The sequence below is a fragment of the Pantoea piersonii genome (genome assembly GCF_003612015.1).
Taxonomy (GTDB): domain Bacteria; phylum Pseudomonadota; class Gammaproteobacteria; order Enterobacterales; family Enterobacteriaceae; genus Pantoea; species Pantoea piersonii.
This window is the reverse complement of record NZ_RARB01000005.1, coordinates 55,507-110,831: the sequence shown is the minus strand read 5'-3', so window position 1 is coordinate 110,831 and position 55,325 is coordinate 55,507. Positions and strand designations below refer to the sequence as shown.

Here is a 55,325-nt window from a genome sequence, read left to right as displayed (position 1 = left end):
ACAGGAATATTATTATGACAAATCACATGGCGGAACCCTGTTTCGATATTGCCCATCTGGCTCACGTTGAGATTTATAGCGATAAATTCGAAGAGAGCCTCGATTTCTTCGTTAACGTTTATGGTCTTACTGTCTCGGCTCAGGATGAGAATCATGCATGGCTGCGCGCCTGGGATGATTACGAATTCCATAGCTTAAAGCTTACCCGCCATCATACGACGGGCGTGGGGCATATAGCCTATCGCGCCAGTTCGGAAGCCGCGCTGATGCGACGCGTGGCGGCGATAGAGGCCAGCCAGTATGAGGTGCTGGGCTGGGTGGATGAGGATCCTGGACATGGGCGCGCTTTTCGCTTTGCCGATCCCTTTGGCCATGTGTTTGAAATCTATTACGACACCGTTCGCTACCAGGCTGAAGAGAATGAGCGCCCTTCGCTGAAAAACCTGGCGCAGCGCTATCATGGGCGCGGTGCCTGCCCGCGTCGCCTCGATCACCTTAATCTGCTGGCGGCGGACGTGCGCGAGTTTAAGAACTTTATGGAGACCTGCCTCGGCTCACGGGTAACCGAGATGATACAGCTGGATAACGGTCGTATTGGCGGTTGCTGGTTCACTATTAATAATAAAACTTACGATCTGGCCTGCACCGAAGAGCACGGCGGCGGCAACGGGCGTCTGCATCATGTGACCTACGCCACCGACTCGCGGGAAGATATTCTGCGTGCGGCGGACATCTTCCTGGAAAATGGCATTCACATCGAGACAGGCCCGCATAAGCACGCGATCCAGGGCACTTTTTTCCTTTACGTCTGGGAGCCTGCCGGCAACCGCATCGAGCTGGCGAACTCAGGTGCCCGCCTGATCCTGGCGCCGGACTGGCAAACCATTGTCTGGACAGAGACGGAACGGAAAAAAGGACAGGCCTGGGGCCTTAAAACCATTGAAACCTTCCATACCCACGGCACGCCGCCGACGCCGAAGCAGCTCAAGGATTAACGCAGATAACCGGCCGTCTTTGCGCGGCCTTATTTGTCTCAGGCTGCTCGCGTCGCCGATCGCTCGCGAGCTATTGCTCTCTGAAAGTCCTACTCCTGCCGTTTCAGCGTAATACGCGTCAATTCTGATGGACGCCCCAACCTCACCGCCATGCCAGGCCAGAGAGCGGTTCCGTTATTGACGTAGAGCTGCATGCCATCCACAGGGTATAACCCCGAGACAAAGCCGCCGTTGGGTTTGGCAAACAGCCGGTCCAGCCCAACGATAAGCCCGCCATGCGTATGGCCTGACAGCTGTAAATCAACCTTTTGCAGCGCATTGCTGCGCGCGTTGCGCGGCTGGTGATCGAGCAAAATGACAGGCGCATTTTCTGGCGCGCCCTCCAGCGCTTTTGCCAGATCGGGGCCGACGGCATGCCTTCGCGATGCCGAGGCATCAGGCAGGCCAGCAATGACCAACCCGGCGTCGCCGCGTTTGATAATGACGTGGCTGTTGAGTAAAGGCTGCAGTCCCAGTGAGGCCAGGTGTTCGGTCCATCGCTGCTGTTCAAAAAAATATTCGTGATTGCCGGTGATGGCAAAAACGCCATCCGGCGCATGCAAATGACGTAACGGCTCCACATCCTCCCTGCGGTTCTGCACGGTGCCATCAATAACGTCACCCGTAACAACAATAAGATCGGCGTTAAGGGAGATCGCCCTCTCTACCATCTTTGCGGCCCAGGCGGCGTTAAAAAGTTTGGTGATATGCAGGTCCGTAAGCTGGAGTAACTGATAGCCTTCAAACTCGCGGGGCAGGTTTTTGATTCTGATGGTGACATCTTTTACCGGCGGCACGCGTATTGCCTGATGCACGCCAGTGGTTGCCAGCACCATGGCAATAAGTGCCGCCAGATAACGCACTGCTGGCGTAATCTCTAACGGATGCCTTATCAGCAGCGAAAACAGCACCACAGCGTCGATCAGCAGCTGCAACAGCGCCAGAAATAATACGGCGCCAAACGCCCAGTTAAACAGAATGGTAAGCGCGCGAGGCATTTCGGGTGAAAAGATGCCGCCTGCGGTAAACCGGCTTATCAGCAGGTATTGCGAGGCCAGCATAACCAGCACAGACAGGATAATTTTTAACATTAGCGGCATCGCTAATGGGAAAACGAAACGCGCGATAACGTACCAGCTCGGTATACTAAAAATCAGATGAAACATCTCTCTTCCCTGTTGGTATGCGCTTATTTAGCGCAAAAAATTAGCCTGAAATAGCCGGGTTAAGCTTGATCAAGATTTGAAGCGTAGCACGAACGCGGCCAGTCGCCGCCTGCGCCGCCTGGTTTCCGGCACAAAACGGCGCGTCAGGATCATGATGAGCCAGGGTTTGCCACTGTCATCGCAGGATTGATGTTGTCAGGCGGGAGAGATAGCCAGCGCTAGAGCGGTCTCAGGAGTTTCGCCGGGTTTCCAGCATAGATCCCTTTGAGAAGCACAGGTTTCGTTACTACGCTTCCAGCGCCAATCACTGCGCCGCTGCAAATTTCCGACGTCAGGATCGTTGCTCCGCTGCCAATAGAGACGCCGTCCCCCAGCACGATCGTTATCCAGCCGTCAGGGGAAGGATCGGGCGCGCCGTTTTTGAACAGATCGTTTGCGAACATTACGCCATGTCCGATAAAGCAGTCGCTGCCCGTCCTGACGTTTTCACAGATAAAGGTGTGTGACTGAATACGGGTTCGGCTGCCGATAACGCATCCTTTCTGTATCTCGACAAAGGGACCGATAAAAACGTCGTCGCCCAGTTCGCAGCCATAAATATTGACTGGCGTGACGATCTTAACGTTGTTCCCTTCTTTAACCTGATGAATGCCGCTTTCCATAATCTGCATGACGCTCTGGCCTTAAAAGAATAAGTTAACCACAGTTAATCAGGCCTGACCGAAAAGTAAAATCCACGGCGCGTAATTGTTTGCCTCAAAGCAGATATAAAGATAATGAGCAGGGGTTAATTTTGCCACGTGGCAAAGCGGGATGAATAAATCTGAGGTCAGCAGCGATAAAATGCTTAAAACCCCGGCCATCCTGTTTCGTCGAAAGAGCGCAGGCATAGCCGGGATTTTTTGATATGCGACGCCGCCTCAGATCGCTGAGGCGGGCCAGAAGCGAGGAAATTACATAATACCGGCGACAGATTTCGCCAGCTGGGCTTCCAGTACCGGTTTAGCCTCTTCAAACTTCAGGTTTACTTTGTTGGCGTTTGATACCACGCGCGTCTGGTATTTCATGCGGTTGCCTTCTTCGCTGCTGGTCTGCAGCTTAATGCCGGCATTACCCTGACGCAGCGCCGCGATATGGTCCGTCGTCACTGCGTTCTTGCTGCGCTCGGAAATCTGCAGATCGGTCACCATGGTATAGTTAACGTCCTCGACCAGCGCATCTGCTGCCATGCCCGCCAGTCCTGCCGCCAGACCTATCCCCAGAATGGCTCCGCCTGAGTTGCTGTTATAAGCAGTGATGCCTGCGCCAAGCGCAGCTCCGGTCGCCGCGCCTTCATAACCTGTTGACAGAAAGCCTTGCGACTGACGCAGATCCATTTTCTCCGCTTTAAGCACGTTCGCCTGAATCCAGTAGTAGGCGGTGTCGGGCGATGAAGTAACCGTATAACCTTTAGCGCGCAGATCCTGCGCCAGTAATGTCTGCAGATCGCTCATATCTTTGTCTGACGTATTACGAACCTGCAGATATACCGTCTTTTCATTTGACGGCTCAAGCCACACGGTTTGGCTCATCTGCGTTTTTACTTCGAGATTACGTTTCTTAATTGCCGTTCCCATTGCGCTGCAACCAGAAAGAATAAGAGAGGATGCGACGACAGCCGCTATAACGGTATTGCGGTTTTTCATTTACTGCTCCTTGTTAAAATTGAAAAACGGGACAGGCTCGCCCCGTGGCGCACTCAGGCGATGAAATTATTTGAGAAGTCATCCTCTGCCGTCAGAGTGGCGGAGAGGTTATCGGTAGCAAGCGGGGAAACTTAAATTTTTTTCACCGGTTCAGACGAACCCGGCATGACGCTTCTGGAACCACAGCACGTTGGGCCTGCCCTGCGTTCATCAGCGCGATCGGTGTAAGGTAACAATCATAAACAGGATGCCATGATCACATTCCTATCGCTCGTTGCACGGAGCGTTCAGTCTGTCTGATCTGATAACTGGCATCATTTAATATGCTTTTCAACGCCCGACGTTAAAAACGGCAAGCCTGTTCAGACAAGATTCTGACTTTTCAGATAGGCCGCAAGTCGATGCTTTAGCCGACGCGTCTGAAAATTCATTTCAGTCCAGACGTATAACGGCGACTTGATGAAAATTTCACGCTCTTCAGCACGGAGTTGCGCGTATTTTTCACAGTGGATACAGCTGTCATAAAACCAGAAATATTCGTCCCGGCTTAAAAGCGCGCGACAGTGCTTACAGTAAGCTCCCATAAATTCCTTATTGTCTGAGGCGTTCGCCAGCGGCCAGCAAAGCGATTGTCGCCTGAATGTCTCACTGCGTCTCTATTGCAGACTGTCACGTGCTCCATAAATAACTGGCGCGTCTCTGTTCCGTCATATTTTGCAGTCTGGCCTGTTGTTCCAAATTACGGGCAGAGCCGCATAAGTAGCAATGCGAATTATCCTCAAATATGCGCTCCTGCGGGCGCAGGCATCGCTTTTTGCCATCTTGCCGTAAATAAAAAACCCGGCCACAGGGCCGGGTTATTGCGTCGCGTTGAAACCACAAATCAGATGAACGTAAAAATATCTTCCTGCGGCAGACGAGATTTTGGCAGCACGGCGTTGAAATCCTGCTCACTGCGGTATCCCAGCGATACCAGCACCACGCTGGTCAGCCCTTTTTCACGCAGGCCGAGCGCCTCATCCAGCACGGCGGTATCAAACCCTTCCATTGGCGTAGCGTCGATATCCAGTAAAGCCGCGCTCAGCAACAGACCGCCCAGCGCCAGATAGACCTGTTTCTCCATCCACTGCGGCAGATCGCGCTGCACGTAGCGATGCATATCAACATAGCCGCGACGACTTTTATCCTGTCCCGCTTTTGCCGCCGCATCGCGGAAACGCCCGTCTTTCTCCTCCTGCTCCAGTACGGTTTGCAGATGGCTTTCGTCCAGGTCGGCCCGCATACAGAGCGCGATAACGTGCGAGGCGTGCAGCACTTTTGGCTGATTATAGATAAACGCGCCGGCAGTGGCGCGGGCGATCGCCTCGCGCCCCTCAGGGGTTGAGGCCACCACGAAATGCCAGGGCTGCGAATTGACCGACGAAGGCGTATTGCGCAGCACATTAAGCAGCGTTTCGATCTGCGCGTCCGGTAGCGAGCGGGAGTCGTCAAAGGCTTTTACGGTATGGCGTTTCGCCACGGCTTCAAGAAGCGTCATTACTCTTTCCTTAATCAGGGTTATTCGCGGTCAGGTTAAAACCCTTCCAGTACAATTTTGCCGCGCGCCCGGTTGCTCTCGATGAGCGCATGGGCGCGACGCAGATTTTCTGCATTGATGGTGCCGTAGTGTTCGCCTTTCGTGGTGCGCAGCGTGCCGTCGTCGATCAGACGGCGTACGTTTTCCAGAATTTCATTCTGGCGCGCCATATCCGGCGTCTGGAACAGCGAACGGGTAAACATCAGCTCCCAGTGCAGCGAAATGGCTTTACGCTTCAGCGGCATCGCGTCAAGCGTTTCAGGATCGTCAATGACCGCCAGGCGGCCCTGCGGCGCCAGCACTTCTACGATCTGCTGATAGTGCTTGTCGGTATGAGTCAGGCTGGCGACGTAGCGTACGCTCTCGACGCCGATTTCGCGCAGCCCTTCCGTCAGCGGACGGCTATGATCGATGACGTCATGTGCGCCAAGTCCGCGTACCCAGTCGGCGGTTTCCGGGCGTGACGCGGTTGCGATAACGCGCAGGCCGGTCAGCTTGCTTGCCAGCTGCGTCAGGATCGAGCCGACGCCGCCGCCCGCGCCGATAATCAACAGCGCCTCGTCTTCATTCTCTTTGACTTCAAGCCGATCGAACAGCAGTTCCCAGGCGGTTAGCGAGGTCAGCGGCAGCGCGGCGGCATCCGCATTGCTCAGCGAGGCGGGCTTATGTCCGGCGATGCGTTCATCAACCAGGCCATATTCGGCATAAGAGCCAGGACGGTCAATGGCGCCGGCATAGTAGACTTCATCGCCGGGCTTAAACAGCGTTACGCTATCGCCGACCGCTTCAACCGTCCCGACGGCATCCCAGCCCAGGATGCGCGGCTGCGTTGTCGGCGCGCCATTGCGCACTTTAGTATCGACCGGGTTAACGGCAATCGCGGCGATTTTCACCAGCAGATCGTGCGCACCCGGCTGGGGCTGCGGCAGTGCGGTGTCGTAGAGCGATTGCGGATCGGCGATCGGCAATCCATTCTGGCTGTAGACGATAGCTTTCATCTCGTTTCCTTTTATCAGTAATGAGTTTTGCTGGTGCTTGGTAACAGGATAGGACGCCTGCGCAGGGAGAAAAACCCGTTGGCGGCAGCAGCAGTTTCACTGCTGGAGTGAAAATCCCGGGGTATTAAGGCTTCTGGCGTAGAGAATCTGGCTAACCGGCGGCAGCGGAAGCGGATAAATAACAGGCAAACGCATCGTTATGGATGTACAGACGTCTAGATGTAGATTATAGTCGCTTCCCTACAAGAAAAGGGATCTGGCTTATGAACAAAAAAGTGCTTTCTATTCTGCTGGCCGCGTCAGTCACGCTGCTCAGCGCCTGCAACAAAGATGACGACAGCAAAATTAAAGTAGCTATCAATACCGGCCCGGACCAGACGTTATGGGACACCGTAAAACAGGTGGCGCATGATAAATATCATCTCGATGTCGATGTCGTGGCATTCAACGACTACGTGCAGCCCAATGAAGCGCTGTTCAATAAAGACGTCGATGCAAACGCCTTCCAGAGCCTGCCTTATCTGGAGATGCAGTCTAAAGAGCGCGGCTACCACTTTGCCGTGATTACCAATACCTTCGTTTTCCCGATTGCGGGCTATTCACGCAAAATTAAATCGCTGGATGCGCTGCCGGACGGAGCAACGATCACCATATCTAACGAAGCGACCACGCTGGGCCGCAGCCTGCTGCTGCTGCAGGCGCAAGGTCTGATTAAGGTGAAACCGGAAGCGGGCCTGCTGCCGACCACGCTGGATATCACCGATAACCCGAAAAAACTGAAGTTCGTTGAGGTCGATACTCCGCAGCTGGCGCGTACTCTCGACGATCCGCAGGTTTATGTCTCTATCATTAATAACAACTTCGCCGCGCTGGCTAACCTGTCCGCCTCGCGCGACGGCATGTTTATGGAAGGCAAAGCGTCGCCTTACGTAAATGCCATCGTGGCGCGCGAAGATAATAAGGACAGCCCCAATATCCAGAAGCTGAAAGAGGCGTTCCGCTCGCAGGAAGTGCTGGATAAAGCCAACGAAATTTATAAAGGCGATATTATTAAAGGCTGGTAATTCTCCCTTTTTACGCCCTCGCCTCTGCAATCATGATCGGTTGCGGAGGCGGTTCCCAGCGTCGCTTCTTTTCGCACTCTGTACTGCTTCACTCCTTCATGACAAAAACAGCCAGAATGTAAACAAATGAAAATATCCTCATTAAACCTTCATTAAGTTATCAGGCATTATTTCTATAACATCTCATTAGCAACTAAAGCTAAAACGCATAACATTTCCTGGCGTTTATTACTCTTGCCATAACCGATAATAAATCTGATAACCGTGCATTGAACCCTGAAGGAGCTGCTAATGAAAGAATTAGTGCAGGATGTTTTATCTATCTTTTCTCCGCAGAGCGTAAATCCCGTATTGATTCGTTCGGGCCTGTCTCAGCATGAAATCGCCTCCGTTCAACCCTTTGCCGTCACCTCTGTAAGCTGGGTGACTTCAATGGAAGAGCTTAATGCGGCTGTCGCACGCAAAGCGCACGAGGCTGGCGCGGTCGGATATCACATTACGGATGTTGAATCGCACAAATCTGGTAGCGACGACCAGCCCCTGCTGGCTGCGAAAGCCACGCTTTACAACATCCCCGATGCGAGCGGTAATGAACAGCTGACGGCAGGATTTATATTGTAATTAATCCCGGGCCAGCGAGCTGCATAAGGCGGCCCGCTGGCCCGGACCTGAGTGTTACCCGGTTTTGACAGTGTTCCCTGACAAGTTTCTGTGAATCGCGCTCAATGCTGAGAGATTTTAACAATCTTTTAGTATGTTGTAACTACAGGCGGGTTGTTTTAAAACCGTTATGCTGGAGATAACCACAGAATAAACTTTGTTATAGATCAATAGCGAAAATTGCTGCTATTGAATAAGCCATAAGCAGATGCTATAACTGCGATACGTTTATTACCGGAGCACAATCCGTCCACCGACGAGAAGCAACAGCGTGGATGTCTTGTTTAAATTATGCGCGTAGCATTTGTTCATCCTTCTCTTTTTTCTTGCCCCCTTCCTTTCTGGAATAGTGACGATCGACACTGGCGTAGCGCCCTGTAGCCCCCTGCTCGTTTCCATTTGCCAAAAATAACGTGCGTCTGTATGGCGCAGGTCGGTTAAATAGTTGCGACAGGAGTCAGTTATGTTTCCATGGGTTTTATTATTACTCGCCATTTTTAGCGAAATTATCGGCACGCTGGCGATGAAGTGGTCCAGCGTTGATGAGAGCGGGACAGGTTATTTGATCATGCTGGTGATGATCGCCTGCTCCTATATTTTCCTGAGTTTCGCCGTCAAAAAGATCGCGCTCGGCGTCGCCTACGCATTGTGGGAAGGCATCGGCATTGTATTGATTACGATATTCAGCGTGCAGATGTTTGATGAACCGCTATCACTGATGAAGATCGCCGGCCTGACGGTGCTGATCGTCGGCATTATGCTGATCAAAACCGGCACCACGCAGAAAAAGGAGCAGCCCCATGTCCTCCGCTGATATCACGCATATGCTCTGGCTGGCGCTGGCGATCCTGCTGGAAATAGCGGGCAATATTTTCCTGAAATATTCTGACGGCTTTAAAAAGCCCTTGCTGGGCCTCGCCTCGCTGGCCTCGGTATTGCTGGCGTTCAGCGCGCTCTCTCAGGCGGTTAAAGGCATCGATCTTTCAGTAGCCTATGCGCTGTGGGGCGGGTTCGGCATTGCCGCTACCGTCGCCGCGGGCTGGGTGCTCTTTGGGCAACGTCTTAACGCCAGAGGCTGGGCAGGACTTAGCCTGCTGCTGGCAGGGATGATTCTTATCAAACTCGCCTGATGCCCTGGATCGCCCTGCTGCTGTTGAGCGGCAGGGCGCTACAAAAACAAAAGTTGTACAGCCTTAGAAGCGTCTCAAAACACTTGACGTATGCTTCGCTTGCGCCACAATACAAAGACTTAACCAGAATCATCCCCGTTTGGTAGCATTTTTTGCAAAAAAGTTAACGCAATTATCTTGCATATTCTTGTACATCTTTTCTTTCGATGTACAACTTGTCATTTTTTTGACTGATCATCGTTTAACTCATTTGGGGTAAAATCATGCGTCAGAGCAGCAGCCTTCTCTCTTCATCTGAAGATATCGCGCGTTATTTTCGTGAAGCCAGCCTGCCTTCCCAACAGGAGACGCTGGGTCAGATTGTTGTTGAACTTCTTCGCGCAGGCAAAAACGTCAACCGTAAAGGTATTTGCACTAAGCTGGTAAGACGACTGGAAGTAGCCTCTACGGCCGAAGAAGAGAAACATTATCAGCGTCTGATCGGCCTGCTGTTAGGCCGTTAATTCCCGATTATCTTGACGATTTCCGTTTTTCCGGCACGGCCTTAAGATTTAAGCAGGCATTAGCTGGCTCACGCCAGCACCAGCCAGGTGCGCTGGTTCTTTCTGTAGTCAACCGCACCTCAATCCTGCCCCGCTATCAGGGGCGTGCAGCGGGACACAGAGCATATGTTATGTATAAAAGTAATGAAGAAAGATTGACCGACATTGTTATCGGCGAGGCAACGCTGGAGCTACTGCTGTCGGATAAAGCGATATCCAGCCGGGCGCTGATGGACGTTTTGCAGCGCATGGCTGAAGACGAGGCTGATGAAGAGAGGCAGCAGGTCATTGCCCGCGCCATTCAGGAAGTGCAGCAAAACCTTTCTACTCAGTCAGCGCAGTCGCGCGTCACGCTGCGCGACCGCAATAATACGGAACATCACTTTAAAGGCGAAGCGATGCCGGGCGACAAACGCAAACACTGACCTTCTTCCCCGGTTTACGCTCAGGAGCGCGCTATGAATATTGCCTGTCTTGGATGGGGTTCGCTGATCTGGAAACCGGGCAATCTTCCCGTTGAGGGAGAGTGGCATCAGGATGGCCCGCTCTTTCCCATTGAATTTTCACGCACCAGCGACGGCGGCGAACTGGCGACCGCTATTTGCATGAACGCGCCGCCGGTAGCGGTGCTCTGGGCCAGGATGACGACGCAGGATTTGCGTCAGGCCGTTACTCAGCTGCGCGAACGCGAAGGCATCCCTGATGAGCGTGTCGACGGCATCGGCATTCTTTCCGTGACGGCAGATTCGCCCGGCACGCTGGCCGAATGGGCGCGCAAGCGCGATCTGGATGCGGTGATCTGGACCGGTCTGCCGCCTAAACTGGGCAGCAAGGAGGGCTTGATCCCAACGCTGCCGCAGGCGATTGATTATCTGCAGCAGCTGGAAGGCGAAGAGGCAGAGCATGCGCGCGCCTACATCATGCAGGTTCCCGCGCAGATCGATACCCCTTACCGCCGCGCCATTACTGCCCGTTTTGGCTGGGATCAATAATTTTCGTCGCCAGCGCATAGTCATAGAGACGCTGGCTGGCGAGATTCTTCATTTTAACCTCGCACATAATATCGAAGGCGTTAAACGACAGCGCCCAGTCATTTAGCGTCTCATTAAAGTAGTAGTCCGAGTGCGCGCGCAGTTTGGTTTTCGCCACGCCCAGATTCTGCTGATCGGGATAGCCGCGCTCCGGTATTAACCCTTCCTGAGAAATCGAGTAGTGCAGCACCGGCTGCACGCCGCGCCAGGATTCCATAATCAAAGGGATACGGGAGTCGTCCGGCTGGATAAAAGCGTTCTCTTTTACCCAGTGATGATGAATATCCAGCACGATGGGGCACAGCGCCCTCGCCTGCAACACCTCATCCAGCGAACAGGAAATCTCATCGTTTTCCACCGTCAGCATATTGCGCGCTTCCGGGCTGAGCCGGGCGAAGGCCTGACTAAAGCCTTCAAATCCTTTTTTGCCATTCATATGAATGTTGATTTTAAAATCCTGAAACGCTTTACCGAAGCCCATCAGAGTGGCGCACAACGCATGATACTCCACGTCCTCAATCGCCCGTTGCACAACGTCGGGGTTATCGGACGCCAGCACCGAATACTGTCCGGGATGGAAAGAGAGCCGTATGCCATGCTGACGCGCCAGCGCGCCGCAGCGTTCAAACAGCGGGTAGAGGTCGGGCAAAAACTCACGGTATAACGGCATGGCTTCAGGCACGGTATAGAGCGGCAACAGATCGCTGCCGATACGCATCATGCGCAGGGTCTCCGGCTGGGTAGCGAGCGTTTCCAGCAGGCCGGCAAGGTTGGTCAGGTTCAGGCGGGCAAGGTTAGCGATCAGCGCAATCTGCTCATCTCGCTGTAAACGCAAAAAGCGCGTGCGGGTTGTGCTCTTAAACGGGAAATGTTGTTTGCAGTCTGCATCCAGATACTTACACGCGAAGCCTAATTTCATATTTCCCCCTGTTAAACACAAACAGTAAGTTTAACAGTTATTTGAAAACCGGCCGGATACGAGGAGCTGCGAACAAGCCTGCCTGCGCAACGTGCGCAGGCATAGCCCTTAACCGCGCGCTTTTTTCGGCTTATTGCTGCTGTAGATAAAGCAGAGCGCAATCGCCAGGCAGACAACCGCCGCCAGGCGGCTCGGCGAAAATGCGATTGCCGCATTGCCTAACCAACCGAAATTATCAATCAGCATGCTCATAGCGAGCTGGCCGAAGATCACCGCGACGGTGGCGACAGCCGCGCCGATGCGCTGCACCGCCAGCACCATAATCACGATATAGGGAACGCCACAGAGCGCCCCCAGCAGCTGCCACTTCGGCACATCCAGCAGCGTATGCGTCTGCGGCGGCGCAAAAAAGAAAATCAGCAGCGCGGTTACCACTGCGCCCAGCGCAAAGGTCAAAAAGGCGCAGCGGAATACGCCGACTTTGCCGCCGAGCTGCCCGTTGATGGCGGCCTGAATGCTTAACAGCGCGCCGCCCACTACGGCTAAACAGATCATAAAAATCGTCATACTACCCTCGGGCTACCAGCGCCAGCGCGATAATAATAAACACCAGCGCAATAATGCGTTTGCCATCGATTCTGCGATGCGGCGTTCCCAACAGACCAAAATGGTCAATCACCAGGCTTTTGAAAACCTGCCCGGCAAGAATGCCGATCATGGTCATGGCAATGCCGATCACCGGCGTCGCCAGCGTCAGGATCACCACATAGCCGGGGCCTAAAATACCGCCCAGCAGCTGCCAGCCCGGTTGTGCGAAAAATGACGGGCTGTTGCGCGGACTAAAAAAGAGCATCAGTAAGAAAGTGAGCGCTGCGCCGACGCCAAAGATGCTGAACGTCGCCCAGAGATCGCCTACCTGCTGGCCCAGCGGCCCGAGCAGCCCTGCCTCTACCGACAGCCCCATCCCGCCGGCGATAACCAGTAAAATAAAAATGAGTTGCATAACCGCTTCCTTTAAATCGAAGCGCAACAGCATAGTGGAGTCGATCAAGTTGAAAAACGCTATAGTGTGGCAAACACTTTTGCAGGAAACGCATTAATGGACAGTACCGGCTCAATAGATTTGCGCGCGCTGCGCTTTTTCCTGAGCGTTTTTGATACGCAGAACTTTTCAGTGGTGGCGCGGCGCGAAGGCGTTTCTGCTTCCGTCGTCTCGCGCACCATTCTCCAGCTGGAAGATGCGCTCGGTCAGCAGCTTTTTTATCGCAATACGCGCGCGGTGATGCCGACCGAAGCGGGTCGGCTGTTTGTTGATTATGCGCGCGCTATCGATAATCAGTTCAGCGAAGCGCGGCAGGCGCTGCAGGCGCGATCTCTGGAGCCGTCCGGCCTGGTGCGGCTCAACGCGCCGGTTTTTTTCGGCCAGCGGCATATCGCGCCCTGGCTGGCGCAGCTGTCGGCGCGCTATCCGCTGCTGGAAATTGAGCTGACGCTGACGGATGATTATGTCGATCCACACCGTACCGCTACCGATCTGATCTTTCGCATCGGCCCCCTTACGGACTCCTCGTTTCACGCGCGCGTGCTGGGTAGCCAGCGTTATTATCTGGCCGCTGCGCCGGCATACCTTGCTAAACATGGTGCGATCGCCACCCCGGAGGCGTTGAGCGAGCATCACTGTCTGGTCTACCGTGGCTCCACCGGCGCGAACCGCTGGCTTTTCAGACGTCGCGACGAGGCCTGGATACAGTATCCCGTGAAGGCGCTGCTTTCATCGAATAACGCTGAAACCTTACTGACCGCCGCGCTGGACGGCATGGGGATGGTGCTCTTTCCCGACTGGCTGACAGGCGATCATCTACGAAAGGGCAATTTAGTCAGGCTGCTGGAAGAGTATGAGGCTGGCATCAATCCTGTACCGCAGCAGATTGCAGCAATCTATCCCCATACGCGGCATCCTCCGCTCAATGTGCGTGCGGTGATTGATTACTTTGTTGACGTTTATGGCGCACCGCTTTACTGGCAGCGCGACGCGCCTGTCGGCGTCTAAAAAAAGTAGAGGGTTACAAGCGCCATTGTCAGAAAAGTGACGGCGGCAATGCATAACGTTTTTTCAATAAAATCGGGTTCGCTCTGCATATAACGTCTCGTCTGAAAGGCAAAAAAAAACAGCCATCCTGTCCGATGGCTGTTATTTGAAGCGAAGCGGCTATACAGCGATGTCATAAGTGGATTTCAGACATCAGCGCCTCACCTCTGCAGTTATAGATAAAATGCATTCAAAATGCAACTTTAGGCCGCACTGATTGCACAAAAAATTTGTGGTTTTGTCATTTGAAGAAATTTTGCACATTCAAAAGGTTAGGAATTTTAAACTTTAAATAAAAATGCAACGTCAACCCGGCGGGAATATAAAGCGAAACGGCTGTCGAATTTCGCTGCTTATTAGCTGGCAGCGACGCACGAACTATTTTTTTACTTCTCAAAAAAAGCGCTAGACAATACCAGCGCGACTTCTGGTAATGTGTGGCTCACAAAAACTAAGACCGGAATTATCCATGCTGACAACCATAATCTATCGCAGCCATCTTTCAGACGACGTGCCTGTAAAAACGCTGGATAATTTAGCGGTAAACGCGAATAAGATTAATGAAACTTTTGACGTCACAGGTATTCTGCTGTTTGACGGCACCCATTTTTTCCAGCTTCTGGAAGGTTCTGATGAGGCGGTGCGCGCCATTTATGCCCGAATCTGCGCAGATACCCGTCACCACAATTTAGTTGAATTAATGTATGACTACTCTCCTTCGCGCCGCTTCGGCAACGTCGGCATGGAACTCTTCGATCTACGCAAGTATGACAAAGAGACGGTGCTGCAAGCGGTGCTGGATAAAGGCACCTCAAAGTACCAGCTCACCTATGACGATCGCGCCTTACAATTCCTGCGTACCTTTGTCGAGGCGCGAGAAAAAGCCAACTACTTTGAAATCCCTTCAACCGACACCCTGCATTTTGTCGTAGAGGAAACGCTGGAAAAAGCGATTGCGCCGCCTGACGCCGCAGACTGTAGCTTCGCTTTTCAGCCGATCATCGATCCGCTGATGCAACAGATTGTCTCGCTGGAAGCGCTTATTCGCACGCCGGACGGCAGCGCGCCCGCTGACTATTTCGCGCAGTTTCCCGGCGACAAAATTTATGCCGCCGATATAAAAGCGAAGGGCGTCGCCTTTGCGCTGGCGAAAAAGCTCGATATTCAGGGCCAGACGTTATCCGTCAATCTGCTGCCTATGTCGCTGGTGATGGTGCCGAATGCGGTGGAAATTTTGCTGGAGCAAATCAGACAGAACGGGCTGGTGCCGGAGCAGGTCGTCGTAGAGGTGACGGAAAACGAGGTGATTTCGCGCCTCGATGAATTCACTATTGCCGTTAAGCAGCTGAGAGCAGCCGGCATCAGTATTGCGCTGGACGACTTCGGTGCGGGCTTTGCCGGACTCTCGCTGCTGTCGCGCTTTCAGCCGGACAAGATCAAAATCGATCGCAATCTGATCATTGACGTGCACAAGAGCGGGCCGAAACAGGCGATCGTTCATGCGATTCTTAAATGCTGCTCTTCGCTGGAGATCAGCGTTATCGCAGAAGGCGTCGAGAAGCCGGAAGAGTGGATGTGGCTGGAAGCGGCAGGCATCAGCAACTTCCAGGGATATCTGTTCGCCAGGCCGCAGCTGAACGGCATTCCCGCGATTGCGTGGCCAGAAATTCAGTAACCCTTTCAGCTGGCCGCCATCAGTGCGGCCAGCCGGTTATCCCAAAAAGAAGTTAAATGTCGTCGTTCGGCGGAATGACATTTTTCCCTAGCTTAACCAGAAAACTCCCGTCAACGCGTTTGATTTTCGCGCCGCGGTCGCCCCAGTACATTGCGATGCCGAAAAACTCATCGGCGGAGAGCTCATAGCCAATAACAACCGCTTTGTGTTTGCCGCTGCTGAGCAGTTCATTCAGCTCATCCAGATTACTGGCGATAGCGTATTCCATATTTCCCCCTGGTGGTTAATTTCAACAGTGCTGCCAAAGTTTAACCATACGCTATCCGGGCAAATCCGCCATCTAAACCGCTTCGCCTCCGATGACCTCCCTGATGCGCTGCGCGATATAAACCGCATGGGTCTCCAGCGCGAAGTGGCCCGTATCCAGCAGTTCCACCTGCGCGTTGGGGTTATCCCGCAGGTAAGCCTGCGCGCCCGGCGGAATAAAAAAGGGATCGTTTTTGCCCCAAATCACCAGCGTCGGCAGCTGCCTCTCGCGGAAGAATCGCTGAAAATCTGGATAGCGCGTCAGGTTGCTGGCGTAATCCAGAAAGAGATCCAGCTGAATCTCTTTGTTGCCGGGTCGCTCCATAAGTAACGAATCAAGCATATAACCTTCCGGCGCGACCAGCGTCTCATCGCTGACGCCATGCAGATATTGCCAGCGGGTTCCGGCCAGATTCAGCACGTTATCGTGCACAACCTGGCGGTTCTCCGCTGTCGGCTGCGCCCAGTAGCGACGGATCGGCTGCCACGCATCGCCCAGCCCTTCCAGATAGGCGTTGCCGTTCTGAGAAATCAGCCCGGTGACCCGCTCAGGACGGGCCAGCGCCAGCCGCAGCCCGCTCGGCGCGCCGTAATCAAACACGTAGAGCGCATAACGTTCCAGCTTAAGCGCATCAACAAAAGCGGTCAGCGTCTCGCCCAGCGCATCGAAGCTGTAAACATAATGTCGCTCATCCGGCACCTCGGTGAAACCGAAGCCGGGCAGATCGGGCGCCACCAGATGGAATGTATCGCTCAGTAAGGGAATAAGATCGCGGAACTGATACGAAGCGCTTGGGTAGCCGTGCAGCAGCAGCAGCGTAGGTCGCTCAGGATTGCCCGCCTCGCGGTAGAAAACGCGCACGCCATCGGCTTCAACATAGCGGTAATGCACAGGGTAATGCGGATTGCTGATCATAAGGAACTCCCCTTAACCGTTAAAGAACAATTTTACGAGTTACGTATTTACCCTGACACAAACAGATAACCTTTAAAAGTGTTTTATAGCAGTTATTTTTTTCTTCTCCCATCACCGCGCGGTTAATACCATACGAGCCGCTCCAGCGCTGGACAGCTTAAAATAACCTGTTAACATTGTCTTTAGTGGTTACTTATTGGATCGAGAGAGATGAAAGAAAAAGACAGAGAGGATTTGCCTTCGGCTCCATTGCACATTGGCGATCATATAGCGCTGGATTTTCTTAACACCGTGGCGCAGGTCAATGGTCAGCCGCACGATTTCTTTCAAACCGATGAAGATGTCATTCGCTGGCTGAGCGCAGCGGGATGGTCCACAGGGCGTGCTGAGCCAGAGCGGCATAAGGGCGCATTGCTGGTGGCGGCACGTCAGCTACGCGACGTCATTCTGCACGCAGTACAGCAGCGGAAAAGAGGAGAAACGTGGCAGCCGGACGAGCTCAACCGCTTTCTGCGCAGCGCCGCCAGCCATATTGAACTGGCGCTGAGCAGCGACGGCAGCCCTGAATACCGGCGCATATACGCTGCCGCAACGCCGGAACAGCAGCTGGGCCCCGTCGCAGAGCTGGCCGCAGATCTGCTGGTTAACGGCGATTTTTCCCTGGTGCGTGAGTGCGAGCATCCCGACTGCACGCTGTGGTTTTACGATCGCACCAAAGCGCATCGCCGCCGCTGGTGCAGCATGGCGGTATGCGGCAACCGGGCCAAAGCGGCGCGCTTCCGTCAGATGAGCCAGGGCTGACGCGCCGAAGAACGGATTCCTGTTGCGGCAAGAGCTATTCAGCTTGCCGTATTGCCCAGCGGCCAGGCGCTCAGCCCCTTTATCTCTTTGAGCACGAACATGCTTTGCATCTCTTTTATGTCCGGAAGCCGACGCACTACGCCCATGGCGAAATCGGCGTAGCTGTCGAGATCGGCGGCGACCACCTGCAGCAAAAAATCGGTATCGCCGCCGATACTGTAACAGGCCACCACATTTTCCAGCGCGCTCACCTCCTGCTCAAACTTTCGCGCCTGCGCCTCGCTGTGGCTGTCGATAATGACGCGCACAAATACCATCACGTTGAGACCGATTTTTTTACGGTTGAGCACGGCTCGATAGCCCTGAATTACCTCGTCGCTCTCCAGCTTGCGCACCATTCGCCAGCAGGGTGAGGCCGACATATTGACTTTTTCCGCCAGCTCCTGATTGGTTATGCGGCCCTCCTGTTGCAGCTGCGTGAGAATTTTGATTTCTGCCTTACTTAACGCCATTAAGGGTAGCCTTTGCCTTTTTTATCTGATGGTAAGAAAGAGTCTGCCCAAATCATTCCTTTTACCTGGCCTATTCGCAAGCACTCACCCGCAATAAACGCGCATAATTTTACCTCTTGCCCGAACGGCTTTTTTCAGAGGAACCTATGCGATTCGATGCCGATCTTCACCGTTGCACCCTTATCATCGACAAAGATCTCCCGCCTGGGCTGGCGATGAATGCCGCCAGCGTCGTTGGCATTAGCTTTGGCCGCGCCATTGATAACCTGGTCGGCGCGGCGCTGCAGAGCCAGGATGGCGTGACCTTTCCCGGCGTCATCACCGCCCCGCTGCCGGTTTTGCTGGCTTCAGGAGACTATTTACGCGAGCTGCACCAGCGCAGCGCGGCAGACGAGACGCTGTTCGCCATGCCCTTTAGCGCGCTGGCGCAGTCGTGTAAAACTTATGACGAATATGAAGCGCGCATGCGCGACGCCGCCAGTCCGCAGATCGAACTGGTGGCGCTGGGACTGGCAGGGCCGAAAAAAGCGATTACCCGCCTTACGGGCAATCTTAAGCTCTATCGCTGAGCCGGATGATGACCGCAGCGCAATACGCGCCCTGCTGTGCGATTGCGTTGTCTCTGGTGAAATCCTGCTTCCGGGTGATATAAAGCGCGGCGCGATCAGCAGGCTGTCAGGAGGGGTGTTGCAGACCCGTTTTTCGTGGTGTCGACGCCATCCTGCACGCGATAACATTCTGCCCGGTAGTGGTTTACATCACGACGCGTTCGCCTTATGCAGCGTCGTCAGCACCTGGTCCAGCGCCTGCACGTCGAGCTGTCCCGGTGCGGACGCCTCGCCCAGCGTGCCAAAAGTCAGGTTGCTGCCAAACACCTCGCCCGACACACGTGTCACCGCCCCCAGCCCGCCCATTGCCATCGTCAGCAGCGGCTTGTCGCTGCGCTGGCGCATCTGCCAGGTGACGTCGGTCAGGCGGCTGACATCTTGCGGCGTCTTCGGCATCACCGCAATTTTAAGGATGTCCGCGCCGTGGGCCGCCTGCCATGACAGACGCCGCAGCATATCGGCGTTATCCGGCGTAGCCTGAAAATCGTGATAAGAGAGGATGACCGCGACATGATGCTGGTGCGCCTGCGCCACCAGCTGATCCACCGCCTGCGCGCCAATGCGCATTTCGATATCGATAAGATCGGCGAAACCTGCCTCAAGCCACTGCTGATAGAGTGCGATATAGCTGGCGTCATCTGGCGACAGGCTGCCCCCTTCGCCTTTGGTGCGCAGCGTCAGCAGCAGCGGTTTACCCTTTAGCTCGCGCCGCATTGCCTGACCGAGCTGCGTGACCTTATCGACATGAGTAGCGAAATCGAGCTTATCGACGCGCAGTTCAACAACCTGAACCTGTGGCGTTTGCGCTGCCTGACGCGCCAGCTTCAGCGCGCCCTCCTCATCGTTGCCGGTGGTAGAGACAATGATTGCCGGTTTGCCTTGCTGAATGGTGAGATTACCGACCTGTAGAGGCCGTATCGGCGAAGATGACGGTTCCGCGGCCGTTGCGGAAACCGCCATCATCATCAGTAGCGCTAAAGGTGCTTTGAGCATAAAACGTCTCCCTGTCCTGAATAAAACCCAGGGTTTAAGATCTAGCTCACACGTTTACCCGCAGCAAGAGAGCACGCGTTTATTGATGATCTACTGCGCGCGCTGCTGCTGCGGCGCCGTCAGCAGCGCCCCCTTTTTATGGAACAGCAGATAGGCGACGCTGGTCACGACCAGGCTTATCACCCAGGAGATATCTGCGCCGGGGATCAGATGCGCATAGGGTCCGGTAAAAAAGGCGTTCTCTACGAAGGGGATCTGCACCACCACGCCCCCAAAGTAGACCAGCAGCGCGTTAACATTCACCAGCCCATAGCGACCGCCGTCCGCCTGGAAAATCGAGGGAATATCATAGCGCTGCTGCTTCACCACGTAGAAGTCGAGCAGGTTAATGACGCTCCACGGGATCAGCACGCCAATCAGCGCCCATATCAGGTTCAGGAAGAAGGAGACGAAGTTAGCCGAAGCCGCCAGCGATACCAGCACGCCGCCCACCAGCACCACCGCCGAGAACATAACGCGCACGCGCGCCGCCGGCAGCCAGGCCGGACGGAAAGTCTGCACCGCGGTAATCAGCGAGAGTACCGAACCGTAGAGATTCATCGAGTTGTGGCAGATGATATTCATTAAGAACAGCACCATCAGAATCGGGCCGAGCCAGCCGGTCGCCTGACGCACCGCCGCCATCGCATCGCCCTCCCCGCCGACCAGGTTCACCGCCACTACGCCGAACAAAAACGCCAGGATCGTGCCGCAGCATGCGCCAAGCCAGGTACAGATAAAGGGTCTGAATACGCCAATATTGGCGGGCAGATAGCGGGAATAGTCGGAGGTATAGGGCGAAAAGCTGATCTGCCACACCGCACAGATACAAAAGGTGGCGAACCAGCCATTCAGACTGAAGCTGCCGCGCTGCCAGAAATCTGCTGGTAAAGGATGACCGAGCATGACGAACAGACCAGTGACCAGCGCTATGCCCATCACCCAGGCACCCACCTTGTTGATATGGTGAATAAAGCGGTAGCCGACGATACCGATCAGCGTCGCCGCTACCGCGCCAAGGATCGTGGCGCTGTGGATCGGCAGCGCCGGAATAACATTATTGATGACCTTGCCGGAGAGCGTCACGTTGGAGATAAAAAAGCCGAGATAGATCGCCGTGGTGAAGCAGATCACCAGCAGCGAGCCGTAGCGACCGAACTGCGCGCGGCTCTGCACCATCTGGGGGATCCCGACGCGCGGTCCCTGCGCCGAGGTAAGCGCCAGAAACAGCCCGCCGAACAGATGACCGGCAATTATCGCCGAGATTGCCGACAGAATATTAAGATGATACGTCTGCGTAGAGATTGCGCCGGTCACGACCGCCAGCGGCGCAATATTGGTGCAGAACCACAGGGTGAACAGGCTCCGCGCCTGACCGTGCCGCTCGTTTTCCGGCACATAGTCCACCGATTTATTTTCTATCACGTTGTTTTGAGACATTTTATCCTCCGCACTGGGGATTTTTATTTTGTGATTTGTAGGGTTCTTTACGTGAACAGCGGCAAAGCCTGGCCGGAGGCCATCATGGCCCCGGCAACAAACGGGCTTTTGGGTTAATCCTTTACGTCAGGCGCGAGGCCGATATCCGTGCGGCGCGCGCCTGCGGGTAACGCCTTCCGTGACGTCTTTTCCTGGTGTGAAAAAGGGGTTAACGCATAACGAAAGGATCGCCGATTGGCTCATCGCTGGTGCGCAGCCATACCGTTTTGGTGGTGGTAAACTCCAGCGCCGCCTCCATGCCTCCTTCACGACCGTGGCCGGAGAGGCGGTAGCCGCCAAACGGGGCCAGCGGTGACACCATGCGGTAGGTATTGATCCAGACGACGCCGCTGCGCAGCGCCCTGGTGACGCGATGCGCGCGCGCCAGGTTCTGCGTGAAGACGCCCGCCGCCAGGCCGTAGGCGGTATCGTTGGCGAGGCGGATAGCGTCCGCCTCGTCGCGGAAACTCACCACCGAAAGCACCGGGCCGAACAGCTCGTTCACCACGCTTTCCGCGTGCGGGGTATCGGAGCAGTCAAGTATGGTCGGCGGGTAGTAGTAACCAGGACGGTCGATGTCATAGTGGCCGGTCAGCAGCCGCGCGCCCTGCTCCAGCGATCGGGCGACCAGCGTCTGAACACGGGTTTTCTGCTGTTGGGTGCAGAGCGGGCCGAACTGCGTCGCCATCTCCTGCGGCGCGCCGATCACGATGCGCTGGACGCGCTCAACCAGCGTTGCCAAAAAGCGTTCTTTAATGCTTTCTGCCACCAGCAGACGCGAACCGGCGACGCAGCTCTGACCAGACGCAGCGAAGATCGCCGCCACCTGTGCATTGGCCGCGCTCTCCAGATCGGCGTCGTCAAAGACGATAAACGGCGACTTGCCGCCCAGCTCCAGCGTCGTTTTACTGAGGTTTTCCGCGCTGTTGCGCACGATATGACGCGCCGTTTCTGGTCCGCCGGTAAAGGCGATATGCGCCACGTCGGGATGGGTCGTCAGTACCGTGCCGCACCTGTCGCCGAAGCCGGTGATGACGTTACAGACGCCGGGTGGAAAACCGGCTTCCGCAATCAGGCGGGCAAAAGCCAGCAGCGGCGTTGGCGCGCTTTCGGCGGCTTTGACCACCAGCGTACAGCCCGCCGCCAGCGCCGGGCCGATCTTTACGGCGGAAAGAAACAGCTGGCTGTTCCAAGGAACAATCGCCGCCACAACGCCCACCGGCTCGCGACGCGTCCAGGTTTCCGTGTCAGCTTTATCAATGCTGAGCACGCGCCCTTCCATCTTGTCGGCCAGTCCCGCGTAGTAACGGTAATACTCGGCGACGTAGGCGATCTGCGCGCGGGTTTCGCGGATAATTTTCCCGGTATCCAGCGTCTCCAGCCGCGCCAGCTCCTCCGCGTTTCGCTCGACAAGATCCGCGAGCCGCATCAGCAGTTTGCCGCGCGCCGAGGCGGTCAGGTCGCGCCATTCCGGCGCGTTAAACGCCCGCTGCGCCGCCTCAACGGCGCGGTTGACCTCTTCCGCTCGCGCTTCGGCGATAGTCGCCCACGGCTGCCCGGTGGCGGGATCCAGCGAGTCGAACGTGGCGGCCCCCGACTCAAACTGACCATTTATAAAGAGTTTGAACGATTCCATCTCGGCACCTGTTAATGAAATTCGGGCATGACCTGGTTGATAAAGCGCGTCAGCGACGCTTTTTTGCGTTCGAACGTCATACCGCTGTCGATCCAGAGCGCAAACTCGTCATATCCCAGCGCTTCGTAATGCTTGAGGCGCGTTATCACCTCATTGGCGCTGCCGATAGCCAGGTTCTTGCGCATCGCTTCGGCGGAGTAGTAGGTGTTGGCGCGGATTTCGGCATCGCTCAGCGGCTGAATCAGCCCCTGACTGACCGGGCGTTCATTTTTGAACCAGGCACCGAAGTAGTTGTAGAAGCGGTTAAGCTCTTCGGCTGCCTGCTGCGCATCCGCTTCGTTCTCTGCAACATAGCCGTGCTGGAGCAGCATGATTTTCAGCGGCTTTTCCGGTGCCAGGCGCTGGCGCGTTTCATGGAAGCACTGCGCCAGACGCACAATCTCCTCTTCACCCTGATGCAGCGGCGTGACCTGCACGTTGCAGCCGTGGGTCACGGCGAACTCATGGCTGTTGGGATCGCGCGCGGCGATCCAGATGGGCGGATGCGGCTGCTGTTTCGGCTTCGGCGACGAGGTAGAGAGCGGGAACTGCCAGAACTCGCCGTCGTGAGCGTAATCCCCTTCCCACAGTTTTTTCACCGCAGGCACCAGTTCTCGCATGCGCTGGCCGGCATCCCATGCAGTCAGGCCCGGCATCATGCGCTCATACTCGTAGCTGTAAGCGCCGCGTGCGATACCCAGCTCCAGACGACCGCCGGTAATGATATCGGTCATCGCCGCCTCGCCCGCCAGGCGCAGCGGATGGTTAAAGGGCGCGATCACCGTGCCGGTGCCGAGCCGGACGTTTTTGGTACGGTTCGCCAGATCCGCCAGGTTGATTAACGGGTTCGGCGCGATGGTGAAGTTCATGCCGTGATGTTCGCCGGTCCAGATGGCGTGCATGCGGGCGCTGTCCGCCATTTCGCACAGCTCCATCATTTCCTGGTAAAGCTTATCCTGCGGCTCATCGGGCGAGATGCGTTCCATATGGATAAAGAGTGACAGTTTCATAGGGTACCCCGGTACGAGTTTCAGCTGGCGAATTGTTTTATTAAACCGTTGATTTCATCGCCGTAATAGATGCTGTAATTGCCGACGCTATTCTCTCTGACGAAGCGATTCATCAGCGATTTCAGTGCCGAATCCTTGATGGAAAGCGCAGAAATTTTTTCCAGATCCAGCCATTCGCCTTTGTTAAGCGCGACTGGCGTGCTGTCGGTAGGCAGCGCGCAGAGGAAAACAATGTGCTGCTTATTACTCTGGCGATCTTCGTAAACCGAATAGACGAAGCCAGGGCTGGCGTTGACGCCCAGATCGGCAATCAGCGTATTCAGGGTATCGCTGACGCTGCCGTCGGCGACGTGGCGTGAAGGCAGGCTGGCCGCGCCCTCTTTTTGCATCATAATCGCGTGGCCGTTGCATTCGATCAGGGCGCTGACCTCGACGCTCAGGCGGTTAATCAGGGTTTGCGCGTTCTGATACGGCGTGAAATAGGCGCCGCGATAGTAGCCCAGCCCCGCAGTCGCCTGAGAGTCGAAGCCCTCTACCTTACCGATCAACAGCGCATGGTCGCCCGCGTCCACCACCTGATGCAGCGAGCAGTCGAACCAGGCGGAGCTGCCGTCCAGCAGCGGCGTGCCGTTTTCACTGGCGCGCCACTCCACCAGCGCGAAGCGATCCTCTAACTTTGACGCGAAGATATTCGAGGTCTCTTTCTGCTGCTCCGCCAGGATATTCACCGCGAAATGAGCGCACTCGGTGAAGTTGGCGAAGTTTGCCGAACGCTTGTCGATGCTGACCAGCAGCAGCGCTGGATCGAGCGACACCGAGGTAAAAGAGTTAGCGGTAAAGCCTATCGGCTGACCCGCTTTGTCACGGCTGGTTACAACGGTGACGCCCGTCATAAAGGCGCCGAACGCGTCGCGCAGCTGTCTGCGTTTATCTGTCTGCATGAGAAACTCCTGCCACTGTGTTGATCTGTTTTCCCGCCGCGACGGGCGCGGTTAAAAAGGCCATCATCTCCTGACTGACACGATCCGCGTCCGTCAGATTCACCATATGGCGCGCGTTGGCGATAATCACCGCCTGCCCAAACGGAGCTGCGTCAGCCATAGCGCGCGCCATCTGCGGATTCGAATTCGCATCCAGTTCGCCGGTCAGCACCAGCACCGGACACTGCATTTCGTCCCAGCGATCGGCGTACACCTCGTCGCCGCTGGCGAACGCCTGATAGGCGGCGGCATAGCCCTGAAGATTGACCTGCTGCAGCCACTCGCCGACGCGCTCGCGCAGCGCCATCTCGCGCTCGTCGTCGCCGAACCAGCGCGCCAGCGGCGAGTCAAGCTGGGCATCGCCCGCCGCCAGTTCCTGAGCGCGCTGCAATACCGCCTGGCGCGCCGCGTCGCTGCGGCGATAGACGCCGCTCATAACGATGGCGTGGCTCACTTGCTCCGGATGATCGATCGCCAGCCCGGCGGTAATCAGCGCGCCCATCGAATGCCCCGCGACTGCAAAGCGCGACTCCGGGCGCTGGTTCAGGAATTCGGCCAGCCAGGCAACATAGTCCGGCAGCGCGACAGGTCGGCTGAACGCCTCGCTCTCGCCGTGGCCAGGCATATCAACCGCAATCACCCGGAAGTGCGCGCTCAGCGTCTCAATCTGCGGAAACCAGGATTCAGCATTCATGCCGACGCCGTGGATCAGCACCAGCGGCGTGCCTTTTCCAGCTTCGAGATAGCTGACGCGCATCTGGCTGTTACACAGCAGCTGGGTTTTGCGCATCATGGCCTAACTCTTTCAGGTCGGAGTAACGGTTGCCGATACGATGATGCGGGCGGCCACCCAGCGCTGCGCCCAGCGCGATAACGATCTCGTCGTAGCGCGGCGCGTCGCCGATATTGAACTGCATGGTCAGGTAGTGTTCGCGGCTGCCTTCGTCGTTTTTGTGCATCATCGGGATCAGCACGGGGGTATTGGCCGGACCGCGCGTATTATTGAAAGCCAGGTAGCTTTTGCTCTGCACCGCGCTGCGATAGTGGTTGCCGAAATGCAGCGTATGGATCAGCGCGGAAGCGTGCTCCAGTTCGCCGTCCAGCCCCACCACGGCGCTTTTGCCGAAGGCCTCCACGTTTTCGCCGCTGCCCGCTTCTTTCAGGATCAGACGGGTAAGCAGCTCGCCCAACACCGGCGCAAACTCACGGATTTGCGGGGCGAGATCTTCAACGTAGCCCTGACCGGCCCAGGGGTTTTTCACCACAGCGGCGGCGGCGATCATGACCAGCGGCTTAGCGGCGGCTTTGCCGCCGTCAACGTACAGCGTTTCGGTGGTCACCAGTGTTTTACGAATGGCGGGATGCATAGTCCTCTCCTGAAAGTTAACGAATTGCTAAATGAATGTTTCGGGAGTGGTATAGCACTGGAGAAAACAACATGTCAAAATATGGTATACCATCATACGACATATCGAAATTGTGCCATCAGTATCAGGGTTAACCCTTTCATTGTGTTGATTTTCAAATATATTTTTAGAGGGGATGTTTTTGCCGCTTTTGCAGCCTGCTCGTCAGCACAGGCGAAGAGGGAACGCGAAAAAGTCCAGCGCTTCAAGGCATTGCACGCTGGCAATCACAGCGAGGCACTATTTTTTAGCAGAGTGCAAAAGTGTGAGGCAGGCCGAATTAAGGATGTCGGGGCTTAACCGCAAGCGCGGCGCGGTCATTGCGCATCCCGATTATTCAGTGTTAATAGTAAGTCACATCAGGGCGCAGCCGGACCCGCGTCAGGTTTCATTATTTAATTGAATACAGAGGGATTTGATGGTTGATAACCATTCTCTGAGAATTGAAAACGCGCCGGTCACACTGCGCGAACTGGCGCTGAAAAAAGTGCGTCAGGCGATTATCGCCGGTTATTTCAAGGCCGGCGATCGGCTGGTGGAGCGTCAGCTTACCGAGCAGCTCGGCGTCAGCCGCAGCGTGGTGCGGGAGGTTATCCGCTATCTGGAAGCAGAAGGCCTGATAGAGATCCTGCCGAAAAAAGGGCCGATTGTGGCGCTGTTGACGTGGGAGATCGCCGAACAGATTTACAACATTCGTCTGCTGCTGGAACAGGAAGCGGCTTTTGACTGCGCGCAGCGCGCCACGGACGCCGATAAGGCACTGTTACGCCAGCAGCTGCAGCAGATTGCGCAAGCGTCACGGGAGCATGACGATATCAAACGCGTCGAGGCGTCGCAGGCCTTTTACGAAACCCTGTTTAGCGTGGCGAACCACACCATCGCCTGGGAGATCGTGCAGCGCATGAACAGCCGGATCAGCCGCCTTCGCGCCCTGACGCTTGCCTGGCCGGAGCGCGAAATGGCGGGTTTTGAGCGCATGTCGCGCATCTGTCAGGCGATCGAGCAGAACGATGCACCGCGTGCCAAACAGGCGGTCTATGAGCATCTCACCGAAGCCGCCAGCCTGGCGAAGCAGATCCTTTCTCAACCGGAGTAAAACATGGCCGCATACTGGATTGCGCACGTTACTATTCACGATCCAACGCAATATCAGCACTACATGGCGCTGGCACCCGCCGCATTTCAGCAGTTCAATGCGCGTTTCCTGGCGCGCGGCGGCGAAGCGACGGCGCTGGAAGGCGCAACCTTTCAGAAGCATGTGTTAATCGAGTTCGATGACTATCAGAGCGCGCTCGCCTGCTACCACTCCGAAGCCTACCAGCGCGCCCGTGCTGAACGCGCCAGCGTGGCAGAGGCGATGATCACTATTGTCGATGGACTTTAGCGCGCGCCGCTGGCGGCCAGGCATAAAAAAACCGGTCAGCGACCGGTTTTTTTGTTTACAGCGGCAACGATCAGGCGGCAACGCCTTTCGGCTGCGTGGCGATATGTCCCGCCCACAGGCTGGCGACCCATTTCACCCCTTTCGCGGTAAAGCGCGCCTGTGAAAACGCATGCTGGTTTTCCCCAACGCCTGAGCGCAGCGTAAAGTAACCCGCCTGCATATGATGGTGTTGCGGCGTCAGCGTGCCTTTGTCGCGGTACATGATGTTGCGCTCCAGCAGGAACTGGCGAAACTCCGGCTCTTTCACTTTCAGCATTTTGCACAGCTGGCGAAAGCCGAGCGAATCGGTCACCTCGACAAACCGATCAAAAAATTCCGCCTTTGGGGCTGAGAGCGCCAGTTGCTCTTCCGCGGCGCGGCGCTGCTCGAACTGCTCCGCCCAGGCGCGTGCCGCCTCAGCAGGATTGGTAAAGTCAGGCAGATGCGCCACTTTTTCGCGCTCCTGCCATTTGTCCAGCAGATCGGCGGTAAAGCCCGGCGACAGGCGCGCTACGGCTAACAGCGAGTCGCGCTTGTTCAGGCAAAACTCCTGACGCATCTCTCCTTCATGCTCGTAAAGGTTGATCGTCACCGGCTGTGAAAGCCGCTGCGCGGTTTCCAGGCTTTTGATCAAACGTTTTACTTCGCCGTGCGTGATGCCTGTCAGTCTGGCGATTTCACGGCTGCTCATCAGGACAGAAGCGTTGAGAGCAGAAAGATTTTCAGTAGAGAACATCATCAGCGTCACCTCATGCAAACGTACCCAGCCGTTCGGGCTGTTGAATAAGTATACAGGATACTGTTGTTATATCCAGTATTTTTTTTAAGCGTTTTTCTAACGGTTTGCCGTCTCGCCTGATTGCGCAACAGCCGCCGCGCTTGCTTAACCCGTATCTGCGGCCAGGCTTAAAACATCCCCGCCTGCCACGCCAGGCGCGCCTGTAATGTCGGGGAAGCGTGCGCCGCTGGCGTGGAGTCCCGTGTTGCGTCATGGCGACCGGCACACTCATCAAGAAAGGACGTTGTTATGAGAGCACTGACCTATCATGGCCCGCACCAGGTTCGCGTTGAAACCGTTCCCGATCCTGTCCTGCAGGAGCCAGACGATATTATTTTGCGCGTTACGGCCACAGCGATTTGCGGCTCTGACCTGCACCTCTATCGCGGCAAAATTCCCGGCACCGATCATGGCGATATTTTCGGCCATGAATTTATGGGCGAAGTGGTTGAGGCGGGGGCGGCAGTGACCAGCGTCGCCGTTGGCGATCGCGTCGTCGTGCCTTTCGTTATCGCCTGCGGCGACTGTTTTTACTGCCATCTGCATCAGTATGCCGCCTGCGAAACCACCAACAGCGGTCGCGGCGCCATCCTGAATAAAAAGAATATTACGCCGCCAGCGGCGCTGTTCGGCTTCAGCAATCTATACGGCGGCGTGCCTGGCGGTCAGGCGGAGTATGTGCGGGTGCCGAAAGCTAACGTCGGCCCGTTTAAAGTGCCGCTGGCGCTGCCGGATGATAAGGTGCTGTTTCTTTCCGACATTCTCCCGACCGCCTGGCAGGCGGTGCAGAACGCTGGCCTGGACAAAGGCTCCAGCGTCGCAATTTTCGGCGCGGGGCCGGTCGGGCTGTTGAGCGCCGCCTGCGCGCGCCTGGTCGGCGCGGAAGAGATTTTTATGATCGACCATAACAACTACCGGCTGGAGTTCGCCCGTCAGCGTTACGGCGTCACGCCTATTAACTTTGACGATATCGACGATCCGGCCGCGTGGATCATCGAACACACCAAAAATCATCGCGGCGTAGACGCGGTAATCGACGCCGTCGGCTTTGAAGCCAAAGGCAGCCTGACCGAAACGGTGCTAAGCAACCTGAAGCTGGAAGGCAGCAGCGGCAAAGCCTTGCGCCAGTGTATCGCTGCGGTCAGACGCGGCGGCGTGGTGAGCGTGCCGGGCGTCTATGCTGGCTTTATTCATGGCTTTATGTTTGGCGACGCCTTTGATAAAGGGCTGACCTTCAAGATGGGACAAACGCACGTGCAGGCTTATCTGCCGCGCCTGCTGTCGCTGATCGAACAGGGTCTGCTGACGCCGGAAGAGATTGTCACGCACCATATGCCGCTTGAAGACGCGGCGCACGGCTATGAGATCTTTGAGAAGCGCAAGGATGATTGCCGCAAGGTTATTCTGGTGCCGGGCATGGCGTCGCAGCGCGCCGCCAGCTAAACAGGTCGTCCAGGCTGCCACAGGCAGCCTGGCGGCAGTTAACGCACGATACCTTCATCGCTGTCGTTTAGCTCCGGCAGCGAAATCTCGCGCGACGGCGCATTATCCAGACGGTCGCCATATTCGCCGCGCACATCCGGCAGGCTGGTGAACTGCCCGTCAACAAACAAAAAGCTCAGATGCTGCGCAACATCTTCCAGCATTTCGTCAGCTTCATTCTCTGTGGTGCCCTTCGCATCCTTGCCGTCAAGTTGCCAGCGAAGCTTACCGCCAACCTGCTCCGCGCCGCCGATATCGACCACATGGCCGTCAATATTCTCTACCAGCAGGCGAGACTGGCAGTAATAAAGTAAGTAAGGCATCAGGTCACGCTTATTTTCAGGCATTTCTTCTCCTGCGGCAGACTATTTCTGCAGTTAAAAATGGAAATAATAACGTAGCGCATAGATCGCCCAGTAAACGGCGTTTGCGGCCAGATAAGCCCAGCATCCCCAATAAGCGACAGGTTCACGTTTGGTACGTAGTTTGGGCAAGAAAGCCAGCAGGTAACCAGCAGCGGCGATAAGCGAAACGAAATAGAAAAACTTCATCTTCCCTCCTGAAAGTCATTTATTTAATAGAAGGATAGTCACTTTTCGGGGGTAATTCCTGGCGAAGAGGAGAAATAGATTTTAGCCAGCCGCCCTGCGCTTCGTTTAACAGTCGATCGCATCACAAATAAAGGGTAAATCGCGCGTCAGCTTATTTTTACGACATCGCTTTACGGAGAGTTTTAACCTGTCGCCATCCATCCACCTTTACGACCACGCTTTTATCCATCGCGGCGATACCTGTTACTTTTTATGCGGAATTAAAACGCGACCGGAGATAGAGCTATGCTTAACAGCGGAGGTAATGACTATGTGTGGACGCTTTGCGCAATATCGCAGCCGGAACGCCTATTTTGACGCACTCGGCATTGAAGACGACGAACTGATTTACGACCCCGAACCTGTCGCTCGCTACAACGTCGCGCCAGGCACCCGCGTGCTGTTGCTTAATATGCGTGACGAACATTTCCATCTCGATCCGGTTTTCTGGGGTTACGGCCCGGAATGGTGGCATAAACAGCCGCTGATTAATGCGCGCAGCGAAACCGCGCCGACCGGGCGCATGTTTAAGCCGCTGTGGCACCATGGCCGCGCGGTTGTACCGGCCGACGGCTGGTTTGAATGGAAAAAAGAGGGTGACCGCAAACAGCCCTATTTTATCTATCACCAGCAGCAAGAGCCGCTTTTCTTCGCCGCCATTGGCAAAGCGCCCTTCGATAAAGATCATGGCCATGAGGGCTTTGTCATCGTTACCGCAGCCAGCAACAAAGGCATGGTGGATATTCACGACCGCCGCCCGCTGGTGCTGCGCCCCGACGCGGTAGAAGAGTGGCTGAGCGCGGACACCTCCCCGGAGCGTGCGCAACAAGTCGCGGAAGAAGCGGCGCTGCCTGAGAAGGCGTTTCGCTGGCATCCGGTGACGAAAAAGGTGGGGAATATCCATAATCAGGGCGAGGAGATGATTGAGGAGGCGGCCGAAGCGGAATAGCCGCCTTGTCACGCTTCGTTAAGAATCAGATGATCTCAACGCGGGACGGAAAAAGGGGATTGCAGTACACTTAAGCCCCTTTTTTTCGCAGCAGTGAATGATTGTGAACAACGAAGCACACTCCTCAGTTAATGTTCCCCAGTCGATCCCGGCACGCAATCGCATGTTCCGGGCGTTGCTCAATCGCGATAAAACGCCTGTCGCGGTGCTTATTTCCGCCGCGCTGGTCGGCATCATCGTCGGGCTGGTCGGCAGCGCGTTCGCTAAAGCGGTCAGCTGGGTGCAACACTGGCGAATGTCGGTGGCCGCTCCGGCGCTGCACTCTGGCTGGACACTCTGGGCGCTGGCGTTCTCGCTCTCCGCGCTGCTGGCAATGGCTGGTTATTTCCTCGTGCGGCGTTTCGCCCCGGAAGCGGCAGGCTCCGGCATTCCCGAAATTGAAGGCGCGCTGGAAGAGCTGCGCCCGGTGCGCTGGTGGCGCGTCATCCCGGTAAAATTCTTTGGCGGGATGGGAACGCTCGGCGCGGGTATGGTGCTGGGGCGCGAAGGGCCGACGGTGCAGCTTGGCGGCAATATCGGCCGTATGGTGCTCGATATGCTGCGCATTCGCAGCGACGAAGCGCGCCATTCCCTGCTGGCGACCGGCGCGGCGGCCGGGCTGGCGGCGGCGTTTAACGCGCCGCTGGCGGGCATACTCTTTATTATTGAAGAGATGCGCCCGCAGTTTCGCTACAACCTTATCTCAATCAAAGCGGTCTTTACCGGCGTCATTATGGCAAGCATTGTGTTTCGCCTGTTCAACGGCGCGCATCCGGTTATCTCCGTAGGGAAACTGGCGGACGCGCCGGTCGAGACGCTGTGGCTTTATCTGGTGCTGGGTATGCTGTTCGGCATGGTGGGTGTACTGCTTAACCGGTTGATTTTTCTCTTTCAGGATACGTTTGCCCGCCTCTATGCCGGGCGCATCTGGCGCGCGGTCGCGACGGGCGGCCTGCTGGGCGGCGGCTGTGGTCTGCTGGCGCTGTGGTTCGCGCCGGGCACCGGCGGCGGATTCGAACTTATTCCGCAGGCGACGGGCGGCCACTACACGTTCGGCGTGCTGCTGGTAATTTTTGCGGTGAGACTGTTTACCACACTGCTCTGCTTCAGCTCTGGCGCGCCAGGCGGTATTTTCGCGCCGATGCTGGCACTCGGCACCGTGCTGGGCACCGCGTTCGGCGTGCTGATGGCGGACATTTTTCCGCTCTACCATCTGCAACCCGCCACCTTCGCTATTGCCGGAATGGGCGCGCTGCTCGCCGCCTCGGTGCGCGCGCCGCTGACCGGCATCGTGCTGGTGCTGGAGATGACCGATAACTATCAGCTGATCTTGCCGATGATCGTCACCGGGCTGGGCGCGACGCTGCTGGCGCAGTTTCTCGGCGGCAAACCGCTCTACTCCTCTATTCTGGCACGAACCCTGGCGCGCCAGCAGGCGGAGAGCGGCAAGGCTTAGCGCACCTTGCCGCGAAACACCCAAAAAGCCCAGCTGTGATAGAGCAGCGTCAGCGGCATAATAATGAGAGTGCCGATCAGCACAAAAAGTTGTGTAGCCGCTGGAGCGGCGCTGTGATGCAGATCCTGCTGCCAGGGAATGAGCCAGGGATAAAAACCGCAGGCGACGCCAGCGAACACCGCGGCGATCAGGCCCAGCGTCAGCGCCAGCTGCCATGTCGCCCGACCGCGCCACAGCGCGACCAGCTGGGCCAGCCACAGAAGCAAAATCAGCGCGACGGCGATCTTGCCGGGCCAGCGCTGCCAGGCGGTTATCCAGATATCGTGGTTAAGCAGCATCACCGACAGAAACAGCACCAGCGAAAGCACCCAGCACAGCCAGGCCAGCGGGCTGGCCTTCTCCTCGACATCCTCGCCGATGCGCCAGCGGATCCAGCAGCAGCCGAGCAACACATAGATCACCACCAGCCCCAGACCGCACAGCAACGGCGTCAGCGAGAAACCGATCTCCAGCCCGCGATGCGGCTCTGCGCCGAACACCACGCCTGCGCACCAGCCCTGAAGAAAAGCCGCCAGCGCCGAGCTGGCGCACATCAGCCGATCCAGCCAGTGGCGAAACGCTTCCTGTGCCTGCGCCCGATATTCCAGCGCCAGCCCGCGCAGAAACAGCGCCAGCACCATCGCGAAAACCGGTCCGCACAGCGTGTTGAACAGCAGGCTGTAAACCGTGGGAAAAAGCGCGAACATGCCGCCCGCCAGCAGCACCAGCCAGGTTTCATTGGCATCCCAGATGGGCAGAATGCTGTCCACCATGCGCTTACGCTGCGACTCTTCGCGAAACCAGAGAAAGAGTATGCCGACGCCGAGATCGGTGCCGTCGAGCAGCACGTAGATCAGCATGGAAAGCAGCAGCGCCAGCGCAGCGAAGTCAGCGATAGTCATGGCGAAGTCCTGATCTCCTGCGTGACAACGTCACCCTTCGGCTGCAGTGGTGAAGAGATCAGCCGCAGCAGATAGCGCAGCCCCAGTGCAAAACTGAGAGCGTAAATCACGATAATGGCGGCGAGTATCGCTACGGTCGTCGAGAGCGACAGCGCTGAGATGCTGTCCGCGGTACGCAGCATGCCATAGACCGTCCAGGGCTGACGGCCAATTTCCGTCACCAGCCAGCCGGAAAGCATGGCGATGAAGCCCGCTGGCGACAGCCATACCAGCATGTTCAACAAGCGCCGCGAGCGGGTCAGCCGACCGCGCCAGTGCTGCACGTTTGCCACGATGCTGGCGAGCAGCATCACCACGCCGAGCCCCACCATCAAGCGAAAGGCGAAAAACACCGGCGCGACCGGCGGTATCGTCTGGGGATCAAATTCGCTCAGGCTTTTGATATGGCCGGAGAGGTTATGCCGCAGATAGAGCGAAGCGATATCGGGGATCGCCAGCTCGAGCCGGTTGCGCTGCGCCTGCTGATCGGGCCAGGCGAACAGCCGCAGCGGCTCGCCGTCGTTAGCCGCAGGCTGATGCCAGCTGCCCTCAATCGCCGCCAGCTTGGCAGGCTGATGCGCCAGTGTATTCTCACCGTGCAGATCGCCGACGACAATTTGTAACGGCACCGCCACCAGCGTAAAGGACAGCGCGGCAGTCAGCATGCGACGCGCCGCCTGCTCCTGCATGTTGAGCAGCAAACGGCGCGCGGCGACGCCCGCTATCATAAAAGCCACCGCGATTAGCGAGGCCAGCAGCATATGGCTGAAGCGAAAAGGGAACGAAGGCGCGGAGAGCACCATCGTCCAGCTCTCCGGCAAAAACCGCCCGCTCTCGTCACGCGTAAAGCCGGTCGGCGTCTGAAGCCAGGAGTTGGCGGCCAGGATCCAGAAAGCGCTCAGCAGCGCGCCGAGGGTCACGAAGCAGGTAACGATAAAATGTATGCCCGGCCTGATTTTTCCCATACCGAACAGCATTACGCCGGTCAGCCCCGATTCAAGAAAAAACGCCACCAGCACTTCATAGAACAGCAGCGGGCCAATCACGCCGCCGACTTTTTGCGACAGTCCTGACCAGTGGGTGCCGAACTGCACCTCCATCACCACGCCGGACACCGCGCCGACCGCCACCGTCAGCGCAAAGACCTTTAGCCAGAAGTGCAGCGCCTCACGCGCGCCCGGCTGCTTTCCCCACAGCCAGCGCGCCTCGAACCAGAGCAAAAAGGGCGACAGCCCGAGCGTCAGCGCAGCCAGCGTAATATGCATTCCCATTGTGAGCGCGAACTGGCCGCGCGACAGCAGCAGCACCCACTCGGCGTTACTCATTGCTCGGCTTTCCGCTATAGCGGGTGATCGGCTTCTCCTCCTCGCGCTGCATACCGGCTGAGAATGCCTCCAGCGCGGCGAACAACGGCCGCAACCCCTGCCACAATTTTTCATCATTCAGCAGATGCAGCACGCCGCGAATGCCGGGCGCGGCGTGAGACTGCTGCTGCGTTTCGTCGCTGGCGGGCTTCATCGCCATCGCCGCGTCGCGTACCGCCAGCAAAATATGGTTAAGCCGCTCCGGTGGAATGGTGCTCAGCGTCATCATTATCAGCGAAAGATTTTGAATCGCGCTCTGCGTGCCCGGTCGGTTTAGCCCGGAAACCAGAATTTTGCCGATATCGTTATTGGCTTTGATCGCGTCGTTAGCCAGGCGCAGAAAACCATGCTTATGCAGGTTTTCCACCAGCTCATCCATCGCTTCCTGAGCGGTTTTCTCGGTGCGCGTCGGCGGTACGGAATAGGAAAGTCGTTCGGCCATCAGAATTTCTCCGGGTGTTCTACATGTTCAGGCGGCTGAAGATAGCCTTCCTGCTGCCACTTCTGCTCAACAGGCAAATGATCCAGCGGCGTGCGCTGGCCGTGGCGGAAATTATGTCGCGGAATAGGATTCGGCTGCGGCGTACGCGTCAGTTTCGTCATGCTGACGGCGATCTCTTTATAAGCCGGGGTGTTGACGTCGGGATCGTGATGTTCGCCGGTCAGGCCGTTGACGCCAGGTTTGCCGTGGTGAATAGGAATAAACAGCACGTTACCCGCTACGCGATCGGTGACCACGACCGGCACCTCTACCGTTCCGCGCCTGGACTTAAGCGCGACCCATTCGCCCTCTTGCAGGCCGCGCGCCTGCGCCAGCTGCGGCGAAATCTCCACAAACCAGTTAGGCGACAGCGACATCATGCGGCCGCCTCTGCCAGTCTGATTAGTGGACTGGAAATGTTCCAGCATGCGGCCGTTATCCAGCATCAGATCGTATTCCGCGTCCGCCTCTTCCATCGGCGGCTGCCAGCTCAGCGGGTAGAGGCGCGCCTTGCCGTCCGGGAACTTGAATTTGTCGGTATAGAGCAGCGGCGTGCTCTCGCCATCAGGCTTGACCGGCCAGATTTGCGACTGCCAGCCCACCAGCCGCTCATAGCTGACACCCGCGAAAATTTCCGCGATGCTCGCCGCTTCCGCCATAATCGCGCCAGGATTGGGGTAGTTCCAGTGATGACCCAGACGCGCGGCCAGCTCAGTGAAAATCTGCCAGTCCGGGCGGCTGTCGCCCAGCGGTGGCATCGCTGGCGAGAAGTGCTGGATGCGGCGTTCGGTATTAACGAAGGTGCCCTCTTTCTCTACGCTTGGGCAGCCTGGCAACACCACGTCGGCGAATTCGGCAGTGCGGCTCATAAAAATATCCTGCACCACCATAAAATCGAGGCGGCTAAAGGCTTCATGCACTTTTGTGGAGTCCGCGTCGGAAAAAGCCGTCTCTTCGCCGGTGATATACATAGCGCGCAGTTTTCCCTCATGCGCATGCTGCACCATCATAAAATTATCGGCGCCGGGCTGGTCGGAGAGCGCCTCCGGCGCGACGCCCCAGGCGCGCGCCCATTTTTCGCGTATCGCGGGATCGGAGACTTTCTCATAGCCGGGGTAAACGTTGCTGAGGCAGCCGAAGTCGCTCGCGCCCTGCACGTTGTTATGACCGCGCATCGGATAGCCGCCGGTACCCGGGCGCCCGTAGTTGCCGGTCACCAGCAGCAGGTTAGAGAGCGCCGTACTGGCGTCCGCGCCGTGGCTGTGCTGGGTAATGCCCATCGCCCACAGCAGGCAAACGCTCTGCGCCTGGCCAATCATCTCCGCCGCGGCCGTGAGCTCTTCCACGCTCAGACCGGTAATCTCGCTGGCGAACGCCAGGGTAAAGGGTTCCAGCGAGGCGCGGTACTCCTCCACCTGGTTGACACGCTCCGCCAGAAACGCCTCGTCAGCGTAGCCGTGATCGAACATATATTTCGCCATGGCGGACGCCCACACCATATCGGTGCCGGGCTTGATGCGCAGGAACTGGTCGGCGCGGTCCGCCATTTCATGTCGGCGCGGATCCACCACCAGCAGTTTCTGCCCGCGATGCTTATGGCTCTGTTTAATATGCGAGGCGATCACCGGATGGTTCTCCGCCAGGTTGCTGCCGACGGTGATAATCAGATCGGTTTTTTGCAAATCGCGAATGGTGCCCGCATCGCCGCCGTAGCCCACCGTGCGGAACAGCCCTTCGGTTGCCGGGTTCTGACAGTAGCGTGATGAGTTATCGACGTTGTTGGTGCCAAATATCAGACGAGCGATTTTTTGAGAAAGGTAGGCCTCTTCGTTGCTGGCCTTGCTGGACCCGATAAAACCGATGGCGTCACCGCCATACTGGCGCGCCACGTCGCGCAGCCCCTGGGCCACGCGATCCAGCGCTTCGTCCCAGCTGGCTGGGCGGAAACGGCCATTTTCGCGGATCAGCGGCGTGGTCAGGCGTTCCGGGCTGTTGACGAAATCCCAGCCGAACTTGCCTTTCACGCAGGTGGAGATGCCGTTCGCGGGCGCTTCCGCCACCGGCTGCACCTTCAGAATATGGCGATCGCGCGTCCAGATTTCGAAACTGCAGCCCACGCCGCAATAGGTGCAGACCGTTTTGGTACGTTTGATCTCCGCCTGGCGCAGCGCGTCGTCGATCAGGGATATGCCGGTAATCGGCTCCATGCCGATGCTGTTCTCCAGCGACTTGACGAAATCGATCATCGGGCGCTTCAGACCTTCATCCATGGCGGTAAAAGGTCCCGCGTCAGGCTGCATGGTTTTCTCCAGCAGCGCGTTGCAGGGGCAAACCGTGACGCAGTGGCCGCAGCTGACGCAGCTCGATCCCGCAATCTGCGTGCCGCCGTCCCACAGCACGCGGGGATGCTCCTGGGTGTAATCGATGCTGAGCGTCTCATTCACTTCAACGTTCTGACAGGCTTCTACGCAACGTCCGCACAGAATGCACTGGTCAGGATCGTAGGTATAGAACGGATTGGAGTGGTCTTTGCTGGTGGGTTTGCGCTGGTAGGGGTAGTACTGGATTGGGATATGCATATCCGCAACGGTGTTATGCAGCGTACAGTCGCCGGTGTTGTGTTCGCAAACCGTGCAGTAGAGCTCATGCCGATTCAGGATCCGATCCATCCCTTCCTGCTGTGCAGCGCGTGACCATTCCCCTTCGCTGTTGATTTCCAGCCCCTGAAAAGTACGTAGCGTACAGCCGCGTACTTTTTCGCCGTTGGCTTCCACCCAGCAAACATCGCAGCTTTCCAGCGGCTGTAACGCCGGGTGGTAACAAACATGAGGCAGTTTTTTACCCTGCTCGGTGAGAAAGTCGATCAACGGCTGATTAACGGCGCCTACCAGGGGTTCGCCATTATAAATAATGGTACAGGTTTTCTCTGACATTTAACGCCTCGTTATCGACATTGCAATTGGCATCTTGCCAGCGTGCTTTGATTGTTATGTAAAGTTATGTTTTCAGCTTAGCGGCAATTATATGGCCTGCAATAAAACGGCTTCGTTTATACATCTCAACACGTCTGAAACCTCAGCGCTCCGCTGAGGTTTAATCATAAAAAACCCAGTAATTTCAACGGAAAAAAATAATTTAAGAGGCAGATCTCAAAAATTGTTAATCATTGCTACCCGCTGCGTTTATTTATGCGCCGGGCAGGATTTCTGACGCTTTCTATACTTTTTAATTCGACAGGTTTCCAGCAAACGATACTCAAGAGGCGGAGGTAAATAATGAAAGCATTAGTCTGGCACGGCGTGGGAAATATCCAGTTAGATAACGTTCCCGATCCGCAAATTGAACAACCGGGCGATGCCGTTATTCGAATTACCGCCTCGGCGATTTGCGGAACGGATCTGCATTTTATTCGCGGCACCTTTAGCGATATGCAGCCCGGTACTATCCTGGGGCATGAGGCGGTCGGCATCGTAGAGCAGGTCGGCGACGAGGTGCGTAACTTCAGCCCGGGGGATCGGGTGGTGGTCTGTTCGACGGTATCCTGCGGCGTTTGTCCGCCCTGCCGCGCTGGCCATACCGCGCAGTGCGATAACGCCAACCCCAATGGCCCGGAGGCAGGCACCTGCTTTTTTGGCGGCCCCAAAGCGACCGGCCCGGTAAACGGGCTTCAGGCTGAAAAAGCGCGCATCCCCTTCGCCGCTAATACGCTGGTGAAAATCCCCGACGACGTAACGGATGAGCAGGCCATTTTAATCAGCGACATTTTTCCTACCGCCTGGTTTGGTGCCGAACTGGCTGATATCACGCGCGGCGATATTGTGGTGGTGTTCGGCTGCGGGCCGGTCGGCCAGTTCGCCATTGCCAGCGCGCTGCTGATGGGCGCGGCGCGGGTCATTGCGGTGGATAGCCACGAAGACCGGCTGGCGATGGCGCGCCGTCAGGGCGCTTTCCCGGTGAACTTCGAGCGGGAAGATCCGGTTGAGGTGATTAAAAAGCTGACCGGCGGCACCGGCGCGGACTGCGCCATCGACGCCGTCGGCGTTGACAGTCAGCATGCCCATCACGGTCCAGCCAGCGCCGAGGCGGAGCAGAAAGCGGATAAATTCGCGCAGGAGGTTGCGCAGGTCGCGCCTGAAACCCATCCGCAACACGGCAACTGGATCCCCGGCGATGCCCCGACGCAGGCGCTGGAGTGGGCGATCGCCGGCCTGAAAAAAGCGGGCCGTCTCAGCATCATCGGCGTCTACCCGCCGACCGCGGAGACCTTCCCCATCGGCAAGGCGATGAACAAAAATCTCACCATCAAAATGGGCAACTGCAACCATCACACCCATATCCCTTATCTGCTGGAACTGACGCGTACCGGCGCAATCGATCCCACCAAAGTCCTGACCAACGAGGAACCGATCGAGAATGTCATTGAGGCCTACAAGGCTTTCGACAAGCGCGAGCCGGGCTGGATAAAAGTAGAACTGGAGACCTGAGCAGCGCAGCTACTCTGGCCCCTGCTGTAAAAATACCCTGCGATAAACCGCCGGCGTCATGCCGGTGTGTTTTACAAAGGCGCGGCGCATTACATCGCCGCTGCGATAGCCGCTGGCGGCAGGGATCGCCTTCAGCGGCAGTTGCCCCTCCTCCAGCAGCGCGCGCACTTTCTCTATGCGCGCATTTTCCAGCCAGCTTCCCGGCTGCATATCCAGCTCCTGACGGAAAAGACGCCCCAGATGACGCACGCTAAGGTCGATATGCGCCGCCAGATCCTGCACGCCGCCAATCTCCTGCAGATGCGCCAGCGCCCAGCGCTGCAAATCCTGCAGCGCGGCGCGGCCTGTCAGCGACACGCTGTCGCGCCGGGCGAAGTGCCCCTGGCTGACCGGGCGTCGAAAAAACATCACCAGGCTCGCCGCCACCTCCTGGGCCACCTCGCGTCCTAAATCTTCCTCTACCAGCCGCAGCGCCAGATCCAGTCCGGCGGTCACGCCCGCCGAGGTGCGCAGCGGCCCGTCGGCGACATAGAGAGCGTCCGGCTCCACCAGCGCCTGCGGACAGCGCAGCGCCAGCAGATCGGCGCAGGCCCAGTGCGTCGTGACGCGCCGCTGATGCAGCAGCCCGGTTTGTGCCAGCAGCAGCGCGCCGCTGCAGACTGAGCCATAGCGCTGGCTGCGCGCGCAGATCGCCCGGAGCTGCGCGCACTGCGCCTGGCTCAGCGTCTGCTGTTCCGCATCCGGCGCGCCCGCCACCAGCAGCGTGTCGATTGGGTGGCGCACCGCATCGCCCAGCAGAAAGTCGGCGCTGAGCCGGACGCCGGACGAGGCGGTAATGGCGCTGGCGTCCGCCGCCATGACGCGCAGAATATAGAACTGACGGCGCAGCGCGCGGTTCGCCTCGGCAAAGACATCAAGCGGGCCGGAAACGTCGAGCAGCTGCACGCCGGGCAGCGCGAACAGGGTAACTGAGTGAGACATGCTCTATGGGCGTCCTGAACTGTCGTTATGACCTTAAACGTCGTTATAAGACAATTTGAGACAAGCGTCATGCGTTTTATGCTCACAGCCAGTTAATCCACTGGAGAATCCTGATGAGCTTTCATATAAACGGCGTCACCATTCCTGATACGCAACTCGCCCGCGACGCCACCGCGTTTATTCGCGACCGCGAATCCGATTTGCTGTTTCACCACTCCAGCCGCGTCTACTACTGGGGTGCCTTAGCAGGCCAGCAGCGCGGGCTGAAGGTCGATCGCGAACTGTTGTACGTTGGCTGCATGTTTCACGATATTGGCCTGACGCACGAGCACTGTAGCTGCGACAAGCGTTTTGAAGTGGATGGCGCGAACGCGGCGCAAGCGTTTCTGGCCAGCTACGGCATTGCGCAAAGCGATATCGACAAGGTCTGGACGGCGATTGCGCTGCACACTACGCCCGGCATTCCTGAGTTTATGGCGGCGGAAATTGCGCTGGTGACCGCTGGCGTTGAAATGGACGTGCTGGGTATCCGTTACGATGGGTTCAGCGATGAAGAGCGCGAAGCGGTGGTGCAGCAGCATCCGCGCAGCGCCTCCTTTAAAGAGGAGATTATTCAGGCTTTCTACGACGGTATCCGGCACAAGCCGCAGACCACCTTCGGTAATGTAAAAGCCGATGTGATTGCGGATAAACAGCCTGACTTCGCGCCGCTCAATTTCTGCAGCATCATTCGGCAGTCGCGCTGGAAAGGTTAAACGGGCAAAGGTAAAGAAAGCAGCCTGGCGGCTGCTTTCTTCCGTATCGCGTTACGCTGGCTCTCCCTCCAGCCGGAACTGCTCGACCGACTGCGCCAGCATGGCGGAGTGATCCTCCATAGCGCTGGCGGCGGTGGAGATCTCCTGCACCAGCGCGGCGTTCTGCTGCGTGACGCTGTCCATCTCGTTGACCGCGATGGAAACCTGGCTGATACCGCGGCTCTGCTCATCCGATGCGGTAGCGATCTCGTCGATAATCGCCTGCACCGAGGTCACCGCCTGGGTAATCTCCTGCATGGTGCTACCCGCAGTGCGAACCAGGCTGACGCCGCTGTCAACGCGCTGCGTTGATTCTTCAATCAGCGAGGCGATATCTTTTACCGCCGAGGCGCTGCGCTGCGCCAGATTCCGCACTTCTGAAGCGACCACGGCGAACCCGCGCCCTTGCTCGCCTGCGCGCGCCGCTTCTACCGCTGCGTTAAGCGCCAGGATGTTGGTCTGAAACGCAATGCTGTTGATGATGGCGGTGATATCCCCGATCTTGCGCGCGCTGTCGTTGATTTGCGCCATGGTCTGCACCACCTCACCCACCAGCGCCTCGCCTTTGCGCGCGGTCAGCGAGGCATTTTCCGTCAGCGTCGTCGCCTGATGCGCATTGGCGGCGTTGTGTTTCACCGTCGCCGTAAGCTGTTCCATGCTGGCTGCGGTCTCCTCCAGCGCGGCGGCCTGCTGTTCAGTGCGTGACGCCAGGTTGATATTACCTTTAGCGATCTCCTCTGCGCCGTCGCGTACCGATGCGCTGGTCTCTTTAATATGGCTCACCATGGCGATCAGCCGCGCCTGCATAGTATGCAGCGCATAGAACAGGCTGCTCTGGTCGCCCGCTTTCAGCGGAATACGGGTATGGAGTTGCCCATCCGCCACCGCCAGCGCAAAGGCCGCCGCGTCGGCAGGTTCGCCGCCCAGCGGACGCAGCACGATGCGGCTAAATACGACCCCAAGCAGCAGGCTCACCAGCACAATGCTCGCCAGCATCATCCAGAGCGCGTTGTGCAGCTGCTGACGCGCGCCGCTCATGACGACGCTCACCGGCGCGGCGACGCCCAGATACCAGACGTTGCTGCTGTTGCCGATAACAACCGGCTGCCAGGTGATGAGGGATTTTTCGCCGAGAATAGCGTCATCCTGCTCCGTCACCTCTGATTTCAGGCGGCTCTTGTCGCCTTTCCACATCTGGTTATTCTGCTCTTTGTCAGGCGAGGAGACGATTTTTCCGCCGCTGGAGAGCAGCATGGCGTAGCCGGTGCCCTGCCAGGGTTTAATCTCATTGACCCGCTGCTGCAGCGCCGCCAGCGAAATGTCGGAGGTAACAACGCCCCAGAGTTTGCCGCGATCGATAATCGGCGTAGCGATAGAGGTGAGCAGGGTCGGCACGCCGTTATAGGCGTAGCTGTAAGGTTCGGTAGGAAAATCTTTGCGCGTGCGCTGCGCCACCAGATAGTAGTCGCCCTGACCCGGCGTCAGAAAGGAGGTCAGCGGATGCATCATGTAATGACCCGCCTTATCGCTATCGACAAACCAGGCGTAGCGCCCTTCCGGCGGCTGCCCGCTCTGCGTGGCGAACTCTGCGTCGCGCCCGTCGAAGACATCTTTCTCCAGGATCACCGAAATGGAAAGGTAATCGGGATTGCTGCGGAGCGTATATTCGGTCAGCTTATCCAGGGCGTGACGGTCATGAATGCCGGCATCCGGCATCGCTATCAGGCTCTGCCCCAGGCTCTGCGCCACATCACGCGCATGGTTAAGGCTCTTTTCCACTTCCATCGCCTTACTGTGCGCAATCTGCTGCAGATACTCCTCCGCCAGGGTGCGTTGCGCCTGGCCTGACTGCCAGCTCAGCACACCGATGGTGACGGCGAAGCCGGTAGTGATAGTTAACGCGCCGGTCAGCAGCATCATGGCGCGGGTGCTTATTCTTTTTTTTGTGGCGCGATCGGCTTTCATTATTGGTTTTCTCCCCACTCTTTCATTTTTCTGGTGCTGGCGAATAAAACAGCAATGCTGTTACAGAGCTTATCGGCGTGGGGTTTTGAAACTTAAGTAAGGAATAAAAAGGGAAAGAGGGAAAAGGGGCGAACGTGCAGGCGTTCGCCCCGAAAACAGGATAATCAGGCCAGTTTATTCAAGGCGTTAACCGCCAGCTGCGCCAGATACTGCGCCGTTGGAAAAAGCGCTTTATCGTCGACGCGGAATTTCGGATGGTGCAGCGCCCAGGGGCCGCCTGAGCCTACCATCATAAAAGTACCCGGGATCTTCTGCTGATAGAAGGCGAAGTCTTCGCCGATGGGGCTGGCCTCGATACGGCGCGCCTCAAAACCGACGTCGCTCGCCTGCTCCAGCGCAAAATCCACCCACTCCGGCGTATTCACCACCGATGGCGGGCCGGCATGCCACAGGAACTCAATATTCGCGCCGAACGCGGCGGCAAGCCCGTCGAGCAGCGCCCGAAAACGCTGTTCGATCAGCGCGCGCGCCTCGGCGCTAAAGGTACGCACCGTGCCTTCCATATAGGCGGTATCCGGGATAACGTTCCAGGTGCTGCCGCTGTGGATCTGCGTAATGGAAACAACGGCGTTCTGATCCGACGGTACGTTGCGGCTGATCAGCGTCTGCACCGCGCTGATAATCTGGCCCACGATAACGATCGGGTCGTTGCCCTCATGCGGTTTCGCCGCGTGCGCGCCCTTCGCGGCGATTTTGATCTCAAAGCGATCCACGCCCGCCGTCAGCGCGCCCTCTTTGCCGCCCACCACGCCGACCGGCAGGGTCGGATCGTTATGGATGCCGAAAATTACAGCGGCTTCATCCAGCGCGCCGGTGGCGATCAGATCGGGCGCGCCCAGACCGGTCTCTTCGGCGGCCTGGAACAGAATGCGCACGCGACCTTTCAGCGACGCTGCCTGCTGTTGCAGCAAGATGGCGGCGCCCAGCGCGGCAGAGGTATGGAAGTCGTGGCCGCAGGCGTGCATAACGCCCGCACGCTCAGAGGTAAACTCTACGCCGGACTCCTCTTCGATCGGCAGGGCGTCGATATCGGAACGCACCACAACCAGCGGGCCTGACGCCTCGCCCACCTCAGCGACTAGGCCGGTTTTCAGCGGCAGATCGAGAATGCGGATGCCCGCGTCGGTGAGCGCGGCGCGAATTTTTTCCGTGGTTTCGAACTCCTGGTTCGACAGCTCAGGAAAACGGTGCATATCGTGGCGAAACGCCTGGATCTGGCTGGCAAGCGCCCTGTCCTGTTCGCGGATCTCTTTCATCTTATCTCCTTCCCGTGCGGTGGCCTGCGGCAAAGTATGCGGCGGCGCGCTTAAATATTGAAATCATCATTGGTTTCGATGTTAGTCATCTGGCGCAAAAAGCGGCGCGTCACCGGGTTGTCGGAGAAGCTGATCACCTGCTCCGCCGGACCCTGCTCGACAATATGGCCGTCCGCCATAAAGATGACGCGATCGGCCACCTCTTTCGCGAACTGCATTTCATGCGTGACGATTACCATGGTGGTCTTCTGCTGCGCCAGGCTCTTCATCACCTGCAGCACTTCATGCACGCGTTCAGGATCGAGCGCGGAAGTCGGCTCATCAAACAGAATGGCGCGCGGTTTGACCGCCAGCGCGCGCGCAATGCTGACGCGCTGCTGCTGTCCGCCGGAGAGCGTGACCGGATACTGATGCGCCTGCGGTGCCATGCCGACCAGCTCCAGCAGCTGCATGCCGGTCTCGCTGGCCTGCGCTTTCGGCATCTTCTTCACCATGATCAAGCCTTCGGTGATGTTCTCCAGCGCGGTTTTGTTGCGAAACAGGCTGTAGTTCTGAAACACCATGGCTGTCTGACCGCGCAGCGCATGCTCTTCTTTGGCGTTGTAATTCGCGGTATCGAGCGAAACCTCGCCGATCTGGATAACGCCGGACTCCGGTTTTTCCAGCAGGTTAAGGCAGCGCAGCAGGGTCGATTTGCCGGAGCCGGAGGGACCGATAATCGCCACGACTTCGCCTTCACCGATCGTCAGACTGATATCGTTCAGCACGACCTTATCGCCAAAACGTTTATTAAGCTGTTTTACACTGATCATATGAGCCTTAGCGTTGCAGTGAGTGACTGAGTTTTTTCTCCAGCAGCGCCTGCAGGCGGGCGTAACCGATAATCACCAACCAGTAAATCAGACCTACTACGAGGAAAGTTTCGAAGTAGCGCAGCGACTCCGCCGCAATCATTTTGCCTTCGGCAAACATTTCGGAGACGCCCAGCGCAAAAGCGACGGAGGTGTCTTTGATCAGCGAAATAAAGGTATTGCCGGTGGCGGGCAGCGCATTCAGCAGCGCCTGCGGCAGAATGATACGGCGATAGATCTGCGCCCGACGCATGCCGATAGAGAGCCCCGCTTCCATCTGCGTGGGGTCGACTGACGCCAGACCGGCGCGGTAGATCTCCGCCATATAGGCTGACGTCTTCAGGCTGAAGCCGATAATCGCGGCGGTGGTGGCGGACATGCCGGTCAGCGCCGGGAACAGCTGCGGCAGGCCGAAGTAGATGATAAAGAGCTGCACCAGCGACGGCATGCCGCGGAACAGCGAGATATAAAGCTCGACCAGCTTGCTCACCACCATCGATTTGCTGTTGCGCAGCAGCGACAGCCCAAGACCAATCACCATGGCGCACGCCATCGACACCACGGCCAGCATCAGCGTGACCGGCAGATAGCTGAGAATTTGCGGCGAAATCTTCAGCAGATAATTAAAATCAAAATTCATAAAAAGCCCTTAACGACGTTTGCCACCCGGCGGTGGCAAACGTTGACAAGTAAACGCAGGGTTTAGTGAGACGGCTGTACGGTAATATCTTCGCCGAAGTATTTTTCCGAAATCGCTTTCAGGCGACCATCCTTACGCATTGCGTCGATCTCTTTGTCAAACGCGGCGCGCAGCTTGTCGCCCTTCTCATCTTTGTGGAACGGAAAACCGACAGACTCGATGACCAGCGGCTGGCCGACAAACTTCAGCGGCAGACCTTTCTGGTTAATCTCGGCCATCAAAATCGGTCCAGAGTTGACGTAGCCCTGCACACGATTGTTGATGGCGTCGTTCATTGCGCCGTCGCGGCTCTCGTAAGTGCGGATCGTTACGCCGTTATCGCCAAAGGCTTTTTTCAGGTTAGCCAGATGGTTGGAGCCGAGCACGCCGGCAATCGTCTTGCCGCGCAGATCGTCCAGCGTGTTGATATCGGCGTTGCCTTTATTGGTAACGATCTGGCTGCCGTAATAGCTGTAAGGGGTGGAGAAGTTATATTTCTCCTGACGCGCTGGCGTGATAGCGACCACGTTCGCCACGGTATCCAGCTTGCCGCCCTCCAGCTGGCCCATCAGGCCGCTGAAATCCGAGGTGACCCAGTCGATTTTGTAGTTCAGGTCTTTGGCGATCGCTTCGGTAACCTCAACGTCGAATCCGGTCAGCTTGCCATCTTTTTTAAAGGCGCCGGGAAAGCTCAGGCCGGTCGCGCCGACGCGAATGGTCGTGGCGTCGGAACCGCCCTGCGCGTTTTTATCATTGTTGTCACAGGCGCTAAGCAGTGAGGCCGCCATCACGACGGACAGTGCGATTAACCCTTTTTTCATGGTGATTTCCCTCGTCTTTTCTGTGCAGCCGCGCTTAGCGGGCGTGCTGTGTATGAATCGTTTTTTTCATATAAACGGTGATGTGGCCTTTGCCGAGGTCTTTTTTGCTGACCTTCTCAAAGCCCATCGCCTCATAAAGCTGTATCAGCCACGGATGGTTTTCGGCGGTGCCGAGCGAGTAGGCTGGCGCGCGCAGCTGATCGTGCAGCACGGCCTGCTCCAGCCAGTCGAGCATCTTCACTCCCAGCCGCTGACCGCGATAGTGCGGCGCGGTGGCGAACCAGCCGATATGCGGCAGACCGAAGGGGCCCGGCAGCGGGCCCCAAGGGTAACGCAGCGTCACCGAGGCGACCAGCTCACCCTCGCGGAACATGCCGTAAACCCCGTGCGCAGCGATATGGCGCTGCATCTGCTCTGCGTCGGCCGTGGCCGCATCGAATTTAATGCCCAGATCGCGCGCGGAAGCGTAGGCCGCGTGCACCAGCGTGTAATAGGCCGCGGTATCAGCCTCAGTCAACTGGCGGAAACTGTCGCTCATGCCCGTATCTCCAGCAGTCCCGACGCCTGCGCGGCGGCGATCACCTCATCCACCTTACGCGGCGCCGAGCCGAGATAGTTCACCGGATCGAGCCAGCCGTTGAGTTCGTCGTCGCTAATGCTGTTGTCCATCTGCGGATGGGCGCGCAGCGTCTCTTTGAAGTCGCGCTGCTGTTCGTAGGCCTGCATGGCGCACTCGTACACCACATGGTGCGCGGTCTGCTTGCCCAGCTTTTTGCCCAGTTCGAACATCACCTTTTCCGACAGCAGCAGACCGCCCTGCATATTCAGGTTGCGGCGCATGCGCGCTTCATTCACCGTCATGCCGCGCAAAATAGCGATGGCGTTTTGCAGCTGCGCCGAGAGGTAAATACAGATCTCCGGCAGGGCGATCCACTCGGCGCGCCAGCTCATGGCGTCGCGCTCGTGTTCGACGTGCATCGATTCATAGATCAGCGCGGCGCTTTTCAGCACCGGCGCGGTCAGGCTGGCCAGCCCCTCCAGCGCAGCGGGATTGCGCTTGTGCGGCATGGTGGTTGACCCGATCTTTCCGGCGGAGAAGGGCTCTTCAATCTCGTTGATTTCAGTGCGCATCAGGTTATAAAGCTCGTTGCCGATTTTGCCCAGCGTGCCGCTGATCAGCACCGCGACGGAGGCGAACTCCGAGAAGCGGTCGCGCGCCGACTGCCAGCCGATATTCGGCGTTGCCAGACCCAGAATATCCAGCGTGCGCTTTTCCACTTCCGGGCCCTGTGGGCCGAAGGAAGCGTAAGTGGAGATGGCGCCGTTGATATTGCCGGTAAGCGTACGGGGTTTGATGTCGTTAAGACGCGTCAGATGGCGCAGAAATTCGTCCAGCCAGACGGCGACTTTAAAGCCGAAGGTGGTGGGCAGCGCCTGCATGCCATGCGTACGGCCCACCATCGGGGTATGCTGATAGCGCCTGGCGACGCCAGAAAGCTCATTAGCCAGCACGGTTGCGTCGCGCTGAATAATGGCGAAAGCGTCGCGCAGTTGCAGCACGGTAGCGGTATCAACGATATCCTGCGTGGTTGCGCCATAGTGAATAAACTCGCCCGCCTCGCCGCACTGTTTTTGCAAGGCTATCAGCGTCGGCATCAGCGAGTGTTTCATCTGCGCGCCCTGCTGAGCGATGTCGTCGATATCCAGCTGTGATGGATCGGCGCGTTCAACAATGATCTTTGCCGCCTGCGCCGGGATCACGCCGAGTTCGCCTTCTGCCTGAGCCAGCGCGACTTCGACCTGGACCTGCTGTTTTAGCCGGTTCTGCTCCGACCAGACAGTGCGCATTTCTGGTGTACCAAAATTGTTGCCAATTAAAAGAAAATCAATAATATGTGACGCCATATAAATGTCACTTGTGTTGTTTTACGAAGCCCTAAAATAACATCTTCAAACCGCCTTACTGATAATGGAAAAACATATCTTATAGCGCTAAGTTATAACTGTCTGGCAAAAGCCCGTCTCTTCGCGATTGTCTGGCGAAAGCGGTTAAACGGCCGCAGGCCTTGCCAGATAAGGAAAGCACAGAGCGTTAAGCGCAAGGTTGTAAATAAATATCGCCTTTCTTTTTGCGTTTTTGTTATTAAGCAGCGGCTGCTGCCTCTTTTTTCAGATAAGTTTCACTCTTTTCCCTGAGCATCTGAAAAAAGATTAATTGCCTGTTTTCAAAATGGGTTACGGGAGCCTCTCGAAACGCTAACCTACGCCGATCACCTCTGACAGATGCCCCATTTAAGAGGATTTGCCCCCTTTTCTGCCCCTTAGTTAAATCTCTGTTACATCCATCAGATCGGGCTGCCATCTCACCGGAACGATTTCGTATATGCCATGCCGGCACGGGAGATTTTCTGGATAAGCCCGGCATGAGTAGATAAGATTCAGGCACAGCAGAGGTTCTGATCGGCGCGGCATATCCCGGTTATACCGTCAGGGATTTTGGTATTTCAAAGAGGGCTAATGAAAAAATACTTCATGATTTTGGCAGCGCTTGTCATTCCTGTGCTCGCCTCTGGTAAGGAAGAAGATGTTATGAAATCAGTTGAAGTACAGTACTGCCAGTCTCTTCCAGACAGTGTATTGAACTTGTATCCATCGGAAGATGGACTCATTGGTTATTGCACCCTCAGGGATGGGAAAACGGTCGAAATACATGAGCTATACAAAAAAGATCATCCTGCCGGCACTTCAACACCCAATGCCACCCGGTGATCGAGACGGCGTCAGAAAAATGAGCGATCCGGCAGTCAGGCACCGCCAGTGTAGCGATTAACACATGTCTCGGCGTCCAGTATGTTCTGCTACCAGTCAGCTTAATCTGCTCGTCAGTTTTCCGCGCGCCTGGATGCGTAATAGGTTTTGTTAGACAAGATTGCCGAGATGGCCGCACCGACGCAAAAAACGTAGTCATACAGACTGAGCGTTGAAAAGAACATGATAAAGCTGCAGGACAGGACGCCCGTTATACCAGCCGCAGCCATTTTATCGCAGAAGCAGTGCGTTAGGAGCTATCCCAGCTTTAGCAGCTCTCAGCTATCAAAACGGCGGCCCTGCGCAGCCCTCTATCTCTGATAAAGTGCCTGATCCACTGGCGCACCACTGATCAGACGGATCTTTTTGCTGTGTGCATGAATCGCTCTTTCTTCAATTCCCTCCAGCCGCCCATCCAAAGAAGAAAGCTGCCATCAATCGCAGCGTTTATAACAACAGAAATGCTATAACGCCGGTCCCGCCATATCTAGCTGCGTCGATATGAACTAGCAGCGTGCCAGGCTGATATGCGTTTACTGAGTAATTTCTCAGCCCGTGCGGGCTTAGTTTTCATTTCGTTGAAAATGGCTCCTGCCTCTTCTGACATATATGGCTGTTTTCATATTATTTCCCTTGAATTATCGGCGTGATATACAGAGAGCTCTGGCTGCGCAATGCAGCAAGAGATCAATACAGACTTTGACAGAGAGCAATGCCTGGAAACAAAAAACCGCTCGGCGGCGGGTTCTTAATATCTGATATGTCACCTCGCGGTACAGCTTTGCGAAGCAAAGCGTTGATAAACCTTTTTTAAGAACGGTGCCACCCTCTTTTTTCTCCATTAAGCCTACTGCGCGCCGCTGTTTCAGGCCCGTGCTTTGCCACGCGCGGCGGCTCTATTACACTGTGCCCATCGCGTATAACGTTTATGGATAATAAAGATGATGATTGAAAAGGCGGATGAACAGTTTCTGCACACTCTTTTCGGCGAGCCGGTCGAGACGGTCGAATCTGGCTCTGTGCAGGCGGAGACGATGCGCCTGGCTTTGCAGAACGCCCGCGCCCAGCGGAATGTTGAAGTGGAGAGCGACTGGAAACGCAACGCGCTTTTCCTCGCGCTGTTTGTGTTTCTTTATGCCGCACTCGGCGCATTCCTGACGCTTGATCTCTCTACGCGCAGCACCGGCCATAAAAGCCTCGACTATGCGCTGCAGGCAGTGCCGGTGCTGATCGCCTTCTCCGGCTTTTTTCTCTCGCTGCTGTTTCTGTTTGTCACCCGCAGCAGCGCTCGCCGTCTGCAAAACTGGGAGCGCGCCATTGTGCTGCTGGAGAAATATACCGGCGGCAACCTGTATAAGCAGATCATGGATCTGGGCGCGCGCACCACTCACTACTCATTTTCCGCCATCAATGTCGCGCTGGCGCTGTTTATCTGCGTCACATGGGTAGTGATGTATAACTTCTTTACCTTTACCACCAGCGGCGTTATCGGCAGCGTTATCTCGCTGTTTATTACCACCATGACCTATGTGATCCTGGATATTCAGCTGCTGAAGCCGCACCGGCTGGACCATGAGGAACCGGTCGGGCTGGAAAAAGAGGAAAAGCAGGAAGATAAAGGATCGTCAGAGGAAAAGCCCGGCAGATAAAGGCTCGGTTACAGAGAGCGACCAACGTCGTCAAGCGGTCTCTCTTTTGCACAGTACATAACGGAAAAGCCCGACGCGCTGGCGTCGGGCTTTTATCAGGCATTAACGGCTCGGATGGTTCACTTCAACCGGGCGCAGATCAAACAGCAGCACTTCGGCATTGTCACCCTCGCTAAAGGTCAGGCTTTTCTCATTGCGCACCCGCGCCCCGTCGCCCGCCTTAAAGCTGATGCCATTCACCGTCACACTGCCGCGTGCGACATGAATATAGGCGTAGCGCGCTTCATTGAGCGTAAAGGTCTGCTGCTCATCGCCATCGAACAAACCGGCATAGAGACGCATATCCTGACGCACCGACAGCGCGTTATCTTCGCCTTCCGGCGAGACAATCAGGCGCAGCTGACCGCGTTTTTCGCTTTCCGGCACCGAAATCTGCTGATAGCCAGGCTGCGTTCCTTTTTCCGCCGGCACAATCCAGATTTGCAGAAAGTGCACGCCATCGCTTTTCGAATGGTTGAATTCGCTGTGCGTCACGCCGCTACCTGCGCTCATCAGCTGAACGTCGCCGGGGACGATAACCGAACCGGTGCCCATGGAGTCCTTATGCTCCAGCGCGCCCTCCAGTACATAAGAGAGGATCTCCATATTGGAGTGCGGATGGGCGCCGAAACCGCGTGCAGCAGCAACCCGATCGTCGTTGATCACCAGCAGGTCGGAAAAGCCGCTCTGTTTTGGATCCCAGTAATTCGCGAACGAGAAAGTGTGCCGTGAATGCAGCCAGCCGTGGTCGCCGAGGCCGCGTTGCTCTGACAGTCGTTGCTCAATCATGGTCTGCTCCTGTTATGTAAAAGGGGAAGCGCCTTTGCCCTTCCGATGGAACAGACAATACCGTAAACTAATTTCCATAAAAACAGGCTGGAATGGCAATCACTGTCACGAATAAGTGGACAATATGCTGATAGAAGACCTTCGTATCTATGTCGCCGTTATTCATGCAGGCAACTTCACCGCCGCAGCGGAGCAGCTCATGCTCTCCAAGCAGTACGTCAGCCGCCGCATGGCCGCGCTGGAGGCCTCGCTGGGGTCGCAGCTGCTGAGCCGCAATACACGCAAACTCTCGGTGACGGAGGCGGGCATGCTTTTCCTGCCGCACGCGCAGCGTATTCTCGACGATGTCCGCGAAGCAGAGCAGGCGATGTCGACGCGTCGGCAGGAGCTTCACGGCACCTTCCGTATCAGCATGCCGATGTCGTTCGGCATGAGCCATCTTTCACCGCTTATCGCGCAGTTCCTGGCGCAGCATCCTGCCCTGCAGTTTCATATTGAACTGGCGGATCGTTACGTCGATATGATCGGCGAAGGTTTCGATATGGCTATTCGAATCGGCGCGCTGGCCGATTCGACGTTAATTGCGCGCCGTCTCGGCGAACAACGGCGTCTGATTTGCGCCAGCCCTGCTTATCTGGCACGTGCGGGCGAACCCGACACGCCGGACGATCTGGCACAGCACGCCTGTCTGCGCTACGGACGGGAAGCCCTAAGCGGCTGGGAACTGCAGCAGTCGGGCAAACGCCGAAGCGTGATTGTCCAGGGTCCGATGCTGAGCAATAACGGCGAAGTGCTGCGCGATGCGGCGATTGCCGGGCTGGGGCTGGTACTGCTGCCGGAATTTATTGTCGGGCCGGCGCTGAAGCGCGGCGAGCTGGTCAGCGTGCTGGAGCCGTTTCAACCCGCGCCGCTCTGCCTGAATGCAGTCTATCCGCAGCATCGCCAGCGCAGCGAAGTAAACCGCGTGCTGCTGAATTTTTTGCAGGAACAGCTGGGAAACAGAGCGGGCTGAACAGCCCGCCCGTACTCAGAGGGTGACGTAGAGATGCAGCACGCGCACCAGCTGGGTGACAAAACCATATTCGTTATCGTACCAGGAGACGGTTTTAACCAGTTGCAGATCGCCCGCTTCGCTGATTTCTGTCTGGGTCGCATCAAAGACAGAGCCGTAAGGCACGCCGATCACGTCGGTGGAGACAATCTGGTCTTCGGTATATTTAAACGACTCATTGTTCTCGCAGGCGCGCTTCAGCGCCGCGTTAACCTCGTCGACCGTGACTTTTTTCTCCAGAATCGACACCAGCTCGGTGACCGAACCCGTTTTGGTCGGCACGCGCTGCGCGTGGCCTTTCAGCTTGCCGGTCAGCGCCGGGATCACCAGCCCGATCGCCTTCGCCGCGCCGGTGCTGTGCGGGATAATATTTTCCGCAGCGGCGCGCGATGAGCGGAAATCTTTGCCGCGCGGCCCATCCACCAGCGCCTGGGTGCCGGTATAGGCGTGAATGGTGGTCATGGTACCAACTTTAATGCCAAAGCTGTCGTGCAGGGCTTTCGCCATCGGCGCAAGGCAGTTGGTGGTGCAGGAGGCAACGGAAATGATCTTGTCCTCCGCGCTGATGGTGTCGTGGTTGACGTTATAAACGATGGTTTTCATCTCGCCTGCTGGCGCAGAGATCAGCACTTTGCCTGCGCCAGCGTCCAGATGCGCCTGCGCTTTTTCCGCTGAGGTATAGAAACCGGTACATTCAATGACGACGTCGACGCCCAGCGATCCCCACGGAATATTCTTCGCCTCTTTCTCTGCAAAGACCGTAATTTTTTTACCGTTGACCAGCAGCGTATTGCCGTCCACGCTGACGTCGCTATGGAAGGCGCCGTAGTTGGAGTCATACTTCAGCAGATAGGCCAGCATTTCCGGCGAGGTGAGATCGTTAATCGCGACCACCTCCACCGCCTCCTGCTGCTCCAGAATGCGTCGTAAAACCAGACGGCCAATACGTCCAAAACCGTTGATGCCAATTTTCTTCATGGTGATCTCCCAAATCCGGTAACACTGCGTGTTGAGGGTTAATGACGGGTGAATCTGCGCATGGAACCATTACTGCATAACAACGTTGCACTGCGGTGAAGTGAGAGAGTATAGCCTGTGCGGCCTGGGGAAACTTGTCAGCAAGAGGCGTGCGGGCGGTAAGCGACAGGCAGAAAAAAACCGCCGCTGGCGGTTTAATTCTTAAAGCGTTTACGTCGGAACATGGCGTTCTGTTTACTTCGGTTTACCTTTCTTTTGGCGTAGGCCATGATGGTGGTCCAGTC

The 55,325-nt window shown here is 56.8% G+C and carries 58 protein-coding genes (1 of these 58 running past the window's edge); 22 read left to right on the top strand and 36 right to left on the bottom strand.

Translation table 11 applies throughout. The annotated features are described in order from the left end of the window. Positions 1–14 precede the first annotated feature (14 nt). Positions 15–995 (top strand): VOC family protein, encoded by a 981-nt coding sequence (locus tag D7S44_RS14860; protein ID WP_120456128.1) that lies wholly within the window; start codon positions 15–17, stop codon positions 993–995. 89 nt (positions 996–1,084) lie between these two features. Here the strand turns inward: D7S44_RS14860 and D7S44_RS14855 are convergent, their stop codons facing one another. From D7S44_RS14855 to D7S44_RS14830, 5 genes are all read right to left on the bottom strand, one after another. Beyond that, the gene (locus D7S44_RS14855) at positions 1,085–2,200 is read right to left on the bottom strand and encodes a metallophosphoesterase (protein ID WP_120456126.1); all 1,116 of its coding nucleotides are present in this window, start codon (positions 2,198–2,200) and stop codon (positions 1,085–1,087) included. 218 nt (positions 2,201–2,418) lie between these two features. Next, entirely contained in the window at positions 2,419–2,871 is a 453-nt protein-coding gene (locus tag D7S44_RS14850) for an acyltransferase (RefSeq protein ID WP_120456124.1), read from the bottom strand. Positions 2,872–3,153: 282 nt separating this feature from the next. After that, positions 3,154–3,885, bottom strand: coding sequence for a complement resistance protein TraT (traT, locus tag D7S44_RS14845; RefSeq protein ID WP_120456122.1), 732 nt, complete (start codon positions 3,883–3,885; stop codon positions 3,154–3,156). Positions 3,886–4,768: 883 nt separating this feature from the next. Beyond that, complete coding sequence (gene nfsB / locus D7S44_RS14835) at positions 4,769–5,422, bottom strand: oxygen-insensitive NAD(P)H nitroreductase (protein WP_120456118.1); 654 nt, start codon at positions 5,420–5,422, stop codon at positions 4,769–4,771. Positions 5,423–5,457: 35 nt separating this feature from the next. After that, entirely contained in the window at positions 5,458–6,459 is a 1,002-nt protein-coding gene (locus tag D7S44_RS14830; protein ID WP_120456116.1) for a zinc-binding alcohol dehydrogenase family protein, read from the bottom strand. A gap of 263 nt (positions 6,460–6,722) precedes the next feature. On the opposite strand from D7S44_RS14830, the gene D7S44_RS14825 reads away from it, so the two are divergent. From D7S44_RS14825 to D7S44_RS14795, 7 genes are all read left to right on the top strand, one after another. Then, positions 6,723–7,523 (top strand): MetQ/NlpA family ABC transporter substrate-binding protein, encoded by an 801-nt coding sequence (locus tag D7S44_RS14825; RefSeq protein WP_120456114.1) that lies wholly within the window; start codon positions 6,723–6,725, stop codon positions 7,521–7,523. 291 nt (positions 7,524–7,814) lie between these two features. After that, entirely contained in the window at positions 7,815–8,144 is a 330-nt protein-coding gene (locus D7S44_RS14820) for a YdgH/BhsA/McbA family protein (protein ID WP_120456112.1), read from the top strand. Positions 8,145–8,646: 502 nt separating this feature from the next. Continuing rightward, positions 8,647–8,997, top strand: a complete 351-nt coding sequence (mdtJ, locus tag D7S44_RS14815; protein ID WP_120456110.1) for a multidrug/spermidine efflux SMR transporter subunit MdtJ — start codon at positions 8,647–8,649, stop codon at positions 8,995–8,997. Next, the gene (gene mdtI, locus D7S44_RS14810) at positions 8,984–9,313 is read left to right on the top strand and encodes a multidrug/spermidine efflux SMR transporter subunit MdtI (protein ID WP_120456108.1); all 330 of its coding nucleotides are present in this window, start codon (positions 8,984–8,986) and stop codon (positions 9,311–9,313) included. The genes mdtJ and mdtI overlap by 14 nt, the downstream gene beginning before the upstream one ends. A 263-nt stretch (positions 9,314–9,576) precedes the next feature. After that, positions 9,577–9,816 carry a regulatory protein YcgZ gene (gene ycgZ / locus D7S44_RS14805; protein WP_033791039.1) on the top strand — a complete coding sequence of 80 codons (240 nt, stop codon included), beginning with the start codon at positions 9,577–9,579 and terminating at the stop codon, positions 9,814–9,816. Between the two features lie 170 nt (positions 9,817–9,986). Then, positions 9,987–10,280, top strand: coding sequence for a hypothetical protein (locus D7S44_RS14800; RefSeq protein WP_120456106.1), 294 nt, complete (start codon positions 9,987–9,989; stop codon positions 10,278–10,280). 33 nt (positions 10,281–10,313) lie between these two features. Next, on the top strand, positions 10,314–10,847 hold the full coding sequence (locus tag D7S44_RS14795) for a hypothetical protein (protein WP_120456105.1): 534 nt from the start codon (positions 10,314–10,316) through the stop codon (positions 10,845–10,847). Here the strand turns inward: D7S44_RS14795 and D7S44_RS14790 are convergent. The 3 genes from D7S44_RS14790 to D7S44_RS14780 all read right to left on the bottom strand — a co-directional run bounded on the left by D7S44_RS14790 (position 10,819) and on the right by D7S44_RS14780 (position 12,808). Continuing rightward, a complete protein-coding gene (locus D7S44_RS14790) occupies positions 10,819–11,805 on the bottom strand; it encodes an apurinic/apyrimidinic endonuclease family protein (RefSeq protein WP_120456103.1) in 987 nt (328 codons plus the stop codon). The genes D7S44_RS14795 and D7S44_RS14790 overlap by 29 nt on opposite strands. 108 nt (positions 11,806–11,913) lie before the next feature. Next, positions 11,914–12,372, bottom strand: coding sequence for a DMT family transporter (locus D7S44_RS14785; RefSeq protein ID WP_120456101.1), 459 nt, complete (start codon positions 12,370–12,372; stop codon positions 11,914–11,916). 1 nt (position 12,373) lies between these two features. Further along, positions 12,374–12,808: a DMT family transporter gene (locus tag D7S44_RS14780; protein WP_120456100.1), complete on the bottom strand. Its 435-nt coding sequence runs from the start codon at positions 12,806–12,808 to the stop codon at positions 12,374–12,376. 96 nt (positions 12,809–12,904) lie between these two features. Here D7S44_RS14780 and D7S44_RS14775 point away from each other — a divergent pair, with 96 nt between their 5' ends. Together D7S44_RS14775 and D7S44_RS14765 are read left to right on the top strand one after the other, a co-directional pair. Next, complete coding sequence (locus tag D7S44_RS14775; RefSeq protein ID WP_120456098.1) at positions 12,905–13,855, top strand: LysR family transcriptional regulator; 951 nt, start codon at positions 12,905–12,907, stop codon at positions 13,853–13,855. A gap of 508 nt (positions 13,856–14,363) precedes the next feature. Continuing rightward, positions 14,364–15,569 carry a diguanylate phosphodiesterase gene (locus tag D7S44_RS14765; protein ID WP_120456095.1) on the top strand — a complete coding sequence of 402 codons (1,206 nt, stop codon included), beginning with the start codon at positions 14,364–14,366 and terminating at the stop codon, positions 15,567–15,569. 52 nt (positions 15,570–15,621) lie between these two features. Here the strand turns inward: D7S44_RS14765 and D7S44_RS14760 are convergent, their stop codons facing one another. Continuing rightward, complete coding sequence (locus tag D7S44_RS14760) at positions 15,622–15,837, bottom strand: hypothetical protein (RefSeq protein WP_120456093.1); 216 nt, start codon at positions 15,835–15,837, stop codon at positions 15,622–15,624. A 72-nt stretch (positions 15,838–15,909) separates the two neighbouring features. Next, positions 15,910–16,791, bottom strand: coding sequence for an alpha/beta fold hydrolase (locus tag D7S44_RS14755; RefSeq protein ID WP_120456091.1), 882 nt, complete (start codon positions 16,789–16,791; stop codon positions 15,910–15,912). 210 nt (positions 16,792–17,001) lie between these two features. Here D7S44_RS14755 and D7S44_RS14750 point away from each other — a divergent pair, with 210 nt between their 5' ends. After that, entirely contained in the window at positions 17,002–17,592 is a 591-nt protein-coding gene (locus D7S44_RS14750) for a CGNR zinc finger domain-containing protein (RefSeq protein ID WP_120456090.1), read from the top strand. Between the two features lie 38 nt (positions 17,593–17,630). Here the strand turns inward: D7S44_RS14750 and D7S44_RS14745 are convergent, their stop codons facing one another. Next, complete coding sequence (locus D7S44_RS14745) at positions 17,631–18,104, bottom strand: Lrp/AsnC family transcriptional regulator (protein WP_120456088.1); 474 nt, start codon at positions 18,102–18,104, stop codon at positions 17,631–17,633. Between the two features lie 146 nt (positions 18,105–18,250). Here D7S44_RS14745 and D7S44_RS14740 point away from each other — a divergent pair, with 146 nt between their 5' ends. Next, entirely contained in the window at positions 18,251–18,673 is a 423-nt protein-coding gene (locus D7S44_RS14740) for a DUF2000 domain-containing protein (protein ID WP_120456086.1), read from the top strand. A gap of 189 nt (positions 18,674–18,862) precedes the next feature. Here D7S44_RS14740 and aroD read toward each other — a convergent pair whose 3' ends face one another. From aroD to D7S44_RS14705, 7 genes are all read right to left on the bottom strand, one after another. Further along, complete coding sequence (gene aroD, locus D7S44_RS14735; RefSeq protein WP_205685233.1) at positions 18,863–19,705, bottom strand: type I 3-dehydroquinate dehydratase; 843 nt, start codon at positions 19,703–19,705, stop codon at positions 18,863–18,865. A gap of 90 nt (positions 19,706–19,795) precedes the next feature. Continuing rightward, positions 19,796–21,184 (bottom strand): purine-cytosine permease family protein, encoded by a 1,389-nt coding sequence (locus D7S44_RS14730; protein WP_120456084.1) that lies wholly within the window; start codon positions 21,182–21,184, stop codon positions 19,796–19,798. Positions 21,185–21,392: 208 nt separating this feature from the next. Then, complete coding sequence (locus D7S44_RS14725; protein WP_120456082.1) at positions 21,393–22,859, bottom strand: aldehyde dehydrogenase; 1,467 nt, start codon at positions 22,857–22,859, stop codon at positions 21,393–21,395. An 11-nt stretch (positions 22,860–22,870) separates the two neighbouring features. After that, positions 22,871–23,908, bottom strand: a complete 1,038-nt coding sequence (locus D7S44_RS14720; RefSeq protein ID WP_120456081.1) for an LLM class flavin-dependent oxidoreductase — start codon at positions 23,906–23,908, stop codon at positions 22,871–22,873. 20 nt (positions 23,909–23,928) lie between these two features. Further along, on the bottom strand, positions 23,929–24,849 hold the full coding sequence (locus D7S44_RS14715; RefSeq protein WP_120456079.1) for a flavin reductase family protein: 921 nt from the start codon (positions 24,847–24,849) through the stop codon (positions 23,929–23,931). Further along, positions 24,836–25,681 (bottom strand): alpha/beta fold hydrolase, encoded by an 846-nt coding sequence (locus D7S44_RS14710; RefSeq protein WP_120456077.1) that lies wholly within the window; start codon positions 25,679–25,681, stop codon positions 24,836–24,838. The genes D7S44_RS14715 and D7S44_RS14710 overlap by 14 nt, the downstream gene beginning before the upstream one ends. Then, complete coding sequence (locus D7S44_RS14705; RefSeq protein WP_120456075.1) at positions 25,653–26,255, bottom strand: amino acid synthesis family protein; 603 nt, start codon at positions 26,253–26,255, stop codon at positions 25,653–25,655. The genes D7S44_RS14710 and D7S44_RS14705 overlap by 29 nt, the downstream gene beginning before the upstream one ends. 457 nt (positions 26,256–26,712) lie before the next feature. Between D7S44_RS14705 and D7S44_RS14695 the strand changes: the two genes are divergently transcribed. Continuing rightward, the gene (locus D7S44_RS14695; protein WP_120456071.1) at positions 26,713–27,390 is read left to right on the top strand and encodes a GntR family transcriptional regulator; all 678 of its coding nucleotides are present in this window, start codon (positions 26,713–26,715) and stop codon (positions 27,388–27,390) included. 3 nt (positions 27,391–27,393) lie between these two features. After that, a complete protein-coding gene (locus tag D7S44_RS14690) occupies positions 27,394–27,678 on the top strand; it encodes a DUF1330 domain-containing protein (protein WP_120456069.1) in 285 nt (94 codons plus the stop codon). Positions 27,679–27,748: 70 nt separating this feature from the next. On the opposite strand, the gene D7S44_RS14685 is transcribed toward D7S44_RS14690, so the two are convergent. After that, complete coding sequence (locus D7S44_RS14685; RefSeq protein ID WP_167456976.1) at positions 27,749–28,456, bottom strand: phage antirepressor KilAC domain-containing protein; 708 nt, start codon at positions 28,454–28,456, stop codon at positions 27,749–27,751. A gap of 288 nt (positions 28,457–28,744) precedes the next feature. Between D7S44_RS14685 and D7S44_RS14680 the strand changes: the two genes are divergently transcribed. After that, entirely contained in the window at positions 28,745–29,938 is a 1,194-nt protein-coding gene (locus D7S44_RS14680) for a zinc-dependent alcohol dehydrogenase (protein WP_120456067.1), read from the top strand. A gap of 38 nt (positions 29,939–29,976) precedes the next feature. Here the strand turns inward: D7S44_RS14680 and D7S44_RS14675 are convergent, their stop codons facing one another. Beyond that, the gene (locus D7S44_RS14675; RefSeq protein ID WP_120456064.1) at positions 29,977–30,324 is read right to left on the bottom strand and encodes a hypothetical protein; all 348 of its coding nucleotides are present in this window, start codon (positions 30,322–30,324) and stop codon (positions 29,977–29,979) included. Between the two features lie 30 nt (positions 30,325–30,354). Then, positions 30,355–30,528, bottom strand: a complete 174-nt coding sequence (locus D7S44_RS23700) for a hypothetical protein (RefSeq protein WP_167456975.1) — start codon at positions 30,526–30,528, stop codon at positions 30,355–30,357. Positions 30,529–30,838: 310 nt separating this feature from the next. Here D7S44_RS23700 and D7S44_RS14670 point away from each other — a divergent pair, with 310 nt between their 5' ends. Both D7S44_RS14670 and clcA read left to right on the top strand, forming a co-directional pair. Continuing rightward, positions 30,839–31,516, top strand: a complete 678-nt coding sequence (locus D7S44_RS14670; protein WP_120456062.1) for an SOS response-associated peptidase family protein — start codon at positions 30,839–30,841, stop codon at positions 31,514–31,516. Between the two features lie 97 nt (positions 31,517–31,613). After that, positions 31,614–33,011, top strand: a complete 1,398-nt coding sequence (clcA, locus tag D7S44_RS14665) for a H(+)/Cl(-) exchange transporter ClcA (RefSeq protein WP_371315490.1) — start codon at positions 31,614–31,616, stop codon at positions 33,009–33,011. Here the strand turns inward: clcA and D7S44_RS14660 are convergent. The 4 genes from D7S44_RS14660 to fdhF are packed head-to-tail and all read right to left on the bottom strand — an operon-like array spanning position 33,008 to position 38,769. Continuing rightward, positions 33,008–33,952, bottom strand: a complete 945-nt coding sequence (locus tag D7S44_RS14660; protein WP_120456060.1) for a cytochrome d ubiquinol oxidase subunit II — start codon at positions 33,950–33,952, stop codon at positions 33,008–33,010. The two genes, clcA and D7S44_RS14660, sit on opposite strands and share 4 nt — an antisense overlap. Then, positions 33,949–35,316 carry a cytochrome ubiquinol oxidase subunit I gene (locus tag D7S44_RS14655; protein WP_120456058.1) on the bottom strand — a complete coding sequence of 456 codons (1,368 nt, stop codon included), beginning with the start codon at positions 35,314–35,316 and terminating at the stop codon, positions 33,949–33,951. Before D7S44_RS14655 ends, D7S44_RS14660 begins: the two co-directional genes overlap by 4 nt. Next, on the bottom strand, positions 35,309–35,797 hold the full coding sequence (locus D7S44_RS14650) for a DUF1641 domain-containing protein (RefSeq protein ID WP_120456056.1): 489 nt from the start codon (positions 35,795–35,797) through the stop codon (positions 35,309–35,311). Before D7S44_RS14650 ends, D7S44_RS14655 begins: the two co-directional genes overlap by 8 nt. Beyond that, the gene (gene fdhF / locus D7S44_RS14645) at positions 35,797–38,769 is read right to left on the bottom strand and encodes a formate dehydrogenase subunit alpha (RefSeq protein WP_120456054.1); all 2,973 of its coding nucleotides are present in this window, start codon (positions 38,767–38,769) and stop codon (positions 35,797–35,799) included. The genes D7S44_RS14650 and fdhF overlap by 1 nt, the downstream gene beginning before the upstream one ends. 342 nt (positions 38,770–39,111) lie before the next feature. Between fdhF and D7S44_RS14640 the strand changes: the two genes are divergently transcribed. After that, positions 39,112–40,320 (top strand): zinc-dependent alcohol dehydrogenase, encoded by a 1,209-nt coding sequence (locus D7S44_RS14640; protein WP_120456052.1) that lies wholly within the window; start codon positions 39,112–39,114, stop codon positions 40,318–40,320. A gap of 9 nt (positions 40,321–40,329) precedes the next feature. Here D7S44_RS14640 and D7S44_RS14635 read toward each other — a convergent pair whose 3' ends face one another. Continuing rightward, positions 40,330–41,301 (bottom strand): GlxA family transcriptional regulator, encoded by a 972-nt coding sequence (locus D7S44_RS14635; protein WP_120456050.1) that lies wholly within the window; start codon positions 41,299–41,301, stop codon positions 40,330–40,332. A gap of 113 nt (positions 41,302–41,414) precedes the next feature. On the opposite strand from D7S44_RS14635, the gene D7S44_RS14630 reads away from it, so the two are divergent. Then, entirely contained in the window at positions 41,415–42,056 is a 642-nt protein-coding gene (locus D7S44_RS14630; protein ID WP_120456048.1) for an HD domain-containing protein, read from the top strand. Positions 42,057–42,107: 51 nt separating this feature from the next. On the opposite strand, the gene D7S44_RS14625 is transcribed toward D7S44_RS14630, so the two are convergent. From D7S44_RS14625 to purB, 7 genes are all read right to left on the bottom strand, one after another. Then, positions 42,108–44,060 (bottom strand): methyl-accepting chemotaxis protein, encoded by a 1,953-nt coding sequence (locus tag D7S44_RS14625; protein ID WP_120456046.1) that lies wholly within the window; start codon positions 44,058–44,060, stop codon positions 42,108–42,110. A 164-nt stretch (positions 44,061–44,224) separates the two neighbouring features. Then, entirely contained in the window at positions 44,225–45,376 is a 1,152-nt protein-coding gene (locus D7S44_RS14620; RefSeq protein WP_120456044.1) for an amidohydrolase, read from the bottom strand. A 50-nt stretch (positions 45,377–45,426) separates the two neighbouring features. Further along, positions 45,427–46,188: an amino acid ABC transporter ATP-binding protein gene (locus tag D7S44_RS14615; protein WP_120456042.1), complete on the bottom strand. Its 762-nt coding sequence runs from the start codon at positions 46,186–46,188 to the stop codon at positions 45,427–45,429. Positions 46,189–46,195: 7 nt separating this feature from the next. Beyond that, complete coding sequence (locus tag D7S44_RS14610; protein WP_120456040.1) at positions 46,196–46,867, bottom strand: amino acid ABC transporter permease; 672 nt, start codon at positions 46,865–46,867, stop codon at positions 46,196–46,198. Positions 46,868–46,929: 62 nt separating this feature from the next. Beyond that, on the bottom strand, positions 46,930–47,733 hold the full coding sequence (locus tag D7S44_RS14605) for an amino acid ABC transporter substrate-binding protein (RefSeq protein WP_240629471.1): 804 nt from the start codon (positions 47,731–47,733) through the stop codon (positions 46,930–46,932). Between the two features lie 28 nt (positions 47,734–47,761). Further along, positions 47,762–48,265: a GNAT family N-acetyltransferase gene (locus tag D7S44_RS14600; protein ID WP_120456035.1), complete on the bottom strand. Its 504-nt coding sequence runs from the start codon at positions 48,263–48,265 to the stop codon at positions 47,762–47,764. Continuing rightward, entirely contained in the window at positions 48,262–49,632 is a 1,371-nt protein-coding gene (gene purB / locus D7S44_RS14595; protein ID WP_120456033.1) for an adenylosuccinate lyase, read from the bottom strand. The genes D7S44_RS14600 and purB overlap by 4 nt, the downstream gene beginning before the upstream one ends. Positions 49,633–50,244: 612 nt before the next feature. Here purB and D7S44_RS14590 point away from each other — a divergent pair. Further along, positions 50,245–50,496, top strand: a complete 252-nt coding sequence (locus D7S44_RS14590) for a hypothetical protein (protein ID WP_120456031.1) — start codon at positions 50,245–50,247, stop codon at positions 50,494–50,496. Between the two features lie 974 nt (positions 50,497–51,470). Further along, positions 51,471–52,184 (top strand): RipA family octameric membrane protein, encoded by a 714-nt coding sequence (locus D7S44_RS14585; protein ID WP_120456029.1) that lies wholly within the window; start codon positions 51,471–51,473, stop codon positions 52,182–52,184. A gap of 102 nt (positions 52,185–52,286) precedes the next feature. Here the strand turns inward: D7S44_RS14585 and D7S44_RS14580 are convergent, their stop codons facing one another. Beyond that, a complete protein-coding gene (locus tag D7S44_RS14580) occupies positions 52,287–53,012 on the bottom strand; it encodes a pirin family protein (protein WP_120456027.1) in 726 nt (241 codons plus the stop codon). 124 nt (positions 53,013–53,136) lie between these two features. Between D7S44_RS14580 and D7S44_RS14575 the strand changes: the two genes are divergently transcribed. After that, on the top strand, positions 53,137–54,024 hold the full coding sequence (locus D7S44_RS14575; RefSeq protein ID WP_120456025.1) for a LysR family transcriptional regulator: 888 nt from the start codon (positions 53,137–53,139) through the stop codon (positions 54,022–54,024). A gap of 15 nt (positions 54,025–54,039) precedes the next feature. On the opposite strand, the gene gap is transcribed toward D7S44_RS14575, so the two are convergent. Further along, complete coding sequence (gene gap / locus D7S44_RS14570; RefSeq protein ID WP_120456023.1) at positions 54,040–55,041, bottom strand: type I glyceraldehyde-3-phosphate dehydrogenase; 1,002 nt, start codon at positions 55,039–55,041, stop codon at positions 54,040–54,042. A gap of 194 nt (positions 55,042–55,235) precedes the next feature. Then, on the bottom strand, positions 55,236–55,325 hold the 3' portion of the coding sequence (locus tag D7S44_RS14565; RefSeq protein ID WP_120456021.1) for a hypothetical protein. Its footprint extends 222 nt past the window's final position; only the last 90 of its 312 coding nucleotides appear in the window; the start codon falls outside the window, past its right edge; the stop codon is at positions 55,236–55,238.

Bases quoted from the DNA above. Each gene is read 5' to 3' on its own strand.
- mdtI (WP_120456108.1), top strand. From the start codon at position 8,984: ATGTCCTCCGCTGATATCACGCATATGCTCTGGCTGGCGCTGGCGATC.
- D7S44_RS14790 (WP_120456103.1), bottom strand. From the start codon at position 11,805: ATGAAATTAGGCTTCGCGTGTAAGTATCTGGATGCAGACTGCAAACAA.
- D7S44_RS14690 (WP_120456069.1), top strand. From the start codon at position 27,394: ATGGCCGCATACTGGATTGCGCACGTTACTATTCACGATCCAACGCAA.
- D7S44_RS14760 (WP_120456093.1), bottom strand. From the start codon at position 15,837: ATGGAATACGCTATCGCCAGTAATCTGGATGAGCTGAATGAACTGCTC.
- D7S44_RS14750 (WP_120456090.1), top strand. From the start codon at position 17,002: ATGAAAGAAAAAGACAGAGAGGATTTGCCTTCGGCTCCATTGCACATT.
- D7S44_RS14860 (WP_120456128.1), top strand. From the start codon at position 15: ATGACAAATCACATGGCGGAACCCTGTTTCGATATTGCCCATCTGGCT.
- D7S44_RS14825 (WP_120456114.1), top strand. From the start codon at position 6,723: ATGAACAAAAAAGTGCTTTCTATTCTGCTGGCCGCGTCAGTCACGCTG.
- D7S44_RS14755 (WP_120456091.1), bottom strand. From the start codon at position 16,791: ATGATCAGCAATCCGCATTACCCTGTGCATTACCGCTATGTTGAAGCC.
- D7S44_RS14620 (WP_120456044.1), bottom strand. From the start codon at position 45,376: ATGAAAGAGATCCGCGAACAGGACAGGGCGCTTGCCAGCCAGATCCAG.
- nfsB (WP_120456118.1), bottom strand. From the start codon at position 5,422: ATGACGCTTCTTGAAGCCGTGGCGAAACGCCATACCGTAAAAGCCTTT.
- D7S44_RS14625 (WP_120456046.1), bottom strand. From the start codon at position 44,060: ATGAAAGCCGATCGCGCCACAAAAAAAAGAATAAGCACCCGCGCCATG.
- D7S44_RS14670 (WP_120456062.1), top strand. From the start codon at position 30,839: ATGTGTGGACGCTTTGCGCAATATCGCAGCCGGAACGCCTATTTTGAC.
- D7S44_RS14630 (WP_120456048.1), top strand. From the start codon at position 41,415: ATGAGCTTTCATATAAACGGCGTCACCATTCCTGATACGCAACTCGCC.
- D7S44_RS14675 (WP_120456064.1), bottom strand. From the start codon at position 30,324: ATGCCTGAAAATAAGCGTGACCTGATGCCTTACTTACTTTATTACTGC.
- D7S44_RS14660 (WP_120456060.1), bottom strand. From the start codon at position 33,952: ATGACTATCGCTGACTTCGCTGCGCTGGCGCTGCTGCTTTCCATGCTG.
- D7S44_RS14705 (WP_120456075.1), bottom strand. From the start codon at position 26,255: ATGCATCCCGCCATTCGTAAAACACTGGTGACCACCGAAACGCTGTAC.
- D7S44_RS14650 (WP_120456056.1), bottom strand. From the start codon at position 35,797: ATGGCCGAACGACTTTCCTATTCCGTACCGCCGACGCGCACCGAGAAA.
- D7S44_RS14765 (WP_120456095.1), top strand. From the start codon at position 14,364: ATGCTGACAACCATAATCTATCGCAGCCATCTTTCAGACGACGTGCCT.
- D7S44_RS14615 (WP_120456042.1), bottom strand. From the start codon at position 46,188: ATGATCAGTGTAAAACAGCTTAATAAACGTTTTGGCGATAAGGTCGTG.
- D7S44_RS14710 (WP_120456077.1), bottom strand. From the start codon at position 25,681: ATGATGCGCAAAACCCAGCTGCTGTGTAACAGCCAGATGCGCGTCAGC.
- clcA (WP_371315490.1), top strand. From the start codon at position 31,614: ATGATTGTGAACAACGAAGCACACTCCTCAGTTAATGTTCCCCAGTCG.
- traT (WP_120456122.1), bottom strand. From the start codon at position 3,885: ATGAAAAACCGCAATACCGTTATAGCGGCTGTCGTCGCATCCTCTCTT.
- D7S44_RS14715 (WP_120456079.1), bottom strand. From the start codon at position 24,849: ATGCAGACAGATAAACGCAGACAGCTGCGCGACGCGTTCGGCGCCTTT.
- D7S44_RS14655 (WP_120456058.1), bottom strand. From the start codon at position 35,316: ATGAGTAACGCCGAGTGGGTGCTGCTGCTGTCGCGCGGCCAGTTCGCG.
- D7S44_RS14720 (WP_120456081.1), bottom strand. From the start codon at position 23,908: ATGAAACTGTCACTCTTTATCCATATGGAACGCATCTCGCCCGATGAG.
- D7S44_RS14580 (WP_120456027.1), bottom strand. From the start codon at position 53,012: ATGATTGAGCAACGACTGTCAGAGCAACGCGGCCTCGGCGACCACGGC.
- D7S44_RS14725 (WP_120456082.1), bottom strand. From the start codon at position 22,859: ATGGAATCGTTCAAACTCTTTATAAATGGTCAGTTTGAGTCGGGGGCC.
- D7S44_RS14685 (WP_167456976.1), bottom strand. From the start codon at position 28,456: ATGATGTTCTCTACTGAAAATCTTTCTGCTCTCAACGCTTCTGTCCTG.
- purB (WP_120456033.1), bottom strand. From the start codon at position 49,632: ATGGCGTCACATATTATTGATTTTCTTTTAATTGGCAACAATTTTGGT.
- ycgZ (WP_033791039.1), top strand. From the start codon at position 9,577: ATGCGTCAGAGCAGCAGCCTTCTCTCTTCATCTGAAGATATCGCGCGT.
- D7S44_RS14640 (WP_120456052.1), top strand. From the start codon at position 39,112: ATGAAAGCATTAGTCTGGCACGGCGTGGGAAATATCCAGTTAGATAAC.
- D7S44_RS14610 (WP_120456040.1), bottom strand. From the start codon at position 46,867: ATGAATTTTGATTTTAATTATCTGCTGAAGATTTCGCCGCAAATTCTC.
- D7S44_RS14745 (WP_120456088.1), bottom strand. From the start codon at position 18,104: ATGGCGTTAAGTAAGGCAGAAATCAAAATTCTCACGCAGCTGCAACAG.
- D7S44_RS14855 (WP_120456126.1), bottom strand. From the start codon at position 2,200: ATGTTTCATCTGATTTTTAGTATACCGAGCTGGTACGTTATCGCGCGT.
- D7S44_RS14730 (WP_120456084.1), bottom strand. From the start codon at position 21,184: ATGTCTCAAAACAACGTGATAGAAAATAAATCGGTGGACTATGTGCCG.
- D7S44_RS14575 (WP_120456025.1), top strand. From the start codon at position 53,137: ATGCTGATAGAAGACCTTCGTATCTATGTCGCCGTTATTCATGCAGGC.
- D7S44_RS14635 (WP_120456050.1), bottom strand. From the start codon at position 41,301: ATGTCTCACTCAGTTACCCTGTTCGCGCTGCCCGGCGTGCAGCTGCTC.
- gap (WP_120456023.1), bottom strand. From the start codon at position 55,041: ATGAAGAAAATTGGCATCAACGGTTTTGGACGTATTGGCCGTCTGGTT.
- mdtJ (WP_120456110.1), top strand. From the start codon at position 8,647: ATGTTTCCATGGGTTTTATTATTACTCGCCATTTTTAGCGAAATTATC.
- aroD (WP_205685233.1), bottom strand. From the start codon at position 19,705: ATGCTCAAAGCACCTTTAGCGCTACTGATGATGATGGCGGTTTCCGCA.
- D7S44_RS14775 (WP_120456098.1), top strand. From the start codon at position 12,905: ATGGACAGTACCGGCTCAATAGATTTGCGCGCGCTGCGCTTTTTCCTG.
- D7S44_RS14780 (WP_120456100.1), bottom strand. From the start codon at position 12,808: ATGCAACTCATTTTTATTTTACTGGTTATCGCCGGCGGGATGGGGCTG.
- D7S44_RS14800 (WP_120456106.1), top strand. From the start codon at position 9,987: ATGTATAAAAGTAATGAAGAAAGATTGACCGACATTGTTATCGGCGAG.
- D7S44_RS14850 (WP_120456124.1), bottom strand. From the start codon at position 2,871: ATGCAGATTATGGAAAGCGGCATTCATCAGGTTAAAGAAGGGAACAAC.
- D7S44_RS23700 (WP_167456975.1), bottom strand. From the start codon at position 30,528: ATGAAGTTTTTCTATTTCGTTTCGCTTATCGCCGCTGCTGGTTACCTG.
- D7S44_RS14820 (WP_120456112.1), top strand. From the start codon at position 7,815: ATGAAAGAATTAGTGCAGGATGTTTTATCTATCTTTTCTCCGCAGAGC.
- D7S44_RS14680 (WP_120456067.1), top strand. From the start codon at position 28,745: ATGAGAGCACTGACCTATCATGGCCCGCACCAGGTTCGCGTTGAAACC.
- D7S44_RS14695 (WP_120456071.1), top strand. From the start codon at position 26,713: ATGGTTGATAACCATTCTCTGAGAATTGAAAACGCGCCGGTCACACTG.
- D7S44_RS14785 (WP_120456101.1), bottom strand. From the start codon at position 12,372: ATGACGATTTTTATGATCTGTTTAGCCGTAGTGGGCGGCGCGCTGTTA.
- D7S44_RS14740 (WP_120456086.1), top strand. From the start codon at position 18,251: ATGCGATTCGATGCCGATCTTCACCGTTGCACCCTTATCATCGACAAA.
- D7S44_RS14600 (WP_120456035.1), bottom strand. From the start codon at position 48,265: ATGAGCGACAGTTTCCGCCAGTTGACTGAGGCTGATACCGCGGCCTAT.
- D7S44_RS14830 (WP_120456116.1), bottom strand. From the start codon at position 6,459: ATGAAAGCTATCGTCTACAGCCAGAATGGATTGCCGATCGCCGATCCG.
- D7S44_RS14795 (WP_120456105.1), top strand. From the start codon at position 10,314: ATGAATATTGCCTGTCTTGGATGGGGTTCGCTGATCTGGAAACCGGGC.
- fdhF (WP_120456054.1), bottom strand. From the start codon at position 38,769: ATGTCAGAGAAAACCTGTACCATTATTTATAATGGCGAACCCCTGGTA.
- D7S44_RS14590 (WP_120456031.1), top strand. From the start codon at position 50,245: ATGAAAAAATACTTCATGATTTTGGCAGCGCTTGTCATTCCTGTGCTC.